The organism is Paenibacillus sp. Dod16 (genome assembly GCF_049893405.1).
GTDB lineage: Bacteria > Bacillota > Bacilli > Paenibacillales > Paenibacillaceae > Paenibacillus_AQ.
Window position 1 is genome coordinate 179,572 of sequence record NZ_JBNDYG010000028.1, and the last position, 57,121, is coordinate 236,692.

Sequence of the window (57,121 nt, forward strand, 5' to 3'; positions counted from 1 at the left end):
AACGGTGCGGATTTTGCCTCCGAGCGTTTCACTTGCCTCGATAAGCACCAGTTCCATATTCTGTTGAAGGTGCTTCAACTCTTTTTGCAGATAGTATAAGGTCGAAAGTCCGGTAATGCCGCCGCCGATAACTACGGTAGTTGTCACTGTACATACACCTCTATTATGTAGGTTCATAACATCTTAATCATGATTGTTACCATTGTATCCAATTTCTAAGTATATCATAGAGCCCGTATTTCCGAGGGACGCGATTCCCTCAATATTGTGAACAGAACCGTTCACTACTACGACTTCCCGCCCCGCGAGAAAACCCACCATTAGTACAGGCGTATTGCTCCTTAGTGCACGTACGGGGTCCAGGAGCATGCTTGGAGGGTTGTTGACAGCAAAAAACCCCGCGAGATCACTCGCAGAGTTTTTTTCGTGGGAAGCGGTCTTTTCTATTCTAACGCAATCGTTCCATTGCTTAAGGTGTACTTTGGAATCATTCAGATTGTGTCGTCCTTATTCCTCGTCATGTTGTACATGGGTATCAAATCCTTTCGGTAATTCCGACTTAACGTCTTGTTATCCGTCTGGTGTTGATGTGTGTTTCCACTTCCCACTTAGGATATATATACCCGGTGCACGGTTGATGAAACACGTGCGGCTATGCTTTTTCCGGCCACGGGGAGAACTTATTTATCCTCGGTCAATACTTCAAGCAAGCCCGCCGGAAGCTCATACTTGCGGTTGTTGATCTGAATGCTCTTCAGTTCCTCCAGCAGCGAATCATCGCTTTCCGAGTCCTTAATGGCCTGCACCTCGTGGTGCAATTGCTCCATCTGACGGTCCAGCGCGTTAGCCGTATCCGCAGCCTTCTTAAGCTCTTCCAGCAGATGCTGTGGAACGGACTTATTATATTTGTAGAAAATTTTATGCTCCAAACTCGCCCAGAAATCCATGGCAATGGTTCGAATTTGGACTTCAACGCATACCTTCTCCACCCGGTCGGAGAAAAACACAGGCACTTCCACTAACAGATGCAGGCTTTGGTATCCGTTCGGCTTCGGATTCTTGATATAATCCTTGACGTTTAACACCGTTAAATCGCTCTGCTTCTGCAGCATGTCGCTAATTTTGTAAATGTCGGTTATGAATGAGCAGGTGATTCTTAGACCCGCAATGTCTTTGATATTATCTTCTATGGAGCTAAGAGAGATGTTTCCGCCTTTTCGGAGCAGCTTCTTCATGATGCTCTCCGGCGATTTCAGGCGGGATTTCGTATGTTCGATCGGACTATAATCATGAAGAGCCTGGAACTCCTCTTTTAATATCTCCATTTTGGTTTCAATCTCATCTAAGGCGAATTTGTATTTCATCATGAATCGGGTAATTTCATTCCGAATGATTTTGAGCTGTTCGATTTGCAAAGAATTCATGGGATACTTCCTTTCGATTGTGTGATTCAGAGCCGTGATATGACTCGAGTAGTAAATAAAAACAAAACACGCTGCTAACATTCCAGAAGTTCTGTTCCCTCTTTAAATAGTAGTTGATATTGAGGTGCAACTGCAACTTTAGTATTGTAACGTCAAAAAGACGCTGCAACCGGAAGGTCGCAACGTCTTTTATCTTATGCCAACATCGTGCTGCTTGATATCGCTGTGCCACCTATCTTTGTACCGCTGGCACCCCGCTCCGCTTCTGAGCCGCTATCTGCGGATACGCTATGCCCAGCAGGATCACGATAACCCCGATCCATTGAAGCGCAGTCACCTGCTCGCTCAGCACCAGCACCGATGCAATAACGGCAACGGGCAGCTCTCCGGCACCAAGGATGGTTGCCAATCCCGTACTGATTTTGGGCGCACCGAGTGCGAATAGCAGTACTGGAAGAACAACGCCGAATACGCCTAAGATTAAGCCGAACAGCCATAACCCGTTGTCAAACAGGGATATCTCCGTGTACGCTTTCGGCGTGAACAGGATCGTCAGCAGAATAAGCCCACCCGTTGAGGTATAAAAGCTCCGGGTAATGGGTGACATCTGCGTCTCGACCCGGCCGCTGAAGAAGACAAACAAAGCCATCATCAAAGCCGCGGTCAGTCCCAATATTGCCCCTTTCCAATTCAATTGAATCTCGCCTGCACCCAACATCCCCCCAGCCATCATCGTCCCGACGAACAGGATGATAATGGAGATGACGGTGGATTTATCCGGCCATTGCCGTTTTACAACAGCTTCGATAATGACACCGATCCAGGTGAATTGAAATAGAAGCACGACGGCGATCGATGCCGGAATGCTCTGAAGGGCAAGGTAATACGTGACGCCTGTAAGACATGTACATAACCCAACCCCGGCTAGCCTTAGGAATTGCTTGCCCGTGACCTTATGTCGTCCAAAAAACAGCATCAGCAACAACAGAATGAGCCAGCCTGTCCCGAATTGGCTGATCATCACCTCCTGAAATAGGAACCCTTCCTGGTAAGCAAGCTTTACAACCGTTGACAGAATTCCGAAACAGCAGGCTCCCAAAAATACGAAGAATGAATTTTTCAACAAATGCAACAACGTGAAACTCCCCCTTACGCAACAAAAAACCCACTTTCACTGTTTTGGAATCCAGAAAACAGTAAAAAGTGGGGTTGACTCTGTTTGATATTGAATTATGGTCTTATCTTAAGACAAAACCTCAACATTGTAAATACCAACCACTAATTAAGAAGACAACTTTGCAAAGATCTCTCTCAATTTAGCAACGGCTTCGATCTCCAGAGCTTTAATATCCTCAACCAGCGTTATCGCCGTCGTTGCTTGATCCTCCGAATTAGGCTCTCCGCCTACTGGAAATGGGAACATCTGTTGTAGGACACTGAATTTCTCGCACATTCCCGTATATAACACGCTGGCTTCTTTAAACTGCTGCGTGAGCTCCGGTACTTCCGTATTCGCATCCGCCCATGCTGCTATCAGCTCCTTGAAGAACTCAGCAGCGTAATACCGGGCATCTCTTAATACCTCGATGTTGTATGCATGGCCGTTCGGTTCGATCTTGCGCCCCTGCAGCGATTCGATCCAAGCATCATATGCCGCAATCCCCTTCACTGCCGTCGGTACCACGCTTTCTTTCCCCTCATATTGTTCGATGGCGGTTTCAAGCGCAAGTCGAAGCTGCTGCTGAAGCGTTAAATCGACCGATCCCTCAATGGCCAGAACGAACAGCTCTTCCATTACACTCCTTCCGAGATTCTCATAAGGGAGCGTATCCGCTTTTCCGCATACTTCCCCATAGAGGGTTCTGGTCTCATCGTCATAGCCAAACAGCGTACCAAATTCAGGAAAGAAAATATCCCATGCCAGCACCGGGTATCCGCGGTCCAGCGAGCTATGAATCAAATCAAGGGCCCTTGGCAGCTCCTGATGAATGCTGCGCTTGCCCATGGCACTCTTCTCCAAGGCAGATGGATCCAGCAGATTGGCATTGGTACCGATGCCGCCCGACATGCCGTCGATGAATTTGGAATGGAAGCCGATATTATGAAGACCCCGGGATAATACTTCACCAAAAAAATACGCGGTCGGACCTGCAATGTGAACCTGATCCGGAATGATGTTGATTCGGAATGCATGACCTGTGAGCCCCATAACCATCGGCAGGGATAGCTTCCGATCTGTAAATTGCAGCATTTTATACGTGGCATCCGCAGCAGTTGTCCAAATTTTGATTTCTTTCAACGATCCTTCGTACTGTAGAATCTTCTTATTCATAATTCCCAAGTCCCTTCTCGTCTTAATATAAGAGTCAACGGTTACGCGAATTTTTTCTTGGATCACTTTCTTCCGCGATCTCGAAATAATCTGATACACATTGGCTGAAGAGAGCTGAAACAAGTCAGCAATTTCTTGCGGGGACAGCTGATCGAAACAATGAGATTCGAAAATAAGCCGTTCGCGTGGCTTCAAGCGTTGAATGATGTTCGTTAAAACACGCAGCGTCTCTTGCTGGACGATTCGTTCCTCCGGTACGTTGAATCCTACGGCCGCTTCGGCTGAAGAATGATGGAGCCTTCCCAGAATGCTGTCCAGACTATTCCACTGATCTGCACTCCCGGCACTATCATACCTTCCCCTGCCTTCAAGCTCGGTGAATGTCTGCTCTTTCATCGCGGAGCTTCCCTTAAGCCGGGTATAGGCCTGATTCCGTACGATCCGCTGCACCCAGGGCAGGAAACGCCGGGTATCGACCAGTTTGCCCAAGTGCAAAAATGCCCGGACCAATGCATCCTGTACAACGTCCTCTGCCAGGTAGGACTCCCGGGTTATAGCTCTGGCATAGCCATAAACCTTGGACCGATGGCGCCGAACAAGCTCCCCGAAAGCTTCCCGCTCCCCTGCCTGCGCATGTTTCACCAACTCTTGATCTTCCATCTCATCCCACTGGACCGTTCTGTCTGCTGTCGTATCCAATTGCTCAAACCCTCTTTCGTATCGTTGACTACTTATATGACCAGAGAAGTTCGTTATTTCTGACAACGTAATTGAAAAATATTTTTAAGCCTGGCGCCATGTTGTGAATAACCCCGACATCATTGCACGGCCAAGTCCTGCCCCTTTTTTTCATTCCGCGATTAAGTTAAATATGTCAGAATATAGTCCTTACAGGCAATGGACAAAAGACGCCCAATAATGCGACAATATACTCTGCATGTCATATCTTATATCGTAAGAATAACGAATTTGTACCACTACACTCAAAGAAGCAACACTGCACTTATAGGAAGGGAACGAAAGCATGGCTCAATTATTTTTTAAGTACGGCTCCATGAACAGTGGTAAATCCATCGAAATTTTGAAAGTCGCCCATAACTACGAAGAACAGAACAAACCGGTGCTCCTTTTTACATCCGCTATCGATGACCGGGATGCCGTTGGGTATGTGTCCTCACGAATCGGCCTGCGACGCGAAGCGATACCTATAACCGATACGACCGATATCTATGGGATTGTGAAGGAGCATCAGCCTAAGCCATACTGCGTTCTCGTTGACGAATGCCAGTTCCTCTCCAAGGACAGCATCCTGCAGCTCGTTCGGATCGTAGATGAGCATAACGTGCCTGTCATGGGCTTCGGCTTGAAGAATGATTTCCGGAACGAGCTGTTTGAAGGCAGCCGCTGGATGCTGATTTACGCCGATAAAATCGAGGAAATGAAAACGATCTGCTGGTTCTGCGAACGTAAAGCGATCATGAACCTTCGCGTCATTGACGGTAAACCCGTATATGCCGGCGAGCAGATCCTGATCGGAGGGAATGATACCTACTTCCCTGTTTGCCGCAAATGTCATACCAATCCCCCTTTATCATAGGACTTTTACGAACAATCCACCATTCAAAACGTAAGGAGTAGGATGACCCATGCCGATAGTCAGACCGCTATTAACCGACCAGGACTTTCAGGAAGTTATGGAGCAGCAGACCCGTATACGCATCTTCAAGGATAATCATCTGATTGACTCCGGCAGTATCGTCATCCGATTCACCGACGAAACCGTCATTACGCAATCCAGCGTCAGCTCGCTCGGCTATCATAAGCGGGATGAATGCGAATTTTTTGAAGTACGGAAATGACATATGGATGGCCTGAGCGCTTTTAGATTGACGGCTTTCATGGAGCTTCGATCAGACACTCAGGCAATCCCCTCTCTTCGATCAGTGCTTTTTCAGTATACAGTCCGCATATAGCCGAAGTTTCTTGCGAGATAAGGATGGTAAGACTTTAATGGTTTACTTGTTTTTATCTCCTAAATAAACAGGCGGCCTTCTGCAGAAGAGGATCTGCAAAAAACCGCCGTTCGTTAATCAACCTATTACATCAATAGCATGTACGTGCTCCTAGTGAATATCTGACTTCGCCATACTCCCACCCAGCACATCCGCGACATTTTGAATCGAAATAAATGCGTTCTTATCTATCTCCTGTACAACCGTCTTCAGCTTCGCAATCTCCAGCCGGGTGATGACGCAATAAATCATCTGCGTATCCTCTTTCGAATATCCGCCCTTGGCATAAATCATCGTTGTGCTGCGGCCCAGACGCTGCATGATGGCACTTGAGATTTCTTCATATTCATTGGATATAATCGTAACGGATTTGGACTCGTCCAAGCCCTCTACCACAATATCCATCACTTTTGCCGCTATGTAATATGAAAAAATCGAATACATGGCCGAATCTGCACCGAATACAAACCCTGCCGTAATAAAAATAAACACGTTGATAATCATGATGATCTGCCCGACCGGCATGCGCAGCTTTTTGGACAGCAGGATAGCAACAATCTCCGTACCATCAAGAGCTCCGCCGTAACGGATAACAAGACCTACCCCCAGACCAAGGACCAAACCACCAAACAGCACCGCCAAAATTTTCTCGTTCGTAAACGGGTCTACATGATGCAGGAAGGTTGTCGCCACCGACAATACCACGATCCCGTACAGTGTGGAAAATGCGAACGTTTTGCCGATCTGCTTATAACCGATGAACAGAAACGGCAAGTTGATAATGAAGAGGAACACACCCAGTTTGATGGGCGTAATCGATGATAATACGATGGAAATACCGGTAATACCCCCGTCGATAATTTCGTTGGGCACCAGGAATATTTCTAGCGCCACGGCCATCAGAACTGCACCGATGGTAATAAAGATGAACCGTTTCAGAATTTCGCCGACTGTCAGATTTTTGTGTTTTTTGACCATGCCATTCTCCTTTTGTATCTTTTTTCACACGAAGTGCCTGTCGAAGAACCATTGTATTAAAAAAAGGAATGGCATGTCAATGTTGACACGCTAAGTGACATGGGTCTTTTAGTCCATTGCCTTGTCATCCAGACATAAGGAACGCAGATGCTGCTCGAGAATCCTTTCGATCTTTTCTTTGGCAAGTTGCTGTGGCCTCATGATATGATGAATCGCTAATCCATCCACCAATGCGTATATGCGCTCCTTCTCATAATCAAGATCCAGCTCCGGTTTAGCCAGCTTATGTGCGACCAGGGTATCCACCGCATAATGGCACGCCTTGGTTAATCCATCATACATATGATCGGTCATTATTCTTAACTCGGGATAGACAAGTGCTTTGGCAACAAACGACATCCACACCTCCATTTCCATCGTCCTATCCTCATCCATCGGCAGAAATTGCATCAATACTTGTTTTACATCCTCAAACACGGGTCCCTTCAAGGACAAAGTCAAAAAGCGTTCTTCAATCCTCTCGATCATCAGGTTCATACAAAAAGCCAACAACTCAGCTTGGCTGGTAAAATAGTGTCTCAGCGAACCTACGGATAACTCCGCCTCTTCGGCGATATTGCGTACCGTCGCTTTTTCGAGTCCACCCCTCTGAATCACCCGCAGGGCAGCCTCAGCGACCCGTTGTCTTTGTTTATCATGATCTACGATTTTCGGCATAATCCCATTATATACTTCCGGTTTTTTTTAATACAACGTACCATAAACAACATTTCAGCATCTTTATTTGCTTCTTTAATGCCTACCTTCGTAAAAATAGGTTCTTTCTATGGAACACCTTGATAGAAGCAATACTATATATATTAATGTCAAAAAGAATAGGAACACGGGCAGCGTGTTCTTAAGAGAGGGGCGAGTTCATCATTCGCACATTAACTGAATCGAAGGCTAAACACGGTGTTTCTCGGGCATTCCGTGATCAGGAGGGCCGTTTAAACCTGTTCTGGCGTGTCGTCCTTGGGTGGCTGGCTTTTGTTACAGGGCTCGGACTAGCAGTTGTGATAGCCACGGTAGCGGGTTCATACCAGATCCCTACCCTCGGGCTCCAAATCCTCCTTGCCGTCGTAACAACAAGCATATCCGTGCCGCTGATTTATCTGCTTAGACGTTATGTCGACCAGCGGCCCTGGAGCGGACTTGGTCTTAGCTCTGTTCCTTCCGGTTTTCGTTATTTCCTTCTCGGCATCGGTTTCCTTGCCCTGGTCACGGCAGCAGCCTTGCTGATCGGCAGCGCCGCCGGATGGCTCCGGATCGTGGATTTCCACTTCCCAATCGTTACGATGCTCGTTATCCTCATCAACGTCCCAATTGCATTTTTTTATGAAGCCTTTCCAGAAGAGATCACCTTCCGCGGTTATGTGTACCGGAACTTAAACACCCGTTTTCCGCGCTGGCTTGCTTTGGTCCTTCAGGTCGTAATGTTCGTGCTTGCGCCTATCGCTGTAACGGCATTCATGGTGGCCATAGGAATAGGGACATGGGATTTGATTACGGTGGAGTATATCATCAATTTAGTTGCTTTTGGTACGGTATTGCAGCTGTCCCGCATCGTATCCCACAATCTGTGGATGAGCATCGGCTTTCACCTGGCCTGGCTGGAGATGGTCCGGTACGCCGTGGTACCCTCCCAATATGCATTCATCGAGATTGAATACCTTTCGGTTTGGGGCAATTATATGGTAACGATCGGTTCGGTCATTATTGGGATCATCCTATTGATCGTCTGGTCGCTGCGGAGCAAGAACCGAATCGATTGGAACGGGATCGAGCCGGATCTCCCGCCGGATTCAAATCCTGAAACCAAGGAAGCGCTGCCCGCCCAATCTGTATAAGAACCGATAAAGGATATAGCTCAAACTCACCATGGCTTTAGGGGAGTTTGAGCTTTTCCTGTATCCCTCCTCCCGGTTCAATACTTGCAATTTATAATATTGATTCTGGTTATGCTATAATATATTTCATCCGTGATCGACCGGAAAATACATAATTTTACCCTAGGCAGGGAGAGGATTTACTCATCATGTTGGAATGGCTTCAGAACTTGTGGACCCATATGAAAGAAATTGACATGGATCAAGTGCAGGAATGGCTTCAGCAGTACTCGCAGCTGGGTCCCATCCCGGGTATTTTGCTTCCATTTATAGAGGCGTTCCTTCCCTTTCTGCCCCTTATCGTACTGGTGATGGGGAACTCCGCGGCCTATGGATTATGGTGGGGATTCCTGCTGTCGTGGATCGGCGTTTGCCTTGGATCCGTTACGGTGTTCTGGATTGTTCGTAAGCTGGGAGGCAAGCTTGGATTGCTTATCCAAAAAAGAATGCCGGGATCCCAGCGCTTCTTCCATTGGATCGAAGAAAAGGGCTTTACGCCGATCTTCATCCTGTACTGCTTCCCCTTCACGCCTTCCTCACTGATCAATATCGCATCCGGCATCAGCACGATATCGGCAACGACGTTCACGATAGCCGTTATGGCAGGTAAATCCGTGATGATTTTTATGGTGGCATTCATTGGACATGACTGGCAAGCCTTTGTCCAACAGCCTTGGCGCATTCTTATCGCGGCCATCGTCCTCTGGCTGCTTTGGCTTGCCGGCAAAAAAATGGAAAACCGTTACCATCATGAAGATCAGCCGGGAAGTGTCGTGATCAGCAACAAGACCCGCCGGTCCCGGTTGCTGGGATGGGCGGGTCTTGTTATGCATGGACGGGTCGTGATGGAAACCATTATGTTCACTCCAATACGTAAGCCGCCAGTTTATGCACCGTCTCAAAGCCCGCACGATGATACAGCTGGAGCGCCCCTGCATTGTCTTGGTCCACGCATAACGAGATTTCTTCCAGCTGCAGGACTTGGAATAAATAATGAAGAGCTTGATCAAGCAGGAGCCCGCCATAGCCTTTGCGCCGGAATTGTTCGGATACCGCGATGTATTCAATATTTCCTTCCTGGAAATCCGGGTCTCCCTCCACATAAACATACCCGACGAAACGGCCTTCTTCCGTAAATATGAAGAGCCGGTGATACTCATCCAGCTTCTGCAAAATAGACTCCGAGCTGAGATAGGTATTCGGGAAGGCGGTGCCATGCAGATTCTCGAACTCATCCCAATATTCGGGCCTGATATCCTGCAATCCAGGCGCGGTATTCGCTAACAAGGTGGATTTTTGGATTTTCAGCACATGATGCACACCTGTCTTTCTTCCCCCTTTGTCCTCCATAAACCTCGCAGCGGACGGATGAGCTACATTATAAAATCCGAAATAGCGTGTTACGCTGCCATTCAGCTTCATTGTTCCATCAACCCATAGCTCCTTCGCCAATCGATGCCAAAGCTCGCCTTCCGCATCGATAAAAGGTCCCCATATTTCAGCAGTTCCCTCTTCTTCGTCCACATCGAATCCCAATGCGCCCACCATCTGATCTTGATCATAGATCACGGTAAATCGCTGGCTGCTCAGCCGGCCATTTTCCGAAAAATCTTCCAGCAGCGTGCTGTAGACCTCCCCTTCCTGTTCGCCGCAATATCCGACATGATGATGACGATCCCCATTCATTCGGGCAAGAAAGGAAGACAGCTCTCTTAATTTCGTTTGATCTGTAACCAATACCATCTGTACACATTCTCCTTGTTCAGGATCAGCTTTCCCAGCGTGATTTCCAAGGGCTTCTCGAACCTGTTTTGGTCAATTTTACCACGAGATGATACCCGTGAGCCAAACATGAAACAAGAAATGGGCTTCCCATATGCTTGGAAAGCCCATCTCATCTTCTCGATCATTCAATCGGGACCTTGTTTACGGTTGACGGTCATCCCTTCTCGGAATGCTCCCCTTTCCGGGAAGCTCGCATCCGCTCACGTTCGCGCTTCAGCTCAGGCTTGAGGTCATCGTGAACGCTGTTCTCCCACATGGACACGCCTGATCGATATGCCGCTCTCCCGTTCAAGTGACCTGCTACCGGCCCCGTAATAAATACGAATACGATTCCCAGCAGCAGTTTGGCACTGACATGCTCCAGGTAGAAGGTGAAATACAGAAATGCGCCGGCAAGGATCAAGAGGACGCCCAGCGTGGCACTTTTCGTAGCTGCATGGGACCTCATGTAAACATCCGGCAGACGAATAAGGCCGAATGCACTCAATGCACCCAGCAAAGCGCCGAGCAGCACCATCACCGCGATCAGAAACTCACCGATCTGACTCATCGTTTGTGCGTTCAATGACATCACCCCTCTCAATATATCTGGCAAGCGCGGTTGTTCCGATGAACGTAAGAATTCCGATCAGCAGAATGATATCAAAATACACGGATGTCCGGAACAGCATGCACAGGACAGCGATCATGGACAACAGGATAATTCCGATCGTATCCAGCGACATGATCCGGTCGTTCATGGAAGGTCCCTTGATTAATCGGTACAGGCAGCCCAGAATAGCAAGCGACAAAATCACCAATGAGGCTATCAGCATGCCATGGATCATGTGCGGGTCACCTCCTTGATCGCGCGTTCAAAGGTACCGCGGATCTGATTCGACAGCTCTTCGACATCTTCGATATCCATCGCATGGATATACAGCGTCTGACCATCGCGAGAGACTTCCAGGGTAAGCGTTCCTGGCGTCAAGCAGATCAGGCACGATAAGACCGTAATCTCCCAGTCGGACTTAAGCTCCGTATCGTAGGCGAAGATGCCGGGGCGGACATTCAGCTTCGGTCTTATAATCTGACCAATGACGGTGATACTTGATTTAAACAGCTCTCTTAGAAACAAAAGCAGCAGCATCAGAATAGACCACAGCTTACGCAAATAGAAATCGTTTGGCCAAAAGCGGCGCAACAGATAAATCAGCAACATACCGATCAGATAGCCGACTATCAAGTGCTGGGGGGACCAGTTATTGTTCAGGAACATCCAGACAACGGCAATGATGATATTTAACAGGATTTGATGGCCCATATCCACTACTCCTTTAGTACAGCGTTAATGTATAGTGATGGATCGGATAATACGGCGCCTGCTTGAGAGGTGTAGGAATAAATCCACTCCGAACCCACCCCAAGGACAATCACCATAACCGTTAGTCCAATAGCTGCCACATAAGCTGTCCGATGGATTCTGACTGGCTGCGATTCCGTATGCCCGGGTGATTCGCCCCAGAATGCCCCCATAAATACCTTGATCAGGGAATACAATACCGCCAGGCTTGATGCCAGTGCCAGTCCCGTCAACCAATAATGCCCTTCGCTCAAACCACCGCGGATGATAAGAACCTTGCCAAGGAATCCGCTAAGGGGCGGGATGCCGACCAGAGCCAATGCAACGATAAAGAACATCCATCCCACCAAGGGATGGCGCTTCATCAAGCCGCCCATATCACTCAGCTTGTTAGCACCCGCACTGGCAATGATGATTCCGCCGAGAATAAAGAGCAGCGCCTTTGCAATCATGTCATGCATCAAGTAGAATACAGCACCGTTCAAGGAATCTGAAGATGCCGACGCTATGCCGAAGGCGATAAAGCCGACGCTGATAATAATGTTATAATTCAGGATTCGTCCAAGATCCTTATACGCAACCGCGCCCAAACTTCCCAAAATCATCGTTGCCGCGGCCATCCAGCCAATGACGGCGTGGATGCCGCCGGTATCGTGATGGAAGATCAGCGTAAAGGTACGGATAATCGCATATAATCCAACCTTCGTAAGCAGCGCGCCGAACAAAGCTGAAACTGCCGCCGGAGGTGCACTGTAGGAACCGGGCAGCCAGAAGAACAGGAACAAGCCCGCCTTCAGAGCGAATACAATCAGGAACAACAGGCCGATGACCGACAAGATTCCGTCCTGCTGTACTTCTGCCACGCGCAGGGACAGGTGCGCCATATTCAGCGTGCCGACCGTGCCGTACAAATAAGCAACGGCTGCAACAAACAAGGTGGATGAAATAATATTAATCAGCATGTACTTCAGGGTTTCTCTCAGCTGCCGCTTGGTGCCCCCCAGCACAATCAGCGCATAGGAAGCGATCAGCATGACCTCAAAGCAGACAAACAGGTTAAATAGATCCCCTGTCAGGAACGATCCGATCACACCGGCCAGCAAAAATTGAAAAAAGGCATAGAAGTAATGCTTCTCTCTCTCTTCCCCGATGCTCCGAAAGGAATAGAACAGACAGGCGGCTGCCACAATCATCGTCGTGAGCACCAGCAGTGCCGCGAGCATATCGGCTACAAACACGATCCCATAAGGCGGCAGCCATCCGCCCATATGAAGCGTTTGGATGCCTTCGTTGTTTACCTGATTCACGATGAACAACGCCACAAGCAGGTTCAGTATGACACTGACCACACTGATCCAGCGCTGAACACGAACGTATTTGGAGCAAAAAATAAGAATTACGGCAGTAACTAACGGAATAAGGAGAGGCAGAACAATTACATTATTCATCATCCATCCCCCTTAGCTCCTCCATGTTGTCCGTGCCCAAGCGTTGATACGCTTTGTACGCCAATACGAAGAAGAACGATGTGACACCAAAACTGATAACAATGGATGTCAGGATCAATGCTTGCGGAACGGGGTCAACATAGGATGAAGCCTTCTCGCCAAGCAGCGGAGCAGCACCGGTCTTCAGCCTAGACATGGTGAGCAGCAGCAGATGGACACCATGGGTTAACAGTGATGTACCGAGAATGATCCGCAGCAAGCTTTTGGATAGGATCTGGTAAATCCCTACCGCGAATATAATTCCGATGGCAAGTGACATATATAGTTCCATGGTCAGTTATCCCTCCCAATCGAATTGATGATGGTCATCGTCACGCCAACGACGGCTAAATAGACGCCGAGGTCGAAGAGAACCGCTGTAGCCAGCTCGGTTTCTCCGAGCAATGGCAGGGTGAAATAATCGAAGGAATGACTTAAGAACGGTGCGTCAAAGGCAAAGGAACCGATCCCTGTAAGCAGGGCGATGGCGAGTCCTGCAGCCGTAACCTTTCGGAATTCGAAAGGCACGATTTTGCGGGTCATGTCCATGCCAAAAGCCATTGATAACAGAACCAGTGCGGCTGAAGTCATCAGCCCCCCGATAAATCCTCCACCCGGCTCATGGTGTCCCGAGTTGAACAGGAACCACGAGAACGTTACGACGATAAAGACGACCACCTTGGATATGGTTCGCAGGATAACATCATTGCTATTAGGCAAATACGCACCTTCATAACGATCCCGTTCACCGATAACCCCTTCACCCAAATCAACTTTTATCAAGGCATAGATTCCGAGGGACGCAATGCCGAGAACCATAATTTCCAGCAAGGTATCAAATCCGCGGAAGTCCACCAGTATGACATTGACGATATTTTTACCGCCAGCCGAGTTGTAGCTCTCTTTAATGAAGTAATCCGCAATGGAGTCGAAGGTTCTGCCGCTGCTTGCGGCCAGCGCGATCAAGGTTACGACAGCACCGACGCCTATAGATATCAGCAGATTTTTCCACTTCAGGCTCATTGACACCTTCTCCCGCTTCAGCTTCGGCAGATGATAGAAACAGAGCAGGAACAGCATGACGGAAACGGTCTCGACAACCATCTGGGTCAACGCCAAATCCGGAGCCCGGAACAGGACGAAGAACAAGGTCACCATATAACCCGCAGCCCCGGTTAATATGATCGCCATCAATCGTGTCCGTACGAACGGAAGCACAATGACCGGAATGACCAGGCCGAGTATGGCAACGGCCTCATAGAAGGACATCGGTGCGTAGTCCGTCATATCGAATCCGATATGATCGACCAGCAGGAGACCTCCGCCAAGAACGGCTATGAAAAACACAAAGATATAAATCACATAGTGACGCAGCGAACCTGTCATGTAGGTTGAGGTCAGCGATTTGGCGCCTTTTTCGAGAACGCGCAATCCCCCGTCATACAGATTGTTCAGTGTAAATCGCTTGATAAGCGTTGTGTTCAAGATACGCGCTCTGCCATGAAGCTTGTACAGAACGGTACCGAGAACAATGATTCCGATGGTCATGTAAATTTCCATTGTCCAGCCGTGCCACATCTCGATATGCACGTGGAACCGATCCTCTGCCACGAGCAGCCCCGGATGAATGGCGGCCAGCGCCGGTTCAATCAGTGCATGAGACAGCAGGTTCGGAAACAGTCCGAACACGATGGCCAGCGATGCCAGAATAACCGGGGGAATCAGCATCCCCAGCGGTGCTTCGTGCGGCTTCTTCTCCAGCTTTTCAGGCTGGTAGCGGCCGGTGAAGGTTTTGAAAACCAGGATCATGCTGTACAGGAACGTAAATACGCTGGCGATCCAGGCAACGACCGGTATCAGCACACCCCAGGTCTCGGCATTCCAGAAGTTCATCTGAGACGCTTGAAGGACCGCCGTAAAGAACATCTCTTTACTCAGGAATCCGTTAAACGGAGGCAGACCGGCCATGGAAAATGCGCCTATGACGGCCACGGTGAATGTGATCGGCATGAGCGACATTAAACCTCCGAGTTTCCGCAGGTCGCGGGTGCCCGTCTCATGATCCACGATGCCGACGACCATAAACAAAGCGCCCTTAAATATCGCATGATTCATCAGATGAAAGATGGCCGCTGTCGTTGCTTTCGTATAGAGCAGCGTATCCACGCCGCCCCCATAATAAGCTGCGGCAGAGCCAAGACCGAGCAAGCTCATAATCAGCCCCAGTTGGCTGATCGTGGAGAATGCCAGCAGCGCTTTCAGGTCCGTCTGCTTGATCGCTCGGATCGAAGCATAGATCAGCGTGGTCAAGCCCGTAATCGCAATGATCCAGAACCAGGAGGCTTGACCGGCAAACACCGGGCTAAAACGTGCCACAAGATAAATACCGGCCTTAACCATGGTAGCGGAGTGCAGATAAGCACTAACCGGAGTCGGTGCCTCCATCGCATCCGGCAGCCAAATATGGAACGGGAACTGAGCGGATTTGGTGAATGCCCCCAGCAGAATCAGAATCATGGCCGGAATGAACAGCGCGTCTCCCGCAATGCTTCCCACATTAGCTACGATCTCCCGCACGCTAAAGGAGCCTGTCATGATATATAGGAGAATAAATCCTGCAAACATGGCAAGTCCGCCGAATACGGTGATCAGCATGGATTTTAAAGCTCCGTATCTGGAGCGGTCGCGATGATGCCAGAATGCAATCAGCAGGAATGACGAGATGCTTGTCAGTTCCCAGAAACCGTACAGCACCATCAGGTTATCGGAGAGTACGACACCAAGCATGGCTCCCATGAACAGAAGCAGATAAATGTAAAATTTGTGGACTGCTTCCTTGTTCTTATCCATATAGAAGATGGAGTACAGTACAACAAGTGAACCAATACCGGATATTAAAAGTGCAAAAATCAAACTTAATCCATCCAAATAAACGGTAAAGTTTATTCCCACGCTTGGAATCCATTCCAGAACAGCTTGAAGCTGTTCACCTCCCTGAATGGTTGGGATAAGTCCTAAAAAATAGGCGAACAGGACAACCGGTACCGGCAAAATGACCCATCCGGTGTGGACACGGCCAATGAGCTTGTAGGTCAACATAACCACAAGCGCTACAATAAAAGGTGCCATGACGGCGATGTGCAGCAAAGACAAAGTCTACTCCTCCTATAGTCCGATTTTTCCTTCATTAGTAGTATTTCCCCATTATTTAGGTATAACTCCAAAAAAACACAAAAAGAGCCCGTTGATGGCAGGCTCCTCCAGGTAAAACCATATGGTATTTTTTCGAATCACACTGAAAATCAGTATATCTTGAGATCAAAGCTTTGTCAAAGGTATCTTGGAATGAAAAGAGGACCTTTGGGAAATCACTGTATGTAAAGGAGTGATTCCCATGATGATCAAAAAAGCGGCTGTTTGCGCTTTCATCTTTCTTGCAATTTTGGCAGCCGCCATCTTAACGAATATACGTACGCATCCCGGCTATCAACAAGACAACTCGTCAACCAGAGTTTATCAAATTCAAGAAACCCCATGGTTCTTACCCCGAGAATACGTAAAAATCATTCGAACGTCACCCGAGCCCCTGCCGGAAGAGCCCTAATGAAACAGGCATACGGCATTTATCCGTGAAACTGAATTTCTTTATTCCCCTTGCTTCGTTTATTTCTTCGAATTACCCATGAAATGATCAGAATGATGGCCAGCACCGCGACAATTCCCGCCGCATAATATCCATACCGGTCAATCAGAGCCCCAATATGATCGACGACCTGATCTCCGACAAACATGCCCAAAGAGAAATAACCGATGGTCCATACAAAGGACGCGGAATACGAATACACCGCAAATCTGCGATACGGCATCCCCTTCATGCCAACCGCATAAGGAGTGACGTTGCGCAGAATGGGCAAAAAAGCGCTGATGCATATGGCGTAATTGCCATATTGACGGGTCAACCGTTCGGATACATCGAGAAACTGGCGTATCTTCGACTTTTCCTGGGCGCGGTTTAACAGCTTGCTCGCGGTAAAGCGGCTAAGCATGTAACCTACCGTCGATCCCGAACACACGCCAAGAAAGGTCATGATAAAAGACGGAACCGGCGTTAAAATCTCGGATGCCGCTAACGCTCCGCCTGTCATTGCCACAACTTCATTAGGCACAGGAAGACCGACCAATCCAAGGCACAATACGAGGAATAATGCGTAGTGCCCGATCTGTTCAATAAAATCTAATAGCGTATCCACTCCTGTCCCCCTAATCCGTCCCTAGAATATAGTATCAGCTTATATGACAACGTGGCTTTCGCAAACGTGCTGTAGGCGAGGAGATGAACTGGACCTGAGACCAGTTTTAATTATGGATCATGCCATTAGAGATTTTTAAATGCCGATATGAAAGAACCTGGATCATCCTTTACCGTGTACGAATACACGCCTTGCTGGGTGTGCAAATATAAGAAACCACCGCCGTCTCCCATAGGCCGATACGACAGATCAAAGACCTGCTGGATCGGGAACTCCCGGTATTTCGTTACGATACGATCCTCATACAGGAACATCTCCCGCCCCTGCTCTTCCGTCCGTTGTTCGATACCATCCACCACTCGGTTGATTTTGTAGTACGGCTGTACAGCTACCCAATTCACAAGCTCCCTCCTTGCTGTCTGTGCATTTTTATTTGGAAGATCGCACTTCCCACTTCTTCTTTCTGCGGCTCTTGATTCGTTCCAGCAGCTCCAGCGCCCCTATAAATAGTACGAATACAACGAATAGCGCTACCGCCCGGCCGGGCTCGATCAGACCGGTAACAGACGCAACGATGCCGGTAATGCCTACAACAAGAATACCTAATACGGATAGTTTCCAACCTGTTAACATATGTATGCTCCTAAAGTAAACGTAATTGCCATCCTTCGAGATCATGGCTCCATGATCAAACACTCGCTTGACACACACGGAATGTATCATAAAGAAGCCCCTAAATTCAAGTTATGATCTTCTCCAATTTCAATTGCCAACACGCATCACATTTGCCATAATTTACTCAGGAGAGAAATAATAAGCCGACCTCCGAACACTATAAAGACAGGAGGAACATGTAATGAACTCAACAACCTGGATACTGATTATTTTATTTGTTGCGGTGGATGTATGTATTATTTCTTATTTCGTGAAACGCTCGTTACGCAAACACAGCAGTCAGCAGCTCCCCAAAGGGAATAAGCTCCGACGCGGGAAAATACCCGAGCTGCCGCCGATCGTCAAGGCAGGAAGCTCGGCGAGTGACCTTGTCGGCAGGCTCGAGGCTGCGCTGCCCTACACCTATCAGCACATGCTGAAGCAACGAGTGATGAGTGAGCATCCGAATCTGTCCGAACAGGAGTATGAATGGAGATGGCAGGAGCTTAAACGGTTCTTTATCATGTGCGCCGTGCTGGATCGTGTCCCGATGTTCAGCAAAGACGTGGATGAAGTATGGCATGAAATGCTGATGTATACATACGAGTACCAACAATTCTCGGAACGCTTTCTTGGCAAAATGCTTCACCACGCTCCAAACACCGGAAGCGAGCATGTGCCTATTCCGAATGAACGTGCGTGGTTTGATACGGTATATGTACAATTATTCGGCTGGCATGAATACAGCGCCAAACTATGGGGAGCTTTCTTCCGCGTCCCGCTGCCGCGCGAAGAACTGGAGGCCGTAACTTCCCTCCACTTCACCGTGAATCATGGACAGAAGCGTTTTAATCCCTGGACCTATGAGAAGATTCCTGCAGCTCGCACGGCCATTGATGCGATCATCCAGGATCTGCAGGATCGGGTTCGAATCGCCCAAGAGAAGCCGGCGCGACAAGAGAAGTCGGTCAATTTCCAAAATAGCGATATGCTCCTGGCAGCGGCCGTCTTTTTTGCCTGGAACGCACCGGAACAATTTGGTGACCATATGATCCCTGATGAGCGCGAGCTTCATAAAAATAACAGCAGCTCCTCATGCACCTACGCCTCGGCATGCGGGTCCGGCGGATCCGATTCGGGTGATGGATCCTCTTGCAGCAGCGGTTCATCCTGCAGCAGCGGATCCTCTTGCGGGGGTGGCTGTGGCGGCGGCTGCAGCAGCTAAGTTACAAACTTTACGAGAACGCCTGTTTAATGAATCAAACAACAGTATGGACCTGAGAATTCAGGCCCATGCTTTTTGTTTTATCCAGCATTGAAACAGGATCTTAACATGGGTTAAAAATAGCAGTTCCTATAGATACGGATGCCCGGTCCCCCCCTTCGTCTACAACTACAACAAAAAAGCACCTGAACCCATTCTTTTAAGGTTCAAATGCTTCTATTCATAATATAATTTAGGCTAATAGTGGTTTGATGTGAGTACCAACCCGGAACGGGTTTGCGGTCCCACCTTACGCACGGAAATTTGGTTCCGCTCGGCCCAACGCGTAAGACTCCGAATCCCTTCACAATTCTTCTCTTCAAATTTAAAGCAGCAATACATCGGATTCACGTTCTTGTTCTTAAGGTTTATCTGGAATGCGGCTTTATGGCATCCGGAAACCTTGATCTCACGAATCTGATCAGCATGAATCTCCACGCCATTGATTGTAATCGTATCCGAATTCTCCTGTATATTCACTTCCCGTTTCACCAATCGGGCATACCCTTCAATTGCTAGCGCCGCAACAACAACGACATTCACCGCCATCTGCATATAGAATAGGACAGGATAGGAATATTGGGTCAAGGTAGCTACCTGAAACAGGATAATGCTAATGACAAAGGAAAATAAAATAACGTCTTTCATTCTCGTAGAGTAATGGATTGCGTATTTCATCATAATCAGCTCCGTTCATTCTGTAAGGGTTTTCATTTAACTCTTACCTTATTATAACACCATTGTACATAATTTTGACACATATCATTCACATTTTTGTCAAAAAAATTATTTGCTTCGTTCCTTATCCTATGCTTATCCATCAAGCTGCGTGTCGTTCATGGAACGATCCGTATACGGAGTGTCTCCTAATAGCAAAAAAAAAGAGCATCCCGCCAGATCCAAGATCTTTTGGGACACCCTTTACTTCAACACTTATGTCTTTATTTGGTTAACGCTGTATTTCCTTCCTTCCGCCGAAACCACTTCATCAGAACGGACACGGTATCAATAAGAGTAATGATCACGATGACGTAAATAAGACCATCTCTGGATCGATCCCAAATTGATTTTACGATGTCGTACGATTCATTTCCCGGTGTTACGAGACCTGTCTGCGCTAGCTGCTCCATGAAAGTCGGATTCCAAATCGCCATATCGGAGAACAGAATGACTGCCACGATAACGGATGCCACATTAAAAATGACATGAACGACGGCAAGCTGCGGCGTCCACTTTCTAGTGATTAATTTCATGGCTTCTTTGAATATACTGAAGGCTGTCAGAATCCATATCAGTGGCAAATACTTGGCAAATGCAGCTCGTTCAAAAACGGGAATGGTAATCGAGTTTTCATTGAATCGATGAAAGCCGATCAGGTCAATGGAAAACGTAAATAGCACGAAGAACAGCACGGAAAATAGAATGCCCAGCACCGGCTCGATCGGTTTAATCCGAACCGCTGGTTCCGGAATTACAGGCAAATCGGATGGTTTCCAAGCGTCTTTGGAAACTTGCCGAGCACCGCGATACTCGATATAGGCAAAAATAACGGTAACCCATGCGAACCCGTGAATAGCGACACTCAGCAAGGAGACAAAGTACTCCAGGAGCTTCTCGGCGTTAGGATCCGAGCTAGTAAAGAAATCAACCATATACGCGATGCCAAGAGCGACGGCGACCGAGTACAATACAATCCGCAGGACAGACCAATAACTGTCAATTAGACCGGGTCCAATGAGATACCGTTCTCTTCCTCTATATCTAGCTGCCATGTCCCCGGGTGGCCCGAGCTCGAGCAGCACCTGTTCCACATCCTCAGTGCTTGCAATCCCGACGCCTGCTCCCCTGTCTTCCAGCATATCTTCGATGAGTCCATGCAGTTCCTTTTCAATATCGGCTCTTTGTGATTCGGGCAGCTTCTGCGTCACTGCATAAATATACCTGTTAATCAGATCCATTACTAAACGTCCCCCTTGTCATTAACAAGCCCTTCAAGACTTGTCATCATATTTTTCCATTCATGGTAAAGCTGCCGATATATTTCTTTCCCTGTCTGACTTATGATGTAATATTTCCTCGGACGAGCTTCATTCGTATCCCACTCACTATCCAGCAAGCCTTGTTTCTCCAACCGCCGCAGCAAGGGATAGAGAGTACCCGCTTCCACGCTGATACCCTTCTCCTGCAATATGGTCACCAATGAGTATCCATACTGAGGTTCCGACAATTGGCTGAGGACACCAAGTATGATGGTTCCTCGTCGAAGCTCCTGCACCAAACTGTTCAAAATATCTTGATCCTCTGACATATCATCAACTCCTGTAATGATTATACTGTATGACACACACTAATGTATATAGACAATTAATAATTATTCACAATTATTTTTTGATTATACTTGTTGTAAGTCTGCCAACCCAGGAAGCAAGCCGCGTGAAGACCTGCACTTCCATCTAAAAAAGGTTATCCTACGGCCGGGATTGTCCCAGGTCATAAGATAACCTTCTTAAATGCTCTCATCTCACAGCGATGTTGTTCCTTTGTTCCATCGTTAAAACTGCGCTTCTCGAAATGCACTTCAAACCGAAAACATGTCAGTCCTTATCGTCCCTCAGGAACGGAGACTGACACGCTCATGACTTTTTATCGTAAAATAACTACACGATTTCCTGCGGTTCCTTACCCAGTAGACCCAACAGACGGAGGCCGTACTGTATACCGTCTTGATCAACATCCCTGGTTATATGCCTGGCCGCCTTCTTGACGATTTCCGGCGCATTGCCCATCGCCACACCGTGGCCCACGTACGACAGCATCTCCAGATCATTCAGATAATCGCCAAAAGCAATAGTATCTTCCAGATCGATGTGCAGCAGCTGAATCAATTGTTTGATCCCTTCGGCTTTGGATCCCCCGGACGGCAACACATCGATTCCATAAGGACCCCATCGAACGAAATCGAACCGGCCTGCGAAATTGTTCACGTAAGCCGCTTCCTCATCCTCCGTGCAGAATACAATGGCCTGATAAATATCTCTGCCCAAGTAATATTCCGGATCATATTCAGGGATCGTGAGTTTCAGTTCCCCCCAGCTGGAATCGATATGAACATGCTCGGTTACGTTCATCTTCATGGCTTCACTGCCGGCATATATGATCGGATGATCAAACTCAACGGCCTGCTCCGTCAGCTTCTGCAAGGCATCTTGCGCCAATGGATAACCATAGATCGGTTTGCCTTCATGAACCACATACTGACCGTTCATACAAACATAGGAATTGATACCGAGCTCCTCCCGCAGCTCTTCAAAATGATAGGGAGCGCGCCCTGTCGCTATAGCGACGATGTGCCCGGCATCCTTTAACTCCCGAATGGACTCCTTCGTTGTAGCCGGAACTTTCTTGTCATGATCCAGCAGCGTCCCGTCAATATCAAAAAATATGATTTTCTTATTCAATGAAACTCGCCCCTCTTCCGTATATTCTAGCCAGTAACCATATTGTAAATGATGAAAAGCATTTCAGAGCAAGCCATAATTTCAGCAAGGTCGCTTCGGACACTTCCCGATCATACATAAAAAACCGCGCAGGAGCACGGTTTCTATGGTATTTAATATCGTTGAATTCAAGATAACCATTTACATACACATTAGAGCAATTTGCCGTCATTTTTTTATCTAACGACAACAAAAGAGTCCGCCTTGTGCAGACGGACTTCTTCTGAGGGCTTATTTCGCTTCCGATCGAACCTCATCGAGCATTTTATCATTGAATCCGAACAGCCAAGTCAGCACAAAAGTTAGAGCCATCGCGGTCAGATTGCACAAAATGTAAAGAGGAAGCTGGCTGTTCAAGTATAACAGCGTACCTGGGATCACCGTAATCGCCATGCCCGTTGCCTCCAGTTGGAAGAGGGAAGCCATGAAACCGCCCACGCCACCGCCGATCAAGGCGATCACGAACGGTCTGACGTACCGGAGGTTGACCCCGAAGATCGCCGGCTCCGAAATTCCCAGCATGGCCGAGAATGCGGACGGCAGCGATAAAGCCTTTAGTTTTTTGTTTCTCGTCTTGAGTCCGACAGCCAGACAAGCTGCCCCTTGCGCTGCCATGGCGCTAGTCACGATCGCATTAAACGGATTGCTTCCCGTCTTCTCAAGAAGCTGAATTTCAAGGAAATTGAAAATATGATGTACGCCTGTGACCACAATAATCTGATTGAAGAAGCCGATCACAAGACCCGCAATGCCAAACGGCAGCTCCAGCAAGAAAGTCGTCGCGTTCAGAACCACCTCTTCCAGGGAGTGGAACACGGGGCCGATGGCGAACAGCCCGAGCGTAATCATTACAAGCAAGGTTAGAAACGGTGTAACGATCAAATCAATCGCTTCAGGAATGCGTTTTCGCAAAAATCTCTCGAATTTCGCGCCCAGCAGTCCAATGAAGAATGCCGGCAGAACCGAGCCCTGATACCCTACGACCGGAATGAAATCAAATATCATGAGTGCCTCAGCCGAGCCGTTCGCCACGCTGTACGCGTTGGGAAGAGCCGGGTTCACCAGCATCAGACCCAGGACGATACCGAGCACCGGGCTGCCCCCGAACACTCTAAATGCGGACCAGGCCACCAAGGCCGGCAAGAAAGCGAAAGCCGTATCCGTCAATACCTGGGTGAAGAGCAGAAAATTAGCCGAGATATCATCCGGTGTCGCACCAAACCAGGCAAGCACGGTGTCCTGGGTCAGAAGTCCCCGTAATCCCATGAACAAGCCAGTGGCGACCAGTACCGGGATAATCGGCACAAACACATCACCGAACGTACGAATCGCCCGCTGGAACGGATTCCCCGACTTTTTAGCCTGAGATTTCAGTTCTTCCTTGCTTGTGCTCTCCATTCCCAGGGATTCGACCGCTTCAAAAATCTGATTGACGGTTCCTGTTCCGAAAATGATCTGATATTGGCCGGAGTTGAAAAAAGCGCCTTTGACCTTATCAATATTTTCGACCTTCTTCTGGTCAATCTTCTTCTGATCGTGAACCATAATTCGCAGTCTCGTAGCACAGTGAGCAAAGGAAGCGATGTTCTCCCTGCCGCCGATGGCTTCCACTACCTGCCTTGCAATTTTCCGATTATCCGCTGCCATGTTCATTCATCCCCTTCTATATCTTTTACGGCTTGGGCAAGATCCCACTTCTTGACCTTCAAGCCGGCGCTGCCGTTTGTTGCGAAAAATCGTATATGACGGCTGTCCCGTTTTGGAAATATCCGACTCGTAAATACCTCTTCGCCATCATTAACGAACACCTCTGCCGAAGAAATATCCACAAAAAGATGAAATTTGATCGAGTTTGCTTTGGCATGCAGCATGCAGGTTCGTGTCGTTCCGTAATCACTTACAATCGTTGCACCCGATGATGAGCGATCCAGTGTAACCTTTTGCCTGAGAGCGTCATACCAGATGACCGTCCGCTCCGTTTCGCTTGCTCGAAATTCAATGCCAACGGCGTCCGCTTCGATCGCATGGAACTCGCATATCATCTCGAATACGGTCCCCTCAACTCCTGCATAACTCTTCACTTCGCTGTAAAGTGTATCCGCTGCTTCCATGGCCTTATCGCGGAGCACTTCCAACTCGGGGACCGGCTGCTGAATCAGCTTGCCCTCACGGAACGAGAGCGAACGCGGAAGAGTCAAACAATGCGCCCAGCCATGCGAGTCGGTTGGATAGACGACCTCCGGCATACCCATCCAGCCTACCATGATGCGCCGATCTTGCTCGTCCAGCATGGTCTGCGGTGCGTAGAAATCAAAACCTCTGTCCAGCTCGTAAAAGGAGCCGTGTTCAAACTCCAGCGTGCCCCGATCCAGCGGCTTGCCCGAGATGTAGCCGGATTGGTAAATGTTCCGGTATTCGTCGTCTTGCGGACTCAGCCCCTGCGGCGAAAACAGCAGCACGCCCCGTCCTTCCAGTTCAAAATAATCGGGGCACTCCCACATATAGCCGAAATGTTCAAGACGGGTTTGGATTTCCCCTTTGCAGGTCCAATCCAGCAAATCCGGTGATTCATATACGACAGCCGTTCCTGTCTGATCGCCCCTTTGGGCGCCGATAACGAACCGGTACATGTCTTCGTCTTTCCATACCTTCGGATCCCGAAAATGCTCGGTATATCCGTCCGGCACATGGTCGATCAGCGGCTTATCGAGCTTCGTGACCGATCCATCGCGGTTCATCACGGCCATGCATTGATAAGATTGCCTGTTCCATTCCTCATCCCGGGCATTTCCGGTATACATCAGATACAGTTTGTCGTCTTTCACGATTCCGCTGCCCGAGTAAGCGCCATAAGCATCCTGCGGGTGGCCAGGTTCAATGGCGATGCCTTGGTTTTGCCAATGCACGAGGTCTTTCGAGGATGTATGGTACCAGTATTTCAAGCCGTGATACGTACCCAGCGGAAACCATTGATAAAATAAGTGATATTCCCCGTTATAATAAGAAAACCCGTTAGGGTCATTCAGCAAGCCCATGATGGGCTGTATGTGAAACCTCTGCCTCCATTCGCTTAATTTCACTTTCTCCTTTAAGGAGGAAAGCTCTTCGGGAGAAGCCTGATCCAGGCGTCGGTATTTCAGTTCTCTGTCCATATCTCTTCTCCTTATAAATGGGCTTACTAAAAAAATCTAACTGATCATGCTATGCGTGAACATCAGCCTAACTCACCTATGGTGGAACCGGTTCCAATCAGGAGTAAAAATAATGAACTCAGCTCCAATACCAGGCAAAAGCAGTATTGGAACCGGTTCCGTTATTTTCAGTATAAAATACCTATTTTAGATTGTCAACGCTTTCGCGATGAATCATATCGCAGCTCATAACCGTCAGGAAATCCACAGGCTCGTCGTTGACCAGCTTCATTATATGCTGTGCGGCGAGATGGCCCGCTTGGGAATATCCATATTTAACCGTTGTCAATCCAGGATGAATCACCTCGGTTACGTCGTATCCGCCAAATCCGGTAACGGAGAGTTCGTTCGGAATTTGAATGCCCTTCATATGAGCCGCTTTCATAACGCCTAACGCGATATTGTCAGTAGCGCAAACCACGGCAGTTGGCAGCGTTCGGTTCGACTCAAAAATGGACCATGCGGTCTTTACACCATCCGACATCTTAAATCCACTCTCATAGAGATCCGCTTTCGCCTCACTATCCTCGCTTACCGCTTTCAGAAACCCTTCCTTCCGCTGAACTCCGACAGCAACGTCTTGTTCCGTCACCCCGATATAGGCAATATGGCGATGTCCCTTGGACAGCACATACCGGCCCATGTCATAACCCGCGGCATAGTCGTTATAAATCATGCTGTGAACATCCTTATGCTGCTGTCCTAACAGGATGACAGGGATGCCGATCTCTTGAATCGCGGCAAGATGGGTATCCGTCACTTGAGTCGCAAATAAAATAATGCCAGATATTTTTTGCCTGGCGAGATCATACAGCGCTTCAATCTCCCTGGATAAGTCCTGGCTTGCATTGATAATAAGAAGCTGATAACCGTGTTTCCTTAATTCTTCATCCATGCCGGCAACGGTCTGCGATGCTGAGAATGAATCCAGACGCGGTACAATGGTGCCGATCATGCTGGTTTTCTTCGCTTTCAAGCTCTGTGCAAACGAATTCGGAATATAACCGGTTTCCTGAATGACCAGCTCAATTTTTTGGCGTGTTGCATTGCTGACGGAACCTCCGTTTAAGAAACGGGAGACCGTGCTTTTGGCAACCCCGGCTTTTTTGGCAATATCTGCAATCGTGTTCTTCATTCGGTGCTCCCGGGAGCCGCTTGCGGCGCTGCAACGAACAGATGGTCCTCCACAGCTCCTAGTTGGGCAGCACAATGGATCCTGTTTCGTTTGTGCATGAATCTCTCCCCTTCGTTTTCGCTTTTTCCTAACTATACCATGACGTCCAGGCATCCGTGAAATGGAGACTCCAAGCCTATTATGGCAGGAGCCATATCTTTTCCAAGCTCCAGAACTCTTATTAGGAATGAACCGATTCGAAGGGGATTTATTCATGGGCGCATCTTAATTCATATGCAAATGGTCTGTGGCTTTCCTTTAGTCTTGCACGGTTCGCTCGGCCGATTCGACGGTATGCTTCAGCAATGTAGCAATCGTAACGGGGCCGACACCTGCCGGTACCGGTGTAATCGCAGATGCCACCTTCGCGCAGGCTTCATAATCGCAGTCGCCGATATTCCCTTTATTGTAGCCGGCATCCAATACAACGGCACCCGGCTTAATCCAGCTCCCTTGAATGAAATTAGGTTTGCCTACGGCCGCAACCACGATATCCGCCTGGGACACAAGCTCCCCGAGGTTCCTCGTTCTCGAGTGGCAGATCGTAACGGTAGCATTGCGATTGAGCAGCATCATCGATACCGGCTTACCCAGAATCGGACTGCGTCCGACCACCACGGCATGCTTCCCTTCGATCGGCAGATCATAATAATCCATAATCGAAATAATCGCGGCAGGCGTACAAGACGGATAATCGGCAAAACCAAACGCATTTTGCGAGAAACCGAGCGTGGTTACTCCATCCACGTCTTTTTCAATGGCTATGGCATCAAAAGCCGCCCGTTCATCGATATGATGCGGCACCGGATGCTGCAGCAGAATACCGTGGACATTCGGATCCTCGTTCAGCTCTTGTATCGCGGCGATCAGCTCCTCAGTCGAGGTCGATGTCTCCAGCACCACTTTCTTGGATATGATGCCAAGCCGCTCGCAAGCATTTCCCTTCATCCGCACATAGGTCGCAGAAGCAGGATCATCGCCAACCAGAATCGTTGCCAGACAAGGCGTTATCCCGTGCTGCTTCAATTCCTGTACCTTCACCGCCAGCTTTGCCTTAATATCATCGGATACCTTTTTTCCATCCAAAATTACGGGTTCCTTACTCATGCTAATCCGCTCCTTCGCCATTGTATTAAAAACATAAAGAGGCAAGGCGACTGATCGTCTCCTTACCTCTTGCCCAGGCGTACGGCATATGATCCTATGTGCTCCCTCTTGGTACCCCAAGCTACGCCAGTAACACACAGATAACTTTTTTTTAAATATACCACGACTTTGCACTTCGCGCTACCGATCATGAAGTTGACATATTAAATCGTAATCTTTTTGATTAATTTACAAGAATCTAGTATGTTGCCGATGGTACAAGCATAGAATGTCCTAAGAACAATTCGCTCCAGGAGGCCTGAATGAAATATCCGGTAATCTTCAAAATGCTGCCCTTCATGATTCCGCTTGTCTTCGTGATACCGGTCTTGACGATATGGCTGCAGAACGATTCAAGTCTAATATCAAGCCGTGATATACAGCAGGTAAAAACGGTTTTTACGGGCATTTTCCTTGAGGCGCTTCCTTTTGTGCTGCTTGGAGTGCTGCTGTCGTCCCTTCTTCAGCTGTTCGTTAAAGAACAGTGGGTGCGTCGGATCACGCCCAAAAATCCGGTCATCGGCGTCCTGTTCGCTTCCATGCTGGGGATCGTGTTTCCCATCTGTGAATGCGGGATGATCCCGGTCGTTCGAAGGCTGATGCTCAAGGGGATGCCTGCCTACATCGCTGTAACCTTTATTCTCAGCGGACCTATCCTGAACCCCATTGTGTTCGCTGCAACGACCATGGCCTTCCATTCGCATCCCGAAGTGACGATCGGCCGGATGGGACTGGCTTTTGCAGTCGCGGTAACGGTAGGTTTGCTTGTCTATGTTTTTTCAAGGAACAACCCGCTCAAGCGTTCCTTACAAGAGTTTTCCGAACAAGATTCCGCCGTTGGTGAACGCAAGCTGCACGAGCATCCCAAAACCTGGAGAAGCCTGTTTGTCCACGCCGGAGACGAATTGCTCGAAATGGGCAAATACCTGGTTCTTGGCGCATTCCTGACAGCCTGCATCCAATCCTTCATTCCTAGAGAAGAGCTGCTGGCATTGGGGAACGGTCCCACCGCATCTTACCTGTTCATGATGGGGTCCGTAGGTCCGCTCGTATCCTTCCTCGTGCTCGGCCCGATGCTGGATTTCAAAAGCTTGCTCATGCTGTCGACTACCTTTAAGACCAAATTCGTGATCGGTTTAAGCCTGCTGGTGATGACGCTTGTCTTCATCGGCTCTGTAGCCGTCAACGCTCTTTTGGGTGGATAGCTGCCTAAGGATGAAAGATTGACGAAAAACCAAACGAGATTACCGGGACCGTTTAGGATCAACAGGTATCCGCTTGAGATTGGAGGTGATTGGGAGGATGAAGTCCAGTTTGAGGATACGGATTCACTATACGCTCCGGTCGCTGCTTGTTGCGGCTCTCGCCGCTTATATCATGCATCTGAATGCTTCAGATTCGCTCGAGTATTACCTTGCGCCTCATATGCAGACCCTGCTGCTTCTCTGCCCGGTTCCGTTGTTGTTCATTGCATTCGGGATGATGTGGCATTCCCTTGCGGGCGATTCCGGAGAGGTGTGTGATTGCGAGCGTCCCCTGCCTACCGGCCTTGTCAAAAACGTAACGGTATACGGGTTATTCACGGTGCCGCTGCTGTTTGGCCTGCTCCTGCCGGACCAAGCCCTGGGCAGCGATATGGCAGCCAAAAAAGGAATGATCTACACCTATCCGAATCCCGATGTACGGCGTAAAACCGATGACCGCAACACGTCCGCCTTTTTAGGCACGGATAAGCAATTACCCGGCATGGATCAAGGAGCAGAAGAAAATATTGCTCTGAACGAACGATTCGTTGCCAAGGACATCTATAGTGTGGAGTTTGCAGAGCTTGCCAAGCGCTTATATACGCTGCCCGTCATTAAGGTGGAACCGGACATTTTCTCGGAAACCGTCGGGGCCATGGATATGTACAAAGAGCATTTTCAAGGAAAAACCATCTCGGTGCAAGGTTTCGTCTTCCGCGACGGACAGATGAATGAGGATACCTTTGCCGTCAGCCGATTCCTCGTGATGTGCTGCACGGCAGACGCCGTACCGTTCGGGGTTCTTGTGCGCGGCACGAATGCTGCGTCGTTCGCTGATGATACGTGGGTCCAGATTGATGGCACGATCCAGGTCGCCACCTTGAAAGGTAAAGAGACTCTGCAAATTCAAGCGGAGCAGATTCAGCCGATCGAGCAGCCGGCATCCCCTTACATTTTCACGAATCCGGACTCCGTCGCGGAGTTTGACGAGCTGTATTCGAATGATAACGAGACCAAGGAGGAGATCAATTAATGAACAAGATACCCGTTGTATTGATTAGCGGATTTTTGGGAAGCGGCAAAACCACGCTGCTGCTCAGACTGCTGGAATATGCCGCCAAGCGGCAGTGGAGAACCGCCGTGCTTATGAATGAGATGGGCGAACAAGATGTGGATGGCGATACGGTTTCCGGCCAAATCCCCGATCTTCCGATTGAGAAGCTGCTCGACGGATGCATCTGCTGCACCAGGCGAGACGAGCTGGGTCAAGCATTACAAACCCTGTTAGATCAGAAGCCGGATCTCATATTCATCGAAACGACCGGCGTGGCGAATCCTGAACAGATTCTTGAGGATCTGCAGGATCCGTCCCTGGCTGATCGAATCTCAATCCAGCGCAAAATTGCCTTGGCCGACTGCAGCAAATTTCTCGAGTACAACAGCTTCTTTGCATCCAGTCGTGAGCTGGTGCGTACCCTGCGGGGACAAATCAGCTTCGCGGATATGATCATCCTTAATAAGGCGGGGGACTGCGACGATAAACAGATCAACAAAGTCATGACCTCCATTAGAAAAATAAACACGACGGCAAGTCTGTCCGTAACCGACTATAGCCGTTTGGATGAGAATGAAGTGTTTTCGACGCTTCAGCATCAGCTTGAGCCCTCTAATGACCCGAGCCATTCGTTTCCAACATCGCAATGGAAGCCAGAAGATCTTGCGGATCGTACGCAAGACAAAGCGTTGACTGATGATCACAGCAAGCATGCGCACCACCAGCCAGAGAGATCTGCCAATGACCATCATAGCCATCTGCACGGAGAAGAGTCCGGACACAGCAGCACATCCTTCACGGGCATGGATACCTTGACCTTATCTGCTCCATCCCCCTTCCCGCTTCAGTTGAGCGTGATCGAAACTTTTCTCTCTGCACTTGGCCCCAGCCTGATTCGGGCAAAAGGTTACATCCATCTCTCGACGGGTCCCTCTCTAGTTCAGTGGGCGGGTTCAGAGCTTGAATGTAAGCCAAGCACGCTGCAGCTGAAACGCGGATATCTTACGCTGATTGGCCATCGTCTGGATAAAAATCGCATGGTTCAGGAGTGGGAAGGCTTGCTCAGTGGCGTGGTGCAATGACAGCTGGATGGATGGTTAGATAGACGGAGATATAGAAAAGGAGATCCTCGCAGGATCTCCTTTTTCGATATCATTCTGATTAGTCCCTGGGATAATTCACTTCCATAATGTCCATAAAAGGAACCTTCGTAATGACGCCATTCTCTTTCATGTGCACCTTCCCTGTGCGGGAGTCCATTTGATCGATTTGTCCGCGGACTGCCTCTTCCCATCCCCAGACTGTCAGTACGATGACCGATTCCTCCTGGTAAGCTTCCGTAAGCTGATTTCCGAGCTCTTCCAGTACAAACTCATCTCTAGTGGGTCTCTTTGGAACTTTTGCTTTTGCCATAACCTTGTCCTCCTGATTTATGTTGTTCATGCATTAGCATTACATTCTCCATGAAAACAAATCTTTCCTCAAACCTATGAATTAGGAATCTACTTCCTATTATACATGAAATCCGATTCAGTTTTTTATGCAAAAGACTTGATTTTCAGAAAACAAAGGTATATGATTGACCCATCAAACATTGATGAGTCAATGAATTAAAGGGGGTCTTTATAATCGCTACGTGCCATACGGAAGACCTGCTGTACTTGCTGATGCATTTAAACAAGCATATTTCGACCCGGTTTGAACGATGTGCTGGAGTTAGTCCCAATCGGCTCGAACTCCTATGCAAACTGACGGGGGGCCAAATTAGCCAATCGGATTTGCAGAAGGCAGTGTCTATTGATCCAGCTGCGGTGACCCGTCATGTTCAGCAGTTGGAAGCGGAAGGAATACTTCTCCGAACCAGATGTGAGAATGACAACCGGATTACGTTGGTTCAGCTAACCGAAGTGGGCAAAAGTAAAGTAGCAGCGTTTAAGGCAGAGAAAGATCGCTTTATGGAGGAACTGCAGGCAGACCTTACGGAATCAGAACGACTTGCGTTTGTTCAAACTCTACAGAAGCTGAACAGCCAGATTCAACAAATGAAAGAACCAAGTAAGACCAATTAACTTATAGAGATTAAAGGAGAGAATATCATGACTGTAACTTCCCTAAACAATAATTATAAAGAAATTATTACTTCCCGTCGCTCTGTGCGGGTATACGACCCATCGGTCAAAATCAGCCGTGAAGAAATGACTGAAATTTTGGAAGAAGCGACTTTGGCTCCGTCATCCGTTAATCTTCAGCCTTGGAGATTTCTTGTCGTTGATAGCCCAGAAGGTAAAGCGACGCTTGAAGAGCTTGCACCAGGGAACAAAACGCAAGTTTCAACTTCTTCCGCAGTCATTGCTGTATTTGGAGATATGAACGCATTCGACAATGCAGATGAAATTATGGGTAGCGCTGTGGAACGCGGTTATCTGCCACAAGAGATTAAAGATCAAATGATGGCAAACTATACCGACCTCTTCGGACGTATTCCGGCACAGTCTTTCCGTGAAATGATCCTTATAGATAGCGGCTTGGTTTCCATGCAGCTCATGCTTTCTGCTCGTGCCCGTGGTTATGACACGAACCCCATTGGCGGATACGACAAATCCCGGATTGCAGAGGCATTTGGTATGGAGAAAGAACGTTATGTGCCGGTAATGCTCATCTCTGTAGGTAAAGCTGCCAAAGAAGCGCGTTTGACGACCCGTCTTCCTATTGATCGAATTGCAGAGTGGAAGTGAGGTCATAGCGATGATTATTATTCATGCAGAAATGAAAGTAAACCGTGAACTAGAGGCAGAATTTCTGGAATCCGTAAAAGAACTTATCGAGGCATCCCGCGCGGAACAAGGAAATGAATCGTATAAGCTGCTTAAAGATACGGAGCAGGATAACACGTATCTCATGGTTGAACAGTGGAAAGACCAGGAGGCTGTGGGGCTCCACAATGCGAGCAGCCATTTTCAGGCATTTGTAGCTAAAGCTCCAAAATACCTGACAGCTCCGCTAAATGTCCAAGCATATGCTGGCCAACCGATAAACAAATAATGAACAGACTGCAGTCACGTTTTAAAAGCCAACTCGTTCAGACGAGTTTGGCTTTTTTTATTAAATGGATATATCCCTATTTTCTTCGGATTCTATCTTATAAACTCTCCCATAAAAAAGTTCCCTTTAAGTAAACTGTATCGTCTGTAGCGTCTTCTTCTGCACAGTCTACTCAAAGGGGAACATATCCTAAACCTTACAGCGATAGCTCTTCGATAGCCATCCATGGCAGCGGATTGTTAAAGGTCGACCAATCCAGCTGCATTTCCTGATCAGTCAACAAACATTCATCCAGCTTCCGCTCGATTCGTGACTGCTCCATCCGTATCCCAATCATCACAAGCTCGGTCATCCGATCTCCCCAGACGCCATCCCATTTTCGCTGCACATCCGGCTCACTCTGAAGCAGCTCCTGCTGCTCCTGCTCGGTTAAAGCAGCCACCCAATAACCTGCAGGCCCAAACTGAATGGAAGGACCCGCCTGACTTAGACTTGCCGCAACATCCTCACGCACAGCCAGCCAAGCAATCCCTTTCGCGCGTACGATCTCTTCCGGCCAATCACTCATGAAATCAGCCAGCCGCTCCGGATGGAACGGTCTTCTTCTCCGATAAACAAAAGAGCTGATGCCGTATTCATCCGTTTCCGGCACATGCTCTTCCTTCTGAAGCTCCTGAATCCAGCCGGGGGACTGACTGGCTTTTTCAAAATCGAATAAACCGGTATTCAGAATTTCCGCAGGGGCGACTTGTCCCTTCTCAGTACGTATGATTTTTGCGCTGGGCTGAAGCTTACGAAGTATGCCTTCCACCTTGGCCAATTCGTCTTCGCTCACCAAATCGCATTTGTTTAATAGGAGTACATCACACATTTCAATCTGGTCAATCAACAGATCCACGACTTCCCGTGTATCCTCTTCGCCCAGCGCTTCCTTCCGATCGAGCAGGCTTTGACCCGAAGAGAAGTCTTTCCAAAAACGGTTTGCATCCACAACCGTCACCATACAATCCAGCCGGGCTAGGTCGGACAACTGGACGCCGGACACCTCATCCGGATAGACAAAGGTCTGCGCAACGGGCACGGGCTCGCTAATACCCGTCGATTCAATGAGAATATAATCAAACCGGTTCTCCTGTACCAGCTTCTGAACTTCCTGTACCAGATCTTCCCGGAGCGTGCAGCAGATACAGCCGTTAGACATTTCAACCAGCTTCTCATCCGTTCGGGACAGGCTTCCTTCCCCTCGAACCAAATCCGCATCAATATTCACTTCGCTCATGTCATTTACAATGACCGCAACCTTCAATCCATCACGATTATGAAGCACATGATTTAGGACCGTCGTCTTGCCTGATCCGAGGTACCCGCTGAGCACTGTGACAGGAATCCTATTGTTACTATTCATCTATCGAACTTCCTCCATTCCTTAATCGTAATAATTACGATTTATACGGTATGATATTATATCTCCTCACTTAAATTGTCAATCCTTCGATTCAAAAATATCTGATAAGCCATAATAATCCCCCAGCATTCATTTACCGGAGTTTCTCTTATGATCTAAGGGTCACAGCGAATTCATTCTACTGGTGCAGCATGGGATTAAGCTTCAACCTACCTTGTTATACGCAGTTTCGAATGCCGTATCTCATAAATATCCATTTACAGGAATATTCCCATGGTGGTATATTGTAATCAATCGTTGGTTAATCTTTACACATAAGGAGGGATGCGATATGAGCCAAGAAGTAATTTCGTTCATCGAAAACCTTAGTCTGCCTTGGCAAGTAGAAGTCAGCAAAAAGCTTCGACTTATGGTCCTTGAAGCCATTCCGGAGGTAGAAGAACGGATTCAGTACAAAAAACCGCATTTTCTAAAAAACGGACATTATGCAGCCGTGATTTCGCCATCCAAAGATGCAATTGCCTTTATGATCATGAACACAACAAATCTAGACGTCCCGAAACATTTCGAAGGTCCGCCCGAACGGAAATGGCTTAAAATTCGAAAAGATGATACTCCGGACTTTGATCTGCTAGCCGATCTATTAGTTCAAGCATCAAGTTCGTTGTAGTAACAAGATCGGGGGTAGGGTCATATGAAACAGACAACGTTGAACGCACTAGCCGAACCTAACCGATTACAGATTGTCGAACTGTTACGAGAAGGTCCTTTAACCGTTAATGAGATTGCTGAACGTCTTCATATCCGGCAACCCCAGACTTCCAAACATTTAAAGATACTGCATGAAGCAGGACTGGTCGAAGTTCAGGCGGAGGCTAATCGACGAATCTATAGACTACGATCTGAACCGCTTCAAGAAATGGACGAATGGTTGGATTCGTTCCGGGGTATTTGGGAAAAGCGCTTTGATCAGCTTGAGGATTATTTGGAAAAATTACAAAAGAAAAGGTAGCAGCCGCTACCCTTCTTTTTAGGAGGAATTCAAATGACCGAGCAAAGCAAACAAGGTTTACTTCTGTCACGTGTATTCAATGCCCCCAGGGAACTGGTTTTTAAAGTTTGGACCGACCCTGAACACTTCGGCAAATGGTGGGGACCTCAAGGATACTCCTTAGAAGTTATCACAATGGATGTACGTCCTGGTGGCATGTTCTTAGGTTGTCAGAAGTCTCCGGATGGAAACCAAGCCATGTGGGGAAAATTTGTATATCAAGAAGTTATCGTTCCTGAGAAACTGGTATTCATTCAATCATTCTCTGATGAGGAAGGCAACACTATACGTGCACCTTTTAACGCAAACTGGCCGCTTGAAATTATGAATATCATCACACTTGAAGAAATCGATGGAAAAACCACGCTTACCATGCAGGGAGGCCCTGTCAACGCAACTGCAGAAGAACAAGCAGCATTTGATGGAATGGCTCCGATGGTGAAACAAGGATTTGGCGGAACTTTTGATCAACTCGCGCAATACCTTGAAAGCCAGCAATAATTACATGAATCAAGGAAGCGCAAACCAGCGGCGGCGAACCTATTGGCTCGCCGTTTTTTTAATGCTTTAGAACTCAGCACCTTCTTACTCGAATAAACCCTGCCCGATCGCCTTGCTAATGCATTCTCCTGCATGTTCGAGAAATTACAGCTTCTGTGCGACTGGTTGCTCCGCTGCCTGTCCATCGTCTTTATGCTCAGGCAGCTCGCCGTCTTTCCAGACGACCTGTTCGCCGTAATCTTTTCCCCAATCGTACATCAGCTTCAAGATCGGCATTAGGCTCTCCCCGTAAGGCGTGAGCGAATATTCGACTCGAGGTGGAACCTCGGGGTAAACCACACGATGAACGAGCTGATCCTCCTCCAATTCCCGGAGCTGGTTGGTCAGCATTTTTTGCGTGATATGAGGAATCATTCGATTCAGCTCACCGAAGCGCTTTACGCCCTCTAAACCAAGATGCCATAGGATGATCAGCTTCCATTTGCCGCCGATGACCGCCAGGGTTAACTCCTTATGGCAGTTTATTTCCTTCAGATTGATTCGCTGTTTGACTTCACTTGCCATAATGCATCACCCCTTCTTCCCTACAGTATACAACGGTCGCGGTTATATCATCAAAGCGGCAACTTTACCCACACCTTGACCTCTTATTCCAAATTGGCGTGCAGCCCAAACATATTTTCCGAGTGAAGTTCCTTCATCTCCATCAATCTCAAGATAACGGCATCCAAGGCGATCAGCATCGTTTGCTCAAATAAAGAGGCCATCGGTTGAACGGTGACAAGAGATCCTTGATTCTGCTCCTTCGTTGTGCCCGGTAGCCGAACGATCGCATCCGAAAGCTTACCGATACGTGATTCGGGATTCACCGTGACCACCGCTACGGCAGAGCCTATACCCTTGGCCTTCTGAGCCATAGACACCAAGCTCTGCGTTTCGCCGGAGCCTGAACCGATAAGTAGCATATCCCGCGCGCCGATGGCCGGAGTTACCGTATCGCCCACGACATGAACCTTATACCCCATCTGCATTAATCGCATGGCAAAAGCTCGGATCATTAGACCGGATCTGCCGCCCCCCGCTAAGAAAATGGCATCGGATTGCACGATCCGTGTAATCAATTCCTCAATCTGATCAGCATTGATCTGCTGCACGGATGCTGATATCTCCTTGGCAATGTCCGCTGCATGTTGAAATATCTTTTGACTCATCGTAACTTAGACCTGCTTAACAAGCTGGTTCATCTGGGCCGCAACCGCTTTTTTATCGGATTGACCTGTGATTCCCCCTCCGACAATCACGAGATCAGGATTCGCTTGGATCACCTCAGGGAGCGTCTCCATTTTGATTCCTCCCGCAACCGCCGTCTTGGCGTGCTTCACGACACGTTTGATCGCAGCCAATTCCTCGAATGAATTCTTGCCTTCCGCTTGGTGGTCGTAGCCGGAATGAACGCAAATGTAATCCACGCCCAAAGCGTCAATCTCCACTGCTCTACTCTCAATGTCCTTCACATTGATCATATCGACCATCACTTGCTTACCTTGCTTGAGGGCTTCCGCTACCGCGCCTTTGATCGTAGCATCGTCGGATACACCTAACACCGTAATAATGTCCGCGCCGGCTTCGGATGCCTTCGCCACTTCATAACCGCCCGCATCCATAATTTTCAGATCGGCCAGCACACGCAGCTGCGGGAAAGCCTCTTTAATTGCTTTTACGGCATGAAGTCCTTCGTTAATGACAACCGGTGTTCCGATCTCCACGATGTCGATAAACTCGGCTACCTCAGCCACCACTTGTTTTGCTTCAGGAATATTTACTAAATCCAATGCCAATTGAAGTTCCATATTGTTATTCTCTCCTTATGAACGTATTGGTTAATGACTACGCCCATTGTAGAGCAGATAGTTTACTTTCCGGAAGTACGTACTTAGAAGTGAGATACTTACGTGGAAGTAAGTAATACGGCGGGACAAGGGTTTATGGGCTCCGTTTAATTAGCAATGCATACTGCTCCAAGACGCTGGTAAAAAACAATTAAGCCCATTTATTCACTTTTCGGCTCGCATTCGGCTGTGGTTTAATATAGTTGTCAGGCCGGACAAAATGATCGGAAAGGAGGCTGAACGAATTGATTCAGAATATGGAGGTGGCATCCGCATAAGCGGGTGTCACGTTTAGGGGAGCCCGTTATAGGGCTCCCTTTCATTTACAATCCGATAGCATTGGAGAAATGATTATGTCACATTCATCTGAACCAGCCGTTATTATTGTCACTGGTGTCATGGCTTCCGGTAAATCGACGGTAGCCCAGCTGCTGGCCGCGAAATTTGAACGCGGAGTCCACTTGAGGGGAGACGCGTTTCGGAGAATGATTATCAAGGGCAGGGAAGAAATGCTTCCGGATGCTTCAGACGAAGCAAAACGGCAGCTTGCCCTGCGCTACAGATTATCGGCCTCCTCTGCCAGAACCTATGTTGAAGCGGGTTTTCATGTCGTCCTCCAGGACGTCATTCTCGGCCCCGCGCTGCTGCAAATAACCGAAATGCTAAACGGCCTTCCCGTTTACGTCGTTGTGCTGAACCCATCTGAGAATGCCATCAGCGCACGCGAGCAGATTCGTAACAAAAAAGGCTACGGGGTATGGACCATCCATGAGCTGAACCGGCGTTTGAACGACGAAACGCCGAGAATCGGCATGTGGCTGGATACCTCCGATTTATCTCCGGAAGAGACCGCCCAAGAGATTTGGAAGCGGATATGGAACGAGGGGCAGATCCGCTAACATAAACCCGGTATCATTCATGACAAGAATTCCTGGTAAAAAACAATTATGCCTGTTTATTCACTTTAGTCCTGCAGCCGGCCGTGGTTTAATATAGATGTCCGGCTGGACCAAATGATCGGAAAGGAGGCTGAACGAATTGATTCAGAATATGGAGGTGACATCTGCGTAAGCGGATGTCACGTTAAGGGGAGCCCTCTATAGGGCTCCCCTTCATTTCATTTTACTCATAGATCACAGCTTTGATCTCGTCGCTATCGATATTATTTTTGTCATACCAGTAAAATCCCGTATCGATCTGCGGTTCAACCTTCTCCCCTTTGATGGCCGCCACGGCGGCTTTTACCGTCTCATATCCGATGCCGACCGGATTCTGCGTGATGGCTCCTGCCATCGTTCCATTCTTGATTGCGTCAATCTGCGCTTTTCCGGAATCGAACCCGACCACGATAATCTGACCTTCCTTCTTCATCTCCGTTACCGCATTAATGACCCCGACGGCCGAACCCTCATTCGCCCCGAATATCCCTTTCAAATCCGGATGCGCCTGCATCATCGCTTTGGCCAAGTCCGTCGACTTCAAGTGATCCCCGCCTCCGTACTGGATGTCAACGATTTCGATATTCGGGTACTTCTCTTCGATCTGCTTCTTGAAGCCGTCACGACGGCTAACCCCGGTCACGCTGGTCTGGTCATGGACCACCATGGCGATTTTGCCTTCATTCCCGATGAGCTCAGCCATTTTATCCGCCGCAAGCGCGGATGCAGCCATATTGTCCGTCGATGCCGTCGTTACCGGAATGTCGCTTTCCACGCCCGAATCGAAGGCGATGATCGGAATGTTGTTTTCCTGGGCTTTTTTCAGATAAGGAATGGAGGCCTGGCTATCCAGTGCAGCAAAACCGATCGCGCTTGGTTTCTTATCGAGTGCTGCTTGCAGCATTTCGATCTGCTTATCCACCTGGGATTCCGTCTCTGGTCCTTCAAAGGTAATCTTTACGCCAAGCTCTTCCCCTGCCTGCTCGGCACCGGTTTTTACCGCCTGCCAGAACTGATGCTGAAAGCCTTTGGAAATGATCGGAATATAGATTTCCCCTTCGGCAGCCGAACCGGAGCCTGAGCCGGATCCGCCCTCGCTTGGACTGTCGGTTCCTGAAGCGCTCTTGCCCGATGAACCGCAAGCCGCCAGCATGCTTGCAGTCAGCATGAGAATCAGAGCCAATACGGAAAGCTTTTTCATAATCTCCATCTCCCCTTGTTTATCAAAATAGTACATCTATAGAACTTCCATCCAAGGAAGCTTCTATCCAGATTAAGCTAGCACACGGCTAACCGAGCGCGGATCGCAGTTCTAGCAGAGGACTTACGCTTTGCGTCTGCGCAAAATATCCGCATACACCGCGAGTATAATGACAAATCCTACGACAACGGTTTGCCACTCCTGCGGCACGGACAGAATACGTAATCCATTCGTCAGCACGCTCATGATCAATGCGCCGATGACCGTGCCGATGATGGTACCCTTCCCGCCGCTGAGCGAAGTCCCCCCGATTACGACCGCCGCGATGGCTTCCAGCTCATAACCGGCCCCCAGCGCCGGGTTCGCCGAGTTCAGCCTCGATGCCATCATGACACCCGCCAAACCGGTAAAGGCGCCGGTTAAGGTGTAAATGACGATTTTCCAGAATCCCACATTAACACCCGACAATCGGGTCGCCTCTTCGTTGCTGCCTAGCGCAAAGTTATACCGGCCGATGATGGTCTTCGATAAGATGAGGTAGCCCACAACCGCCGCGATGAAGAAAATAACGACCGCATTCGGAATATCGAGGCCCGGTATCAGCCAGCCCAGCACGCTGCCTTGGGACACCTCGGCAAAGCTTTCGGCGTCGTTGAAATAGACCGGCTTGGCACCGGAGATAATCAGTGCCAGTCCTTTAGCGATCATCATCATCGCCAGCGTTGCGATGAAAGGCGGGATCTTCATCTTCGCCACCGCCGTACCGGATAGAAGCCCGCATAGAGCGCCCGTCAATATCCCCCCAAGAATGCCGACCGGAACCGGCAATCCCCAGAAGGTGATGCAGACGCCGGTCATAACGCCGCTAAGTGTCATGACCGTTCCGACAGACAGATCAATGCCGCCGGTAATGATGACAAAGGTAGATCCTAGGGCAAGAACGCCGATCACCGCGGTCGAGAGAAGAATGCCCACGATATTGGAGAATTGAAAGAAATTGCTGGATGAGAATGTAAAGAATAGTATGAGAACAACCAAGCTGGCTAAGGCCAGCACTTGCTGAAGTGCGCCCGATTTGATTTGAATGTTCATCTGTTTACTCCTCCTAACGTGTATGGATAACGGCTTACTTCCTTGCTGTAGCCAGATGCATAATGCTTTCTTGGGTCGCCTCTGCTTGATCCAGCTCGCCCGTAATCCGGCCTTCACACATCACGAGAACCCGATGACTCATCCGTAAAATTTCAGGCAGCTCTGAGGAGATCATGATGATCGATTTACCCTGTGCCGTAAGATCGTTCAGCAGGCGATAGATTTCGCTCTTGGCCCCTACATCGATCCCGCGCGTCGGTTCATCGAAGATCAGAATGTCGCAATCTCGGGTCAGCCATTTGCCGATAACGACTTTCTGCTGATTACCGCCGGAGAGGAATTTGACCTCTTGGTCCACATGCGGTGTTTTGACCTTCAATCGTTCGACCATATCCTCCGCTTGCTTGCGAATCCTGGTCGTATTCATCCAGCCGGCTGGGCCCAGGAAGTTACGGTATGAGGCGATAGCCACATTGCTCTTCACATCCAGATCGACGACACATCCATAGCGCTTGCGATCCTCGGATAAATAACCGATCCCTTGGCGCACCGCATCATGGGGGCCCTTGATCGTTATCTTGCGGCCATGAACATGAATCTCGCCGGATTGTATGCGGTCGGCACCAAAGATCGCTCGGGCAAGCTCTGTCCGCCCCGCACCAACCAGGCCTGCAATGCCAAGGATTTCTCCCTTTTTCAGAGTGAAGTTAATGTCCTTCAAAGTTCGGCCTTGATTCAGTCCTTTAACCTCCAATACCGTCTCACGTTCACCTGCGCTCTTCTCCGGTTTCGAGGTCTCGTAGATCTGACGGCCAACCATTTTGGAAATAATGTCCTGTGTGGTGACTTCATCCGTTGAAACCGTATCGATATACTGTCCGTCACGCATCACCGTAATGCGATCCGTAATTCGCTTGATCTCATCCATCCGATGGGAAATGTAAACGATTCCAACTCCGCCTTCTCGAAGCTGACGAATGATGCGGAACAAATCCTCAATCTCGGTTTCGCTTAAAGCTGCAGTAGGCTCATCCATGACCAGCACGTCGGCGTTATAAGACAATGCCTTGGCAATCTCCACCATCTGCTGCTTGGCAACCGTTAGTTCCGAAACCTTGATGGATGGATCCATGTCCAGCCCCATCCGCTCGAACAGTTCCTTCACCTGCCGATTTAGCGCCTGATTGTCCAGAAACAACTTGAGCTTTCTGCGCGGCTCCCGCCCGATGAATATGTTCTGAGCAACCGTCAGATCAGGCGCCAAGTTCAGTTCCTGATGGATCATGCTGATCCCGGCGTCTTGAGCCGCTTTCGGATTCGTTAACTCTACGGGCTGCCCTTTGTACCTGATCGTACCTTCGTCCTTCTGGTATACGCCGGTCAATATTTTCATCATCGTTGACTTGCCGGCGCCGTTCTCACCCATTAGCGCATGGACTTCACCGCGCAGCAGCTCGAATCGGCAATGATTTAATGCAAGCACGCCCGGAAATTCCTTCGTGATTCCTTCCATTTGTATCAATACTTCGCTCAAAGACCCTCACCTCTCTAGCTGGCACCATTTATGAATCATTGTACAAATCGGTCTCCGATGGAGGAATGGAATATTCTCTGATCCATGTTGAATAATCTATGATCTTAACAGGCTCCCCCCATAAAGGAAGAAGCTACTCTTCCACAAAGGGAAAGAGCAGCTTCTGGTTCTCCTCGGTATACATATTGTCTTTGTTGATGACAACGGAATCGGTGTACACGTTGCGTAACACCTTGTCTCCTTCGATGATGGATATGGCTGTTTTGATGCCCAAATAGCCGATGTTGAAGGGCTTCTGAACAATGGTGGATTGAAGAACCCCCTCTTCGAGCAGCTTGACTTCCTTCACCGAGCTGTCGAATCCGACCAGCTTAACCTTGCCCGCCAGCCCCAGTTCTCGGATCGCTCTTCCTGCCCCGACTGTAGAAGGCTCATTCAGCCCCACGATTCCATTCAGGTCAGGCCTTTCCAACAGCAGTTTCTTCGTGATGTCATAGGCACGCTCCTCCTTGCCCTCGCTGTAGTAAGTGCCCACGATTTCCGTGCCGCTGCGCTGCTCCAGAATGCTTCGAACCCCTTGTTCCCTTTCGATCTGCGTCGAGGCCCCCCGTACGAAACTGATAATGGCGACCTCCGCATTTGCGGAGAGCAACGAAGAAAGCTCCTTGCCCGCCTTCTGTCCGGCATTCACATTGTCGGTCGCGATCAAGCTCTGCGCGTAATCGCCGTTCACCGCGGAATCAATCATGATAAGCGGAATGTCAGCCTTGCGAATGGACTCCGCTACAGGAACTAGGCGGTTATAATCACCTGCTGCCATAACAATCGCATCCGGCTTCTGCTTGATGGCTTCCTCCAGCAATTGAATCTGCAAGTCTACTTCGATTTCCTGAGTCGGTCCTACCACCGAGACATCCACACCGAATTCACGAGAAGCCGTGTTCACCCCTTCAATCAGTACACGCCAGAATTCAATCTCATCCAGCGCTTTAACACCCACGATGATCCTCTTGGGTCCGGGTTCTTCCTTGGACCACTGAAGGGCGATATAACCCAGGATGAATACCGGAATCAGCAGCAGTAAAACATATCGCAGTCTCATGTACGACTTCATGGCACATCCCCCTCCATGCTCCGCCATTCATCCGGATGAACGGCCGGAATAAGCACCGTGACGTTTGTCCCCGCTCCGGGCTCGCTCGTATAGCGAAGACCATATTCCGCTCCAAAATATAACTGAATCCGCTGATGGACATTCGCTATCCCAACGCTGTTTCTCGAATGTTGGCTCCCTGTAGAGATTAATAATGTCTCAACCTTGGACCGATCCATGCCGATGCCGTCATCCATGACTTGAAACCGAATCCGATCATCCTGAAGTCTCCCCGTAATCGTGATCGTGCCCGGCCCTTCCTTGTTCTTGATGCCATGATAAATGGCATTCTCCACCAGAGGCTGCAGCAGCACCTTCAACGTCAGATAAGGATAAAGCTCGCGGTCCATATCCAGAGTAAACCGGATTTTATCCTGGTATCGCATTTGTTGTATTTTTAAATAATTCGTTATATGTTCCACCTCGGTAGCAATCGGGATCATTTCCCTCCCTTTGCTGAGCGAAGCTCGAAACAGCCTTGCTAGAGCCGATGTCATCAGAATCACCTCATCATGCTTCTTGCTCTCGGCCATCCATATAATGGAATCCAGCGTATTGTAGAGGAAATGGGGATTGATTTGGGCTTGCAGGGCATTCAATTCGCTTTTCCTCTTAATTTCCTGTTCTATCACGATCTGGTCCATCAATTCCTTGACCTTCAGCACCATCACATTGAAGCTGCGGGCCAAGCCGGAGATTTCCCTGGAATGCCCCACAGGAACCCGGATATCGAAATTTCCCTTCTCCACTTCCATCATCTTTTCCTGGAGCTTCTTGATGGGACGCGTGAGGTTGCGCGAGATAACGACGGAGAACAGCACCCCGACGCCAAGGCATAACAACCCCGCTATAGCAAAAGAAAGCTGCATCTGCTTCTTATTGTCCACCAGCTCATTCTCGTAAAAAACGCCGACGATTTTCCAGCCGAAATCCGTGTCCTTGATGCTGTAAATCCGGCTTGCTCCGCCCTCCTTCACGACAAAACCTCCTTGCTTGTCCTGAAGCACCTGCTCTAATCTCTCCGTCTTCAAATTGCTGTAGAGCAGCTGCTGCTGCGGGTGATACACAATCCGGCCTTGACGGTCAATCACGAACACGTAACCCCGGTTCCCCAGATCGAGCTTGCTGAGCATATCGTTAATCACCTTGAAGTTGAGATCGATCAACAGGATGCCGAGCCCGTTAGAAGAGTTCACGCCGCTAAGCTCGCGGCTTAGTGATACAACCCAGCGGTACTCTCCCTTAATAACCGGCTGTACATGCGACGAGGAGATCACTGTCTGTCCCTTGTTTTCCTTCGCCTGCCGATACCAGGGCTGCTCCGATAACACAATATAAGGATTCAATTCAGCGTCCGCCCGATCGGAGATAAAGGTGCCGCCGGCTCCAAAAATGTTAATCGACGCAATATCTTTGCGCGAAACCCGAATCGAGTGGAAATATTCCGATATCTTCGCTTTCAACATAGCCAGTTCCGCAGGCTGCAGTTCATCTGCCGAGGCGAGGTATTCCCTCACGTTCGGGTTGTTCATCGTCGCCAGCGAGATGTCCTTCATCCCGGTGATGTAAGTTTGGATATTCGCATTCACTTGATTGATCAGCTCGGAGGTATAACTCTCCGCCGTTTCGCGAACAGCCGATTCGGACAGCCGGTAGGAGATGAAGATCAACAGCAGCGCCGTAAATAATACAAGCATCATGAATGAGCTGGCAATGCGGGACTGAATGCTTTTGATCCGCTGCGGAGCCATCATGGCCTTACCCCGCCTGACGTCATTTTATTCCGGTACTCCGTCGGGGTATCTCCGGTATGTTTCTTAAACAGCACGCTAAAATATTGAGGATCCTGATAACCGGTTTTCGCCGCTATTTCATAAGTTTTCAACAAGGAATGCTTCAGAAGTTCCTTCGCTTTCTCCATGCGGACTTCCGTTACGTATTCAACGAAGGTCTTCCCGGTATGCGACTTGAACAAGGCGCTGAAATAACTCGTGCTCATGAAGATCCGGCTGCATACGGTCTTAATCGATAACTCGGCATCCTCATAATGCTGCTGGATGAAATCGACCGCCTCCAGCATCTGGGTGCGGGTAATATCCTTTCTCGCCTTGGCAACATCCCTTAACGCCTGCTCGCACACCTCGTTTAACCAGCGTTCGATCTCCTCCAAGGACCGAAAAGAATACAGATCGGACAGCAGCCTCTTCTCCTTGCCGATCAGCTCGTTTCCATTGCTGCCGATTTCCATCAAAGTTTGAAGCACGGCAAGCATGACCCGAAGAACCCGCACGTAACAGAGCTCGATTGAAATTGAAGCGCTTCCAAGTTCACTGATCAGCCGCCGGATGCACGCCTTTACCTCTAAGTCCGTACCGGCCCGAATTGCGGAGATTAGCGCTGACTCGGTTTCAATCCCATCCTGGAGAGGAGCGTCCCCCCGCTTTTCAAGATCCGTGATATGAACCACCTGATCGCGGCCGATCAGGAGCCGGTATTCCAGTGCAGCTTCCGAAGCCCTGCAGGAATAACGGATATCCTGAAGCTCGCGGCAAATCGTTCCGATGCCGAGCGTGACCGTGAATTTCATGAACTGCTTTGTAGATCCGCGAATGTCCTCCGCCAGCTCCTGCGCCCGAGCGTGCAGCTCCTCCTCGCCGGAGCCCGACAGGATGGTCATAACTTTGTTCTCCTTGTACCTAAAAATAGCTGTACCGGGCTCACCTGCCAAAATCTCCTGCATGATATTGTATAAAGCAAATGCATACAGCTCATTATCGACATGCTGTTCATCCGTACGAAGCTCATCCATATCCGCTGCCATCGCGATATAAAGCGGCCCCGGAAGCCGGATATCAAAATATGCAAGCTTGCTCTCGATCTCGGATCGCTTCATCGGTGACGACGCCAGACGTTCAAGAAATCGTTCCTTAAGCAGAACCAAACTCTCATTCAACTGTTGCTTGAGCCTTTTCAGGTGCTCCGTATGTCCGCGCTCCTCATCCATTTCCAGCTTGAGTTTACCAAGCATCTCCCTTAACTCCGCTGACGTAACCGGTTTCAAAATAAAATCCGTGACTTGCAGCTTCACCGCCTGCTGGGCATATTCGAAATCGTCAAACCCGGTAAGGATGATGATCTTTGTCTTGGGAAAACGTTCCGTAATATGGCGTGACAACTCCAGGCCATCCATGTACGGCATGTTGATATCCGTTAACACCACATCGGGTTGATGGCGGGTTACAGCCTCCAGTGCATCCCTGCCGTTCTCACAATCCCCGATGCACTCAAAGCCATGATCTGCCCACTGAATCCGGTTTCGGATTCCTTCTCTTACAATCGGTTCGTCGTCCACAATAAGAATCGTATACAATCAAAGCCTCCCCCGTTCAAAAGCAATTCCCATTTGCTTAGGTTATATCGTGTTACGAGGTCAATATACAGGAAAAGCCCTTTGGCAGGCAACTGCCAAAGGGCTCCATGAGTTTATATTTAATTACGGGTGTTCATCCACGTAATGAAATTGTTCACCACGATATCAAGAAAACCGATTGTCGGCTCATGAATCAGCTTGCCGGACTCATCCAGCTTCTCATGTACCGCCCCGATGTATACCTCATTGTTAGGGAGCAGCGGCGAAGTAATACCGACAGAAAACAGAATATCCCGGAGATGCTCCTGAGCTCTCACCGTTCCAAGCTGTCCCATCGACACCCCCATGATCCATGAAGGCTTCCCGTTCATAACCTTATCAACGCGCGATAACCAATCAAGCGCGTTCTTGAGCACGCCCGGTATGGAGTAATTATACTCCGGCGTGATCCACAACACCGCATCAGCGGCAGCAATCCGCTCCTTGAAATCCTTGACGGCCGCAGGAGGGTCCAGCTCAATGTCTTGATCGTAAAACGGAAGATCGCGCAGCCCCAAAATTTCAAACGTGATCTGATCCGAGTAGCGCTGCTTCAAATATTCCGCCAGTTTCATATTGTACGACTCTTTTCTAATGCTTCCTACTACGATTGCTACTTTCATGATACCCTCCAGTTCTATGCTTTCTGCGCACATTTCATTCCATTTTTTACAACTAATATTCAGCCTAACACCATATTTTACCAATGTCAAAATATCGTTTGTTCTACTTCATCAACGAGAGCAGTTTACACACATTGCGCTCCATGTCTTCTCTCTGTTCAGGCGGTACATATTGGAGCAGAGCCAGTGCGGCATAAGGCACTTTGATGGCATGCGGATCTTCATACCGTTTGCTCCAATAGGCTGAACCCGTAATCGACGCACCTTCGGCAGCTTCAACTCCCTGAGTCGAAAGCGCTTGTGGCTTTAAACGGTTGAGTTTCATTTGCAGCCGGTGATTGCTTTGACCAAGCTTGGCAAGCTGAGCGTATCCGAGCCGCTCCAGCTCAATGAGCGCGTGTGCGTGGGTAACGCCATGCTCAAGCTCACCGGCAAAAAAATAATATTTGCCATCAACGTGCTGATCCGGCAGCACGAGTTCCAGCTCGGAAAGTGCACGGCGTGCTAAATCGAATGCATTCCGGTACGGCGGTATTTGCGAAAGTGAGATTTCCTCGAGATCCAGCTGCGTATAATCCTCAATGCCATAATACCTAGCAAGCTTGTGTTCTACTGCTGCATCTTCCATCAGCTTGAGAATGCCTCGCACGACAGACGGCGTCAGTAAGTCCGGTCGGTCCCGTAATGCTTTCAGTCCCAAGACGGCCAGGGTTACCCCGTGTCCGGAGGTACTCAGATTCGTCAGGTTAGGCAGCAGTCCTTCAATGAGTTGATTCATTAATTCAGGCTGCGCAGGCTCGGGAGGGTAGGGTTCAAACCAATCTTCATGCTGACTACGCAAATGCAGGCAATTGGCGGCCAGGCCCTGCAGTACATCTTGCGGCAAATCAAACTCCTTCTGCATGTAATAAGCCGCCAAATACGCACCGCCAACATGTCCTTCAAACCAGCCAACCTCGCCGCCGCGGCTCAAGGCCGTAAGACCATCCTCCAAATACCGGTCACTAATGACCGAATTCACCTCCTTCCCTTCGATTGCACTCGGCAGATTCAGCCTGGCTGCAATGTCTTTGGGCAAGCTTGTTATTTTCATTCGGATGCTGTAACCATACATTCTAAAATGCAAACCATCCTCGTTATCCGAAACCATCATCCGCCGATCCAGAGTGGAGCGAACCCGGTCCAGAAACCGTTCGTCCGTTACTCCGTAAGTGATCTCCAAGGATGGTGGCAGCGCATTCATGGCGATCGGAATCCATTTGCGCTTTGTTGATACAACAACGGCATGAGCCGTTCCTCCAATGGCAAAAGCGAATTGCTCCGACTCCTTGGCGATCGTTAATCCGAGCGTCCGCTTCATCCATAATCTTGCGGCTACCGGATCCTCCACAGGCAATCCCACCTCCCGCAAGTACAGGATGCCATAGGTGCCGTTCGGCGCAAGCACCCCTTCCTTCAGATCTTCATGCGCGATAAACTCAAGCAAATTCCCATCGCCATCCTTGAAGTATACGTTCACGCCGGAATCAAAGCGCTCAACCACTTCACCGTCAGGCCATTTCAACAAAGGTAGCTGCTCTGCAAGCTTCTGGACCATGGATTCAAACTGCGAATAAGGCACTTCAAACGCGATATGAGCAGGAGCTATAGGTTCATACGCTTCTTCAAAAGCGAGCGTGAAATCCGGTGTAGGCTGAAATACGATCTCCACCTCGCTTTCACTGGCTACCGGGAAATGAAGTAACCCGTGGTAGAATTGTTTCACACCCTGAATGGATACCGTCTTTAATTTCAGACCGGCAAAATGAGTGATCATGAGATCTCAACCTCCTCTTTACCGCTGATCTTCTTGACCAGTTCCATAAAGATGGACAGCGCCTCTTTAGCCCGATAATCCAGTACAATCGTGCCTTTTGCCGCTTCGGATTCGTATATGGTTCGCTGAGAACCTCCAATGGATATCCATTCCGGACTATTGATCCCGTGCAAATTACGGATGGTTGCCTGCATTTGCTGTAGTGAACTCACGCCGACCGCTCCTCCCGCAGAGCTTACCGAAAGAACCGGTTTACCTGAGAAATGCATCTGTCCCAAATGATCCAATGCGTTCTTCAAGACTCCGCTCATCCCTCCGTGGTACTCTGGTGTCGTCAAAATAATGCCATCCGCCTCCATCAACAGACGCTGCAGCTCGCGCACGCCATCATGGCGGTTGAATATCTCGTCTGGTGAATAGAACGGAAGCGGTGTTTCATACAGGTTAAACAGCTTCACTTCCACGAACAACGTATTCATTTGCGCTTCCAGGGCTTTGGCCAGAACGGTACTTGTGGCTTCCTTGCGATTGCTGCCAGCTATAATCACGATTTTCATAGTACTTCCTCCCTTATGGGTATCTAAGGTTTTGTTAAGTACATTGTAGAGGAGGCAAGCCATGGAAATCGTCAACAATTAGAGTGATTTTACAAGCAAAAGCTCTCATGCCTTCGGCTGAGAGCTTCTACAACTATAGTCTTAGATATGATCATTATGTACGGCAAATACAGCAATCCTTATACGATGCCATGCTTGAGCGCATAAATGGCCGCCTGAGTCCGGTCGGCAACCCCCAGCTTATCGAGCAGATGGCTGACATGGGTTTTAACTGTTTTCTCGGTAATGTAAAGCGCTTCGCTGATTTCCCTGTTGTTCATGCCCGATGCAATCAGCTGCAGTACTTCCTGCTCCCGGCGGGTAAGTTTATCCACCTGCGCAGTCTCTTCCTGATGGCCGGACCCGCCGGTCTCATCCGTCCCCGCCGGTGAAGTAACATGCGTCATGAGCAGCCCTGCCGCATCCGGATGCAGTTCAACTTGGCCTTCATACACGCGTCTGATCGCAGCCACCAGATCCTCAGGCTCAATATCCTTAAGGAGATAGCCGCGTGCGCCCGCCCGAATGGCTGGCAGCACATGGTCATAATCGATAAACGAGGTCAGCACGATGACTTTAATATGAGGCTGTTCTTTTTTTAACCGTGCGGTCGTATCGATTCCATTGAGAATCGGCATATTCAGATCCATTAACACGACATCGGGATTCAGCTGATTGGCCTTCTCTAACGTTTCATCGCCATTCGCGGCTTCGCCAACCATCTCGATATCCGGCTGCGTAGCCAGAAAAACCTGCAATCCCCGTCGTACCATGGCATGATCGTCAGCGATCAACAATCGGATCATCGGTGATCCCCCCATTCTCTATTGATCTCACCCTTAAGGGCAGCGAAACCTCAATAATGGTTCCCTCTCTGTACACACTGTATAGACGGAATTGTCCTCCGAGCGATTCCGCCCGTTCCCGCATGCTGGACAACCCAATCGAATGTCTTGTCAGCTCGTTCAATCGTTGCTTGGAAATCCCGCGGCCATGATCTTCGATCCTGAGCTCAACTTCATTTTCCCGCGGGGTTAATACGACCGTTACTTCCTTCGTATCCGCATGCTTGCTTACATTATTCAGCGCCTCTTGACCGATCCTCCACAATGTTTCTTCCACGATCCGGGGCAGGTCCCGTATCCCGTTGATATGTGAGCTTACATGAAGTTTCAATCGTTCACCGTATTGTTTCAGGCCTGTCATAAGCCCTTCTTCAAGTCCGGGTGGGCGAAGCTGCATGATCAGCTCCCGCATTTCCTTAAGCGCGCTTTGCGACAGGACCTGTATATCATGGATGGTGTCCTGCAGCATACTTGTCTGCTCATGCGGCTCTGCGGCAAGCATTCCCCGCACTCCCTTGGACATCATGACCAGCGAGAACAGGGTTTGGCTTACCGAGTCGTGCAGGTCCCGGGCGAGACGATTTCGTTCATCCATTCTTGCGAGCTCCCGCCGGTTTTCCTCCAGACGGATGCGTTGAAGGGTCATGCCGATATGTTCAGCCAGTGCCTCGATCACCTCGATATCTGCCCGGTACGAATCGCCGTAATGATCGAACCCTACTAAAAGCAGTCCAAATGAGGTGTCCCCGGCAGCCGCCAGCGGAACCGCAACCGCTCGGGAGATGGAGGATATCCATCCCTGTTCAACCAAAAGATCTGCAAGCCGCTGTGCGTCTTCTGCACTGACCGGGTGCGAATTGACCTCTCCCTTGCCAGAACGGGTTCGTGCGGCTTCAGCAAGCGGAAATTTGGCATGGGGCAGCGTCGTCTGCCCTCTGCTGTAGAGGGCACGCAGCGTCACTTCGCTGCCGATAGGCTCCAGCAATGCGGCAACCGGCCAGTCAAAGTAACGGCCCATTAAACTCATGACTTGCTTCGTTAATTCAGCCCGGTTAACCACTTGGGAAGCATAAGCACCGAGTGCGCTGCTATATTCCCCAAGCCGGGCAAACAAATCCGCTCGGCGCTGCTCGGCTGCGTATAGCCGCATGCGCTCAATGGCGCTGCCGATTTGGTAGGCAACCGATTCGAGCAGCGCCAGTTCCTCTTTGGTGAAATGCAGCTTCCCGGGTGCAGCCACATTTAGTACGCCGAACCTGCGGCTGCCGGATCGCAGCGGAACGGTTGCATGGTGGGTTATGCCTTCCGTATCCCCCCACTGGTAACGAACGGCGTTATCCAGACGTTTGCAATTCAATATGTTCACGGCATTTTTCAGACGTCCGTCATCGTAACGCTCCAGGCACCAGCAGCTGCCGCATCTCATAGGTTCGTTGTCGTTCCGGCTCAGGGCAGGCGGCAAATTCCGGCTGGCTACGAATTCATGCGTTCCCCGATCTTCCACCAGGAACAGCCAACCGGTCGTAAGTCCGGTCAGCTCCAGCAGCTTGGCAATAACAACGTCCAGCATGGGGCCAAGCTCATTGGACTCGTTCAATGTTTCTGCGATCGTCTTCAGCGTAATTAACTCCTGAATATGCGGATCGTGATTGGACATACACGAAAGCTCCTTCTTTTTTGCATTCTGAAGTAACTATATTATATAATCCTGTCACGTACCATCAAAATGCCTATGGAACCCTTCGGACGTTTCTCAATTCATTCACCCCATGAATTTTGGTAAAAAACAATTAATATTGTTTTATCTCTTGCAAATCCCCACCTACATATGGCTTAATATAGAAGTCGGGGCCGACGAAATGAGCTGAAAGGAGGCTGATTGCAATGATTCAGATCCGTGAGGTGGTATTCGCGTAAAGCGAATATCCGTTTAAATAGGAGCCCGCTGCGGGCTCCCTATATCTATTTTTAAATCCAATAATTCAAAAAATCCAAAAAAACCAATATCACGAAAGGAGGAGGGCAAGCATGATCAATGCAATTGTTTTGAAACTCAGCGATAGCTTAAATATGTATACAGAAAGAGGAGGGCATCGATGGGCCATTACAAGAACGGAAGAGAAGTGCTTCCCCCCGAGCTGCTGCAGCAAATTCAACAGTATATAGATGGAGAATTACTCTACATACCGAAACAGAGCGAGCAAAGAGCCGGCTGGGGAGAGTTAAGCGGTTCCAAACAACGCATCGAAAGTCGAAATAAAGAAATGTATCGCGCTTATTGCAAAGGACGGTCCATTGAGGAATTGGAACGGACCTACTTCCTGTCTGGAGAAAGCGTGCGCAAGATCATAAGTAAACTTACCCGCGTAGGGACCTGAATCGATGAGATTTAACGGTCTGCTCACGGATTAACATAGGACTGTTCCCTTGGGGCGCAGTCCTTTCCATTTTATATGAACGATACCACATAACAGAAAATGCCCGACTGTAGACGAATCTACAGTCGGGCATTTGTTATACCCTAACGTTCTTCCCGCTTCTCCCCTGCAACATCCCAACGATGGCGAAATTTCTCCAATCGCGGGTGCAGATACGGCGGCTCGGACAAGAGGATTAGCCTCAGCTTCACAATCCATTCCTCGAAGGAGGAAAAGGAGGCAAACGCATTTGCCATCTCAGGTGTCAGAACAAGAAAATAGGGACTTCCGTATTTCTCTGCCAGATGACGAAGCGCGGTATCGATCGGCGTGTATTTTTTTCGTTTCGACTCGAAGGGTTCAATCACAACCGATGCTCCTGCATGATCTTCGATCCATTCCTGAAGCCGTTTCTCCCGTTTGTAATAAGGGCTGACCGGTTCCTTGAACATCCGCTTCGCTGTCTCTTCATGCAGCGGATACAACACCAATTTTACAAATGACCGTTCTTCTAAAATGGCAGCGGCCTGCTCCAAATCCTCCTGAACCTGCTCGAAGAGGTCGTAGAATATTAAGGTTCCTTTGGTTGTCGGCTTTGGGGGCTCGTAACCGTAAGGAACATACTCCAAATTGCGCGGCATGATGGAACTTCACCTCTCTCTTACTCTGATGACGGGGATGAAAGTCTCGGTGGTACGCGATGCTGGGTAGCCTGCTCAAAGCCGTAGGCTAATTGGATCAGGACGGGCTCGCTATATGCCGTCCCGATGAACGTAATGCCCTGTGGCCCCTTCGTAATATATCCTCCCGGCGCAATGACGCCATTCTCGGCATAGCCGCCGGGAACGGTTACCGATGGATACCCTGCCCGGGCAGCCAAATCCGGTCCATATTCATTACCCAGAAACAGCAGGGCGTCCAGCTGATACGCCTGCAAAACATGGTCAATCCCTCTCGCTCCCGCCATTTCTTTATTCTTCTGCTTGCTCTTAAGATACTCTGTTTCGGTCAGCGTGCCGCTCGTTTCCTCGGCCCAGATCAATGTGCCCTGTCCATATTTCAAGGCAACCTCAGCGTGTGCCGCATTATAAGCGATAACCTCGGCCAACGAATGAACAGGCAGAGACGCATCTACGTTCGCCAAATAATCATTGACATATTTTTTGAACTCATAGCGAAGGACATTGGCGTCCCACTTGGTAACCTGGCAAGGCAGCTCCACCGGATCAATTATGGTAGCTCCTTGATTCCGCAGCACTTCAATGGCGGATTCTACAATATCTAGTCTATCCCGATCCAAGTGCTTATAGTAGTATCGGGGAATCCCGATTCGGGCTTTCTTCAAATACCTCGAATCCAGATACTCCGTGTAGTCCTCCACCCTTTTTGGAGGATCGATCTGGGTCACTTCGTCCAGATCATCAGCTCCCGCGATCGCGCTAAGCAGAATCGCTGCATCTTCCACCGTTCTGGTCATTGGACCTGCCGTATCCTGTGTGTGAGTGATAGGGATGATACCTGAACGGCTTACCAGTCCAATCGTCGGCTTAATGCCAACCAGGCTGTTCTGGCTGGAAGGACTGATAATCGAACCTGATGTTTCCGTCCCGATGGCCGCTGCGGCCAAATTCGCCGCCACCGCAGCACCGGAGCCTGAGCTTGAACCTCCAACAAACATTTTCCCTGGACCGTATGGGTTTAATGTAAGTCCGTTTCTTGATGAATATCCTGCCCACATGGTCGGGGACATAAAGTTCGCCCATTCGGTCATGTTACTCTTGCCCAAAATAACAGCACCCGCCTTACGCAGCTTCGCAGCAACAAAGGAATCTTTGGCAGCAAACGAATCCGCAAGGGTGATAGAGCCGGCACTCGTATGCAGCCGATCTCCGGTGTCGATATTGTCCTTAAGCAGGATGGGAATTCCATGAAGCAATCCTCTTGCACCCTGGTCCTTGCGCTCCCGATCCAGCTCCTCGGCAATTTCCAGCGCTTCAGGGTTTACCTCAAGAACCGAGCGGAGAATTCCATCATATAACCCGATCCGCTCCAAATATAGTTGAACCAGGTCTACTGAAGTCATCCAACCCTCAGTCATCGCATGCTGCATATCCGAAATGGTTGCTTCCACAATCCATGCTTTTTTATCCATGATCATATATAGTCCCCCAGACTTTCTTATCTTTCTGAACTTGCGGTAGATGGTGGGGATTAATGTTTCATATTTTAGCCTCCAAACGTTTCAGGTTCCTATATGTAATTCGGGATATAGGAACAAAATCCCTCTTATTGGCATAAACCCGCTCGGCACCTGAATGGCTCATTTCGCCTGATTCTGTTTGCACTCATCTAATCGCCAACAAAAACGCAAAAGCAGATCAAGAATGACCTCTTGATCCGCTCTTTGAATGAAAAAGATTGCCCTAATCTTATTGATCAGGGCAACCCCTATCCTTAACGTTTAACTGATGATCGTAATGACCGGAGCCGATATTGTCGGCTGTGTCGTGATCGCAGAAGCTGTGTTCGTAAAACTAGCGATTTCTAGTAAAACAGGTATCCCCGCCGGAACATCCGTCGTATCGAGTACCAAGCTGGCGGTTGTTAATGTCGACAAGGCAAGTTGTTGAAGCATGCCGTTTATATACACATTAAAGTATTCTGAACCTGTCAACGCGGGGAATGCTGTCACGGCTGCTTCGGCATCATCGACAAAACTCGTTGCCGGCATGGTAATGGAGTCTGCTCCGATCATAGCTTCGGTAATCAGCGCAAAGTAACGGGTTACCGTTGGCGTTACCGTTGTGGTGATCGTTCCCCCGGTTGCAACGGGGGGCGTTGCGACAG

At 49.0% G+C, this 57,121-nt stretch carries 59 protein-coding genes, 1 pseudogene and 1 riboswitch (1 of these 61 cut by a window edge); of the genes and pseudogenes, 17 read left to right on the forward strand and 43 right to left on the reverse strand.

Annotated features, from left to right (window positions below):
- The 4 genes from ACPV3A_RS20300 to ACPV3A_RS20315 form a co-directional block, all read right to left on the reverse strand.
- On the reverse strand, positions 1-147 hold a 147-nt coding region (locus ACPV3A_RS20300), incomplete at its 3' end, for an FAD-dependent oxidoreductase (RefSeq protein ID WP_426200900.1).
- A 533-nt stretch (positions 148-680) separates the two neighbouring features.
- A complete protein-coding gene (locus ACPV3A_RS20305) occupies positions 681-1,424 on the reverse strand; it encodes a GTP pyrophosphokinase (RefSeq protein ID WP_100537787.1) in 744 nt (247 codons plus the stop codon).
- A gap of 232 nt (positions 1,425-1,656) precedes the next feature.
- Entirely contained in the window at positions 1,657-2,559 is a 903-nt protein-coding gene (locus ACPV3A_RS20310) for an EamA family transporter (RefSeq protein ID WP_426200827.1), read from the reverse strand.
- A 147-nt stretch (positions 2,560-2,706) separates the two neighbouring features.
- Complete coding sequence (locus tag ACPV3A_RS20315) at positions 2,707-4,455, reverse strand: RNA polymerase sigma factor (protein ID WP_426200829.1); 1,749 nt, start codon at positions 4,453-4,455, stop codon at positions 2,707-2,709.
- A gap of 325 nt (positions 4,456-4,780) precedes the next feature.
- Between ACPV3A_RS20315 and ACPV3A_RS20320 the strand changes: the two genes are divergently transcribed.
- Complete coding sequence (locus ACPV3A_RS20320; protein WP_426200831.1) at positions 4,781-5,353, forward strand: thymidine kinase; 573 nt, start codon at positions 4,781-4,783, stop codon at positions 5,351-5,353.
- 49 nt (positions 5,354-5,402) lie between these two features.
- Positions 5,403-5,615: a hypothetical protein gene (locus ACPV3A_RS20325; protein WP_194543345.1), complete on the forward strand. Its 213-nt coding sequence runs from the start codon at positions 5,403-5,405 to the stop codon at positions 5,613-5,615.
- A 264-nt stretch (positions 5,616-5,879) separates the two neighbouring features.
- Here the strand turns inward: ACPV3A_RS20325 and ACPV3A_RS20330 are convergent, their stop codons facing one another.
- Together ACPV3A_RS20330 and ACPV3A_RS20335 are read right to left on the reverse strand one after the other, a co-directional pair.
- The gene (locus ACPV3A_RS20330; RefSeq protein WP_100537804.1) at positions 5,880-6,746 is read right to left on the reverse strand and encodes a YitT family protein; all 867 of its coding nucleotides are present in this window, start codon (positions 6,744-6,746) and stop codon (positions 5,880-5,882) included.
- 108 nt (positions 6,747-6,854) lie between these two features.
- Complete coding sequence (locus ACPV3A_RS20335; protein ID WP_194543346.1) at positions 6,855-7,463, reverse strand: TetR/AcrR family transcriptional regulator; 609 nt, start codon at positions 7,461-7,463, stop codon at positions 6,855-6,857.
- Positions 7,464-7,801: 338 nt separating this feature from the next.
- On the opposite strand from ACPV3A_RS20335, the gene ACPV3A_RS20340 reads away from it, so the two are divergent.
- Positions 7,802-8,635, forward strand: a complete 834-nt coding sequence (locus ACPV3A_RS20340; protein ID WP_308116294.1) for a CPBP family intramembrane glutamic endopeptidase — start codon at positions 7,802-7,804, stop codon at positions 8,633-8,635.
- A 188-nt stretch (positions 8,636-8,823) separates the two neighbouring features.
- A pseudogene (locus ACPV3A_RS20345) lies at positions 8,824-9,468 on the forward strand (TVP38/TMEM64 family protein); the annotation flags it as partial.
- Between the two features lie 67 nt (positions 9,469-9,535).
- Here the strand turns inward: ACPV3A_RS20345 and ACPV3A_RS20350 are convergent.
- From ACPV3A_RS20350 to ACPV3A_RS20380, 7 genes are all read right to left on the reverse strand, one after another.
- Positions 9,536-10,417 (reverse strand): GNAT family N-acetyltransferase, encoded by an 882-nt coding sequence (locus tag ACPV3A_RS20350; RefSeq protein WP_426200834.1) that lies wholly within the window; start codon positions 10,415-10,417, stop codon positions 9,536-9,538.
- Positions 10,418-10,613: 196 nt separating this feature from the next.
- Complete coding sequence (gene mnhG / locus ACPV3A_RS20355; protein ID WP_426200902.1) at positions 10,614-11,009, reverse strand: monovalent cation/H(+) antiporter subunit G; 396 nt, start codon at positions 11,007-11,009, stop codon at positions 10,614-10,616.
- Positions 10,993-11,286: a Na(+)/H(+) antiporter subunit F1 gene (locus ACPV3A_RS20360; RefSeq protein WP_071220372.1), complete on the reverse strand. Its 294-nt coding sequence runs from the start codon at positions 11,284-11,286 to the stop codon at positions 10,993-10,995. The genes mnhG and ACPV3A_RS20360 overlap by 17 nt, the downstream gene beginning before the upstream one ends.
- The gene (locus ACPV3A_RS20365; protein WP_071220371.1) at positions 11,283-11,762 is read right to left on the reverse strand and encodes a Na+/H+ antiporter subunit E; all 480 of its coding nucleotides are present in this window, start codon (positions 11,760-11,762) and stop codon (positions 11,283-11,285) included. The genes ACPV3A_RS20360 and ACPV3A_RS20365 overlap by 4 nt, the downstream gene beginning before the upstream one ends.
- Before the next feature lie 5 nt (positions 11,763-11,767).
- Positions 11,768-13,249, reverse strand: coding sequence for a Na+/H+ antiporter subunit D (locus ACPV3A_RS20370; RefSeq protein WP_426200836.1), 1,482 nt, complete (start codon positions 13,247-13,249; stop codon positions 11,768-11,770).
- Positions 13,242-13,580 carry a Na(+)/H(+) antiporter subunit C gene (locus ACPV3A_RS20375; protein ID WP_071220369.1) on the reverse strand — a complete coding sequence of 113 codons (339 nt, stop codon included), beginning with the start codon at positions 13,578-13,580 and terminating at the stop codon, positions 13,242-13,244. The genes ACPV3A_RS20370 and ACPV3A_RS20375 overlap by 8 nt, the downstream gene beginning before the upstream one ends.
- Positions 13,581-13,582: 2 nt before the next feature.
- Complete coding sequence (locus tag ACPV3A_RS20380; protein ID WP_339294241.1) at positions 13,583-16,441, reverse strand: Na+/H+ antiporter subunit A; 2,859 nt, start codon at positions 16,439-16,441, stop codon at positions 13,583-13,585.
- A gap of 241 nt (positions 16,442-16,682) precedes the next feature.
- Between ACPV3A_RS20380 and ACPV3A_RS20385 the strand changes: the two genes are divergently transcribed.
- Positions 16,683-16,892: a hypothetical protein gene (locus tag ACPV3A_RS20385; protein WP_194543350.1), complete on the forward strand. Its 210-nt coding sequence runs from the start codon at positions 16,683-16,685 to the stop codon at positions 16,890-16,892.
- 19 nt (positions 16,893-16,911) lie between these two features.
- Here ACPV3A_RS20385 and ACPV3A_RS20390 read toward each other — a convergent pair whose 3' ends face one another.
- From ACPV3A_RS20390 to ACPV3A_RS20400, 3 genes are all read right to left on the reverse strand, one after another.
- Positions 16,912-17,538: a DedA family protein gene (locus ACPV3A_RS20390; protein ID WP_339294242.1), complete on the reverse strand. Its 627-nt coding sequence runs from the start codon at positions 17,536-17,538 to the stop codon at positions 16,912-16,914.
- A gap of 125 nt (positions 17,539-17,663) precedes the next feature.
- Positions 17,664-17,939 (reverse strand): hypothetical protein, encoded by a 276-nt coding sequence (locus tag ACPV3A_RS20395; RefSeq protein ID WP_426200839.1) that lies wholly within the window; start codon positions 17,937-17,939, stop codon positions 17,664-17,666.
- A gap of 28 nt (positions 17,940-17,967) precedes the next feature.
- Positions 17,968-18,171: a hypothetical protein gene (locus tag ACPV3A_RS20400; RefSeq protein WP_426200841.1), complete on the reverse strand. Its 204-nt coding sequence runs from the start codon at positions 18,169-18,171 to the stop codon at positions 17,968-17,970.
- A 223-nt stretch (positions 18,172-18,394) separates the two neighbouring features.
- Here ACPV3A_RS20400 and ACPV3A_RS20405 point away from each other — a divergent pair, with 223 nt between their 5' ends.
- Positions 18,395-19,417, forward strand: a complete 1,023-nt coding sequence (locus ACPV3A_RS20405; RefSeq protein ID WP_426200843.1) for a hypothetical protein — start codon at positions 18,395-18,397, stop codon at positions 19,415-19,417.
- A gap of 237 nt (positions 19,418-19,654) precedes the next feature.
- On the opposite strand, the gene ACPV3A_RS20410 is transcribed toward ACPV3A_RS20405, so the two are convergent.
- From ACPV3A_RS20410 to ACPV3A_RS20445, 8 genes are all read right to left on the reverse strand, one after another.
- A complete protein-coding gene (locus ACPV3A_RS20410; RefSeq protein WP_426200845.1) occupies positions 19,655-20,137 on the reverse strand; it encodes a hypothetical protein in 483 nt (160 codons plus the stop codon).
- 260 nt (positions 20,138-20,397) lie between these two features.
- Positions 20,398-21,414 carry a hypothetical protein gene (locus tag ACPV3A_RS20415; RefSeq protein ID WP_426200847.1) on the reverse strand — a complete coding sequence of 339 codons (1,017 nt, stop codon included), beginning with the start codon at positions 21,412-21,414 and terminating at the stop codon, positions 20,398-20,400.
- A 2-nt stretch (positions 21,415-21,416) separates the two neighbouring features.
- Positions 21,417-21,764 (reverse strand): PadR family transcriptional regulator, encoded by a 348-nt coding sequence (locus tag ACPV3A_RS20420; RefSeq protein WP_216532066.1) that lies wholly within the window; start codon positions 21,762-21,764, stop codon positions 21,417-21,419.
- A 349-nt stretch (positions 21,765-22,113) separates the two neighbouring features.
- Positions 22,114-22,914, reverse strand: coding sequence for a Cof-type HAD-IIB family hydrolase (locus tag ACPV3A_RS20425; RefSeq protein ID WP_426200849.1), 801 nt, complete (start codon positions 22,912-22,914; stop codon positions 22,114-22,116).
- A 270-nt stretch (positions 22,915-23,184) separates the two neighbouring features.
- Positions 23,185-24,606 carry a sucrose-specific PTS transporter subunit IIBC gene (locus ACPV3A_RS20430; RefSeq protein ID WP_426200851.1) on the reverse strand — a complete coding sequence of 474 codons (1,422 nt, stop codon included), beginning with the start codon at positions 24,604-24,606 and terminating at the stop codon, positions 23,185-23,187.
- Positions 24,603-26,105 carry a glycoside hydrolase family 32 protein gene (locus ACPV3A_RS20435; RefSeq protein ID WP_426200852.1) on the reverse strand — a complete coding sequence of 501 codons (1,503 nt, stop codon included), beginning with the start codon at positions 26,103-26,105 and terminating at the stop codon, positions 24,603-24,605. Before ACPV3A_RS20435 ends, ACPV3A_RS20430 begins: the two co-directional genes overlap by 4 nt.
- Positions 26,106-26,286: 181 nt before the next feature.
- Complete coding sequence (locus ACPV3A_RS20440) at positions 26,287-27,279, reverse strand: LacI family DNA-binding transcriptional regulator (RefSeq protein WP_194543360.1); 993 nt, start codon at positions 27,277-27,279, stop codon at positions 26,287-26,289.
- Between the two features lie 297 nt (positions 27,280-27,576).
- On the reverse strand, positions 27,577-28,425 hold the full coding sequence (locus tag ACPV3A_RS20445) for a bifunctional 5,10-methylenetetrahydrofolate dehydrogenase/5,10-methenyltetrahydrofolate cyclohydrolase (protein ID WP_426200855.1): 849 nt from the start codon (positions 28,423-28,425) through the stop codon (positions 27,577-27,579).
- Between the two features lie 64 nt (positions 28,426-28,489).
- A riboswitch (ZMP/ZTP riboswitch) is annotated at positions 28,490-28,569 on the reverse strand.
- A gap of 158 nt (positions 28,570-28,727) precedes the next feature.
- Between ACPV3A_RS20445 and ACPV3A_RS20450 the strand changes: the two genes are divergently transcribed.
- The 3 genes from ACPV3A_RS20450 (at position 28,728) to ACPV3A_RS20460 (ending at position 31,844) form a co-directional block, all read left to right on the forward strand.
- A complete protein-coding gene (locus ACPV3A_RS20450; RefSeq protein ID WP_426200857.1) occupies positions 28,728-29,669 on the forward strand; it encodes a permease in 942 nt (313 codons plus the stop codon).
- A 97-nt stretch (positions 29,670-29,766) separates the two neighbouring features.
- Entirely contained in the window at positions 29,767-30,741 is a 975-nt protein-coding gene (locus ACPV3A_RS20455) for a TIGR03943 family putative permease subunit (RefSeq protein ID WP_426200859.1), read from the forward strand.
- Positions 30,741-31,844: a CobW family GTP-binding protein gene (locus ACPV3A_RS20460; RefSeq protein WP_426200861.1), complete on the forward strand. Its 1,104-nt coding sequence runs from the start codon at positions 30,741-30,743 to the stop codon at positions 31,842-31,844. Before ACPV3A_RS20455 ends, ACPV3A_RS20460 begins: the two co-directional genes overlap by 1 nt.
- 79 nt (positions 31,845-31,923) lie before the next feature.
- On the opposite strand, the gene ACPV3A_RS20465 is transcribed toward ACPV3A_RS20460, so the two are convergent.
- Positions 31,924-32,175 carry a YolD-like family protein gene (locus ACPV3A_RS20465; RefSeq protein WP_113061102.1) on the reverse strand — a complete coding sequence of 84 codons (252 nt, stop codon included), beginning with the start codon at positions 32,173-32,175 and terminating at the stop codon, positions 31,924-31,926.
- A 254-nt stretch (positions 32,176-32,429) separates the two neighbouring features.
- Here ACPV3A_RS20465 and ACPV3A_RS20470 point away from each other — a divergent pair, with 254 nt between their 5' ends.
- Genes ACPV3A_RS20470 through ACPV3A_RS20480 form a run of 3 tightly spaced genes read left to right on the forward strand, consistent with a single transcriptional unit; the run spans position 32,430 to position 33,804 of the window.
- A complete protein-coding gene (locus ACPV3A_RS20470; protein WP_426200904.1) occupies positions 32,430-32,831 on the forward strand; it encodes a MarR family winged helix-turn-helix transcriptional regulator in 402 nt (133 codons plus the stop codon).
- A 27-nt stretch (positions 32,832-32,858) separates the two neighbouring features.
- A complete protein-coding gene (locus tag ACPV3A_RS20475) occupies positions 32,859-33,497 on the forward strand; it encodes a nitroreductase family protein (protein ID WP_113061100.1) in 639 nt (212 codons plus the stop codon).
- 10 nt (positions 33,498-33,507) lie between these two features.
- Positions 33,508-33,804 (forward strand): putative quinol monooxygenase, encoded by a 297-nt coding sequence (locus ACPV3A_RS20480; RefSeq protein WP_339218094.1) that lies wholly within the window; start codon positions 33,508-33,510, stop codon positions 33,802-33,804.
- A 196-nt stretch (positions 33,805-34,000) separates the two neighbouring features.
- On the opposite strand, the gene ACPV3A_RS20485 is transcribed toward ACPV3A_RS20480, so the two are convergent.
- A complete protein-coding gene (locus ACPV3A_RS20485) occupies positions 34,001-35,209 on the reverse strand; it encodes a GTP-binding protein (RefSeq protein ID WP_426200864.1) in 1,209 nt (402 codons plus the stop codon).
- Positions 35,210-35,540: 331 nt separating this feature from the next.
- Here ACPV3A_RS20485 and ACPV3A_RS20490 point away from each other — a divergent pair, with 331 nt between their 5' ends.
- From ACPV3A_RS20490 to ACPV3A_RS20500, 3 genes are read left to right on the forward strand one after another with little or no spacing between them, the layout of a single operon-like run.
- Complete coding sequence (locus tag ACPV3A_RS20490; protein ID WP_216532054.1) at positions 35,541-35,879, forward strand: DUF1801 domain-containing protein; 339 nt, start codon at positions 35,541-35,543, stop codon at positions 35,877-35,879.
- A 24-nt stretch (positions 35,880-35,903) separates the two neighbouring features.
- Positions 35,904-36,221 carry an ArsR/SmtB family transcription factor gene (locus tag ACPV3A_RS20495; RefSeq protein ID WP_426200866.1) on the forward strand — a complete coding sequence of 106 codons (318 nt, stop codon included), beginning with the start codon at positions 35,904-35,906 and terminating at the stop codon, positions 36,219-36,221.
- Between the two features lie 33 nt (positions 36,222-36,254).
- Positions 36,255-36,761, forward strand: a complete 507-nt coding sequence (locus ACPV3A_RS20500; protein ID WP_426200868.1) for an SRPBCC family protein — start codon at positions 36,255-36,257, stop codon at positions 36,759-36,761.
- A 144-nt stretch (positions 36,762-36,905) separates the two neighbouring features.
- On the opposite strand, the gene ACPV3A_RS20505 is transcribed toward ACPV3A_RS20500, so the two are convergent.
- From ACPV3A_RS20505 to hxlA, 3 genes are all read right to left on the reverse strand, one after another.
- Positions 36,906-37,325 (reverse strand): winged helix-turn-helix transcriptional regulator, encoded by a 420-nt coding sequence (locus ACPV3A_RS20505; protein WP_194543371.1) that lies wholly within the window; start codon positions 37,323-37,325, stop codon positions 36,906-36,908.
- Between the two features lie 83 nt (positions 37,326-37,408).
- A complete protein-coding gene (hxlB, locus tag ACPV3A_RS20510; protein WP_220684740.1) occupies positions 37,409-37,972 on the reverse strand; it encodes a 6-phospho-3-hexuloisomerase in 564 nt (187 codons plus the stop codon).
- Positions 37,973-37,978: 6 nt separating this feature from the next.
- Positions 37,979-38,611 carry a 3-hexulose-6-phosphate synthase gene (gene hxlA, locus ACPV3A_RS20515; RefSeq protein ID WP_071220348.1) on the reverse strand — a complete coding sequence of 211 codons (633 nt, stop codon included), beginning with the start codon at positions 38,609-38,611 and terminating at the stop codon, positions 37,979-37,981.
- 392 nt (positions 38,612-39,003) lie between these two features.
- Between hxlA and ACPV3A_RS20520 the strand changes: the two genes are divergently transcribed.
- Entirely contained in the window at positions 39,004-39,549 is a 546-nt protein-coding gene (locus ACPV3A_RS20520; protein WP_426200871.1) for an AAA family ATPase, read from the forward strand.
- A 223-nt stretch (positions 39,550-39,772) separates the two neighbouring features.
- On the opposite strand, the gene ACPV3A_RS20525 is transcribed toward ACPV3A_RS20520, so the two are convergent.
- The 11 genes from ACPV3A_RS20525 to ACPV3A_RS20575 form a co-directional block, all read right to left on the reverse strand.
- Positions 39,773-40,798, reverse strand: a complete 1,026-nt coding sequence (locus ACPV3A_RS20525; RefSeq protein WP_216532472.1) for an ABC transporter substrate-binding protein — start codon at positions 40,796-40,798, stop codon at positions 39,773-39,775.
- A 114-nt stretch (positions 40,799-40,912) separates the two neighbouring features.
- Positions 40,913-41,881, reverse strand: a complete 969-nt coding sequence (locus tag ACPV3A_RS20530) for an ABC transporter permease (RefSeq protein ID WP_071220346.1) — start codon at positions 41,879-41,881, stop codon at positions 40,913-40,915.
- A 34-nt stretch (positions 41,882-41,915) separates the two neighbouring features.
- Positions 41,916-43,415, reverse strand: a complete 1,500-nt coding sequence (locus ACPV3A_RS20535) for a sugar ABC transporter ATP-binding protein (RefSeq protein ID WP_426200873.1) — start codon at positions 43,413-43,415, stop codon at positions 41,916-41,918.
- A 133-nt stretch (positions 43,416-43,548) separates the two neighbouring features.
- Positions 43,549-44,529: a substrate-binding domain-containing protein gene (locus ACPV3A_RS20540; protein ID WP_194543376.1), complete on the reverse strand. Its 981-nt coding sequence runs from the start codon at positions 44,527-44,529 to the stop codon at positions 43,549-43,551.
- Positions 44,526-46,322, reverse strand: coding sequence for a cache domain-containing sensor histidine kinase (locus tag ACPV3A_RS20545; protein WP_426200875.1), 1,797 nt, complete (start codon positions 46,320-46,322; stop codon positions 44,526-44,528). The genes ACPV3A_RS20540 and ACPV3A_RS20545 overlap by 4 nt, the downstream gene beginning before the upstream one ends.
- Positions 46,319-47,938: a response regulator gene (locus ACPV3A_RS20550; protein ID WP_220684736.1), complete on the reverse strand. Its 1,620-nt coding sequence runs from the start codon at positions 47,936-47,938 to the stop codon at positions 46,319-46,321. Before ACPV3A_RS20550 ends, ACPV3A_RS20545 begins: the two co-directional genes overlap by 4 nt.
- Positions 47,939-48,057: 119 nt before the next feature.
- Positions 48,058-48,600 (reverse strand): NADPH-dependent FMN reductase, encoded by a 543-nt coding sequence (locus ACPV3A_RS20555; RefSeq protein WP_426200878.1) that lies wholly within the window; start codon positions 48,598-48,600, stop codon positions 48,058-48,060.
- Positions 48,601-48,703: 103 nt separating this feature from the next.
- On the reverse strand, positions 48,704-50,416 hold the full coding sequence (locus ACPV3A_RS20560) for a VOC family protein (protein WP_426200880.1): 1,713 nt from the start codon (positions 50,414-50,416) through the stop codon (positions 48,704-48,706).
- On the reverse strand, positions 50,413-50,973 hold the full coding sequence (locus ACPV3A_RS20565; protein ID WP_220684734.1) for an NADPH-dependent FMN reductase: 561 nt from the start codon (positions 50,971-50,973) through the stop codon (positions 50,413-50,415). Before ACPV3A_RS20565 ends, ACPV3A_RS20560 begins: the two co-directional genes overlap by 4 nt.
- 179 nt (positions 50,974-51,152) lie before the next feature.
- Positions 51,153-51,818 carry a response regulator gene (locus ACPV3A_RS20570; RefSeq protein ID WP_220684733.1) on the reverse strand — a complete coding sequence of 222 codons (666 nt, stop codon included), beginning with the start codon at positions 51,816-51,818 and terminating at the stop codon, positions 51,153-51,155.
- Entirely contained in the window at positions 51,796-53,514 is a 1,719-nt protein-coding gene (locus tag ACPV3A_RS20575) for a GAF domain-containing sensor histidine kinase (protein ID WP_426200882.1), read from the reverse strand. The genes ACPV3A_RS20570 and ACPV3A_RS20575 overlap by 23 nt, the downstream gene beginning before the upstream one ends.
- Positions 53,515-53,953: 439 nt before the next feature.
- Between ACPV3A_RS20575 and ACPV3A_RS20580 the strand changes: the two genes are divergently transcribed.
- The gene (locus ACPV3A_RS20580) at positions 53,954-54,235 is read left to right on the forward strand and encodes a CD3324 family protein (RefSeq protein WP_006211013.1); all 282 of its coding nucleotides are present in this window, start codon (positions 53,954-53,956) and stop codon (positions 54,233-54,235) included.
- Between the two features lie 143 nt (positions 54,236-54,378).
- Here the strand turns inward: ACPV3A_RS20580 and ACPV3A_RS20585 are convergent, their stop codons facing one another.
- From ACPV3A_RS20585 to ACPV3A_RS20595, 3 genes are all read right to left on the reverse strand, one after another.
- Positions 54,379-54,915: a hypothetical protein gene (locus ACPV3A_RS20585; RefSeq protein ID WP_426200884.1), complete on the reverse strand. Its 537-nt coding sequence runs from the start codon at positions 54,913-54,915 to the stop codon at positions 54,379-54,381.
- A 20-nt stretch (positions 54,916-54,935) separates the two neighbouring features.
- Complete coding sequence (locus ACPV3A_RS20590) at positions 54,936-56,432, reverse strand: amidase family protein (protein ID WP_426200886.1); 1,497 nt, start codon at positions 56,430-56,432, stop codon at positions 54,936-54,938.
- 303 nt (positions 56,433-56,735) lie between these two features.
- Positions 56,736-57,121, reverse strand: partial view of a DUF4183 domain-containing protein gene (locus ACPV3A_RS20595; RefSeq protein WP_194543385.1) — the 3' portion only. Its footprint extends 28 nt past the window's final position; 386 of the gene's 414 nt are visible here — the last part of the coding sequence; the start codon falls outside the window, past its right edge; its stop codon occupies positions 56,736-56,738.

Bases quoted from the DNA above. Each gene is read 5' to 3' on its own strand.
- ACPV3A_RS20305 (WP_100537787.1), bottom strand. From the start codon at position 1,424: ATGAATTCTTTGCAAATCGAACAGCTCAAAATCATTCGGAATGAAATT.
- ACPV3A_RS20320 (WP_426200831.1), top strand. From the start codon at position 4,781: ATGGCTCAATTATTTTTTAAGTACGGCTCCATGAACAGTGGTAAATCC.
- ACPV3A_RS20325 (WP_194543345.1), top strand. From the start codon at position 5,403: ATGCCGATAGTCAGACCGCTATTAACCGACCAGGACTTTCAGGAAGTT.
- ACPV3A_RS20330 (WP_100537804.1), bottom strand. From the start codon at position 6,746: ATGGTCAAAAAACACAAAAATCTGACAGTCGGCGAAATTCTGAAACGG.
- ACPV3A_RS20335 (WP_194543346.1), bottom strand. From the start codon at position 7,463: ATGCCGAAAATCGTAGATCATGATAAACAAAGACAACGGGTCGCTGAG.
- ACPV3A_RS20350 (WP_426200834.1), bottom strand. From the start codon at position 10,417: ATGGTATTGGTTACAGATCAAACGAAATTAAGAGAGCTGTCTTCCTTT.
- mnhG (WP_426200902.1), bottom strand. From the start codon at position 11,009: ATGAGTCAGATCGGTGAGTTTCTGATCGCGGTGATGGTGCTGCTCGGC.
- ACPV3A_RS20360 (WP_071220372.1), bottom strand. From the start codon at position 11,286: ATGATCCATGGCATGCTGATAGCCTCATTGGTGATTTTGTCGCTTGCT.
- ACPV3A_RS20365 (WP_071220371.1), bottom strand. From the start codon at position 11,762: ATGGGCCATCAAATCCTGTTAAATATCATCATTGCCGTTGTCTGGATG.
- ACPV3A_RS20370 (WP_426200836.1), bottom strand. From the start codon at position 13,249: ATGAATAATGTAATTGTTCTGCCTCTCCTTATTCCGTTAGTTACTGCC.
- ACPV3A_RS20375 (WP_071220369.1), bottom strand. From the start codon at position 13,580: ATGGAACTATATATGTCACTTGCCATCGGAATTATATTCGCGGTAGGG.
- ACPV3A_RS20385 (WP_194543350.1), top strand. From the start codon at position 16,683: ATGATGATCAAAAAAGCGGCTGTTTGCGCTTTCATCTTTCTTGCAATT.
- ACPV3A_RS20400 (WP_426200841.1), bottom strand. From the start codon at position 18,171: ATGTTAACAGGTTGGAAACTATCCGTATTAGGTATTCTTGTTGTAGGC.
- ACPV3A_RS20405 (WP_426200843.1), top strand. From the start codon at position 18,395: ATGAACTCAACAACCTGGATACTGATTATTTTATTTGTTGCGGTGGAT.
- ACPV3A_RS20410 (WP_426200845.1), bottom strand. From the start codon at position 20,137: ATGATGAAATACGCAATCCATTACTCTACGAGAATGAAAGACGTTATT.
- ACPV3A_RS20415 (WP_426200847.1), bottom strand. From the start codon at position 21,414: ATGGATCTGATTAACAGGTATATTTATGCAGTGACGCAGAAGCTGCCC.
- ACPV3A_RS20420 (WP_216532066.1), bottom strand. From the start codon at position 21,764: ATGTCAGAGGATCAAGATATTTTGAACAGTTTGGTGCAGGAGCTTCGA.
- ACPV3A_RS20430 (WP_426200851.1), bottom strand. From the start codon at position 24,606: ATGAACATGGCAGCGGATAATCGGAAAATTGCAAGGCAGGTAGTGGAA.
- ACPV3A_RS20435 (WP_426200852.1), bottom strand. From the start codon at position 26,105: ATGGACAGAGAACTGAAATACCGACGCCTGGATCAGGCTTCTCCCGAA.
- ACPV3A_RS20440 (WP_194543360.1), bottom strand. From the start codon at position 27,279: ATGAAGAACACGATTGCAGATATTGCCAAAAAAGCCGGGGTTGCCAAA.
- ACPV3A_RS20445 (WP_426200855.1), bottom strand. From the start codon at position 28,425: ATGAGTAAGGAACCCGTAATTTTGGATGGAAAAAAGGTATCCGATGAT.
- ACPV3A_RS20450 (WP_426200857.1), top strand. From the start codon at position 28,728: ATGAAATATCCGGTAATCTTCAAAATGCTGCCCTTCATGATTCCGCTT.
- ACPV3A_RS20455 (WP_426200859.1), top strand. From the start codon at position 29,767: ATGAAGTCCAGTTTGAGGATACGGATTCACTATACGCTCCGGTCGCTG.
- ACPV3A_RS20460 (WP_426200861.1), top strand. From the start codon at position 30,741: ATGAACAAGATACCCGTTGTATTGATTAGCGGATTTTTGGGAAGCGGC.
- ACPV3A_RS20465 (WP_113061102.1), bottom strand. From the start codon at position 32,175: ATGGCAAAAGCAAAAGTTCCAAAGAGACCCACTAGAGATGAGTTTGTA.
- ACPV3A_RS20470 (WP_426200904.1), top strand. From the start codon at position 32,430: ATGCATTTAAACAAGCATATTTCGACCCGGTTTGAACGATGTGCTGGA.
- ACPV3A_RS20475 (WP_113061100.1), top strand. From the start codon at position 32,859: ATGACTGTAACTTCCCTAAACAATAATTATAAAGAAATTATTACTTCC.
- ACPV3A_RS20480 (WP_339218094.1), top strand. From the start codon at position 33,508: ATGATTATTATTCATGCAGAAATGAAAGTAAACCGTGAACTAGAGGCA.
- ACPV3A_RS20485 (WP_426200864.1), bottom strand. From the start codon at position 35,209: ATGAATAGTAACAATAGGATTCCTGTCACAGTGCTCAGCGGGTACCTC.
- ACPV3A_RS20490 (WP_216532054.1), top strand. From the start codon at position 35,541: ATGAGCCAAGAAGTAATTTCGTTCATCGAAAACCTTAGTCTGCCTTGG.
- ACPV3A_RS20495 (WP_426200866.1), top strand. From the start codon at position 35,904: ATGAAACAGACAACGTTGAACGCACTAGCCGAACCTAACCGATTACAG.
- ACPV3A_RS20500 (WP_426200868.1), top strand. From the start codon at position 36,255: ATGACCGAGCAAAGCAAACAAGGTTTACTTCTGTCACGTGTATTCAAT.
- ACPV3A_RS20505 (WP_194543371.1), bottom strand. From the start codon at position 37,325: ATGGCAAGTGAAGTCAAACAGCGAATCAATCTGAAGGAAATAAACTGC.
- hxlB (WP_220684740.1), bottom strand. From the start codon at position 37,972: ATGAGTCAAAAGATATTTCAACATGCAGCGGACATTGCCAAGGAGATA.
- hxlA (WP_071220348.1), bottom strand. From the start codon at position 38,611: ATGGAACTTCAATTGGCATTGGATTTAGTAAATATTCCTGAAGCAAAA.
- ACPV3A_RS20520 (WP_426200871.1), top strand. From the start codon at position 39,004: ATGTCACATTCATCTGAACCAGCCGTTATTATTGTCACTGGTGTCATG.
- ACPV3A_RS20525 (WP_216532472.1), bottom strand. From the start codon at position 40,798: ATGGAGATTATGAAAAAGCTTTCCGTATTGGCTCTGATTCTCATGCTG.
- ACPV3A_RS20530 (WP_071220346.1), bottom strand. From the start codon at position 41,881: ATGAACATTCAAATCAAATCGGGCGCACTTCAGCAAGTGCTGGCCTTA.
- ACPV3A_RS20540 (WP_194543376.1), bottom strand. From the start codon at position 44,529: ATGAAGTCGTACATGAGACTGCGATATGTTTTACTGCTGCTGATTCCG.
- ACPV3A_RS20545 (WP_426200875.1), bottom strand. From the start codon at position 46,322: ATGATGGCTCCGCAGCGGATCAAAAGCATTCAGTCCCGCATTGCCAGC.
- ACPV3A_RS20555 (WP_426200878.1), bottom strand. From the start codon at position 48,600: ATGAAAGTAGCAATCGTAGTAGGAAGCATTAGAAAAGAGTCGTACAAT.
- ACPV3A_RS20560 (WP_426200880.1), bottom strand. From the start codon at position 50,416: ATGATCACTCATTTTGCCGGTCTGAAATTAAAGACGGTATCCATTCAG.
- ACPV3A_RS20565 (WP_220684734.1), bottom strand. From the start codon at position 50,973: ATGAAAATCGTGATTATAGCTGGCAGCAATCGCAAGGAAGCCACAAGT.
- ACPV3A_RS20570 (WP_220684733.1), bottom strand. From the start codon at position 51,818: ATGATCCGATTGTTGATCGCTGACGATCATGCCATGGTACGACGGGGA.
- ACPV3A_RS20575 (WP_426200882.1), bottom strand. From the start codon at position 53,514: ATGTCCAATCACGATCCGCATATTCAGGAGTTAATTACGCTGAAGACG.
- ACPV3A_RS20580 (WP_006211013.1), top strand. From the start codon at position 53,954: ATGGGCCATTACAAGAACGGAAGAGAAGTGCTTCCCCCCGAGCTGCTG.
- ACPV3A_RS20585 (WP_426200884.1), bottom strand. From the start codon at position 54,915: ATGCCGCGCAATTTGGAGTATGTTCCTTACGGTTACGAGCCCCCAAAG.
- ACPV3A_RS20590 (WP_426200886.1), bottom strand. From the start codon at position 56,432: ATGATCATGGATAAAAAAGCATGGATTGTGGAAGCAACCATTTCGGAT.